The 57,183-nt window shown below is 58.3% G+C and carries 56 protein-coding genes (1 of these 56 only partly in view); 35 read left to right on the top strand and 21 right to left on the bottom strand.

Annotated elements, in window-relative coordinates:
• Window positions 1-417: 417 nt before the first annotated feature.
• Both I9188_RS10895 and I9188_RS10900 read right to left on the bottom strand, forming a co-directional pair.
• Window positions 418-1,017: a transposase gene (locus I9188_RS10895; RefSeq protein ID WP_209506375.1), complete on the bottom strand. Its 600-nt coding sequence runs from the start codon at window positions 1,015-1,017 to the stop codon at window positions 418-420.
• 136 nt (window positions 1,018-1,153) lie between these two features.
• Window positions 1,154-1,591, bottom strand: a complete 438-nt coding sequence (locus I9188_RS10900; protein ID WP_209506378.1) for a hypothetical protein — start codon at window positions 1,589-1,591, stop codon at window positions 1,154-1,156.
• 521 nt (window positions 1,592-2,112) lie between these two features.
• Between I9188_RS10900 and I9188_RS10905 the strand changes: the two genes are divergently transcribed.
• Window positions 2,113-2,319 carry a cold-shock protein gene (locus I9188_RS10905; RefSeq protein ID WP_209506380.1) on the top strand — a complete coding sequence of 69 codons (207 nt, stop codon included), beginning with the start codon at window positions 2,113-2,115 and terminating at the stop codon, window positions 2,317-2,319.
• A 168-nt stretch (window positions 2,320-2,487) separates the two neighbouring features.
• Window positions 2,488-3,042 carry a L,D-transpeptidase gene (locus I9188_RS10910; protein WP_209506382.1) on the top strand — a complete coding sequence of 185 codons (555 nt, stop codon included), beginning with the start codon at window positions 2,488-2,490 and terminating at the stop codon, window positions 3,040-3,042.
• A gap of 18 nt (window positions 3,043-3,060) precedes the next feature.
• Here the strand turns inward: I9188_RS10910 and I9188_RS10915 are convergent, their stop codons facing one another.
• Window positions 3,061-3,687, bottom strand: a complete 627-nt coding sequence (locus I9188_RS10915) for an arylesterase (protein ID WP_209506707.1) — start codon at window positions 3,685-3,687, stop codon at window positions 3,061-3,063.
• A 66-nt stretch (window positions 3,688-3,753) separates the two neighbouring features.
• Here I9188_RS10915 and I9188_RS10920 point away from each other — a divergent pair, with 66 nt between their 5' ends.
• Entirely contained in the window at window positions 3,754-4,449 is a 696-nt protein-coding gene (locus I9188_RS10920) for an ABC transporter ATP-binding protein (RefSeq protein WP_209599617.1), read from the top strand.
• Window positions 4,446-6,974: an FtsX-like permease family protein gene (locus tag I9188_RS10925; RefSeq protein WP_209599618.1), complete on the top strand. Its 2,529-nt coding sequence runs from the start codon at window positions 4,446-4,448 to the stop codon at window positions 6,972-6,974. Before I9188_RS10920 ends, I9188_RS10925 begins: the two co-directional genes overlap by 4 nt.
• A 2-nt stretch (window positions 6,975-6,976) precedes the next feature.
• On the opposite strand, the gene I9188_RS10930 is transcribed toward I9188_RS10925, so the two are convergent.
• Window positions 6,977-7,423: an Rrf2 family transcriptional regulator gene (locus tag I9188_RS10930; protein WP_209506388.1), complete on the bottom strand. Its 447-nt coding sequence runs from the start codon at window positions 7,421-7,423 to the stop codon at window positions 6,977-6,979.
• A 93-nt stretch (window positions 7,424-7,516) separates the two neighbouring features.
• On the opposite strand from I9188_RS10930, the gene I9188_RS10935 reads away from it, so the two are divergent.
• Window positions 7,517-8,086 carry a gamma-glutamylcyclotransferase family protein gene (locus I9188_RS10935; protein ID WP_209506390.1) on the top strand — a complete coding sequence of 190 codons (570 nt, stop codon included), beginning with the start codon at window positions 7,517-7,519 and terminating at the stop codon, window positions 8,084-8,086.
• Window positions 8,087-8,134: 48 nt separating this feature from the next.
• On the opposite strand, the gene gltX is transcribed toward I9188_RS10935, so the two are convergent.
• Both gltX and I9188_RS10945 read right to left on the bottom strand, forming a co-directional pair.
• Complete coding sequence (gene gltX / locus I9188_RS10940; protein ID WP_209506392.1) at window positions 8,135-9,460, bottom strand: glutamate--tRNA ligase; 1,326 nt, start codon at window positions 9,458-9,460, stop codon at window positions 8,135-8,137.
• Between the two features lie 75 nt (window positions 9,461-9,535).
• Complete coding sequence (locus tag I9188_RS10945) at window positions 9,536-9,970, bottom strand: DUF1801 domain-containing protein (RefSeq protein WP_209506394.1); 435 nt, start codon at window positions 9,968-9,970, stop codon at window positions 9,536-9,538.
• Between the two features lie 116 nt (window positions 9,971-10,086).
• Between I9188_RS10945 and I9188_RS10950 the strand changes: the two genes are divergently transcribed.
• Window positions 10,087-11,019: an MBL fold metallo-hydrolase gene (locus I9188_RS10950; RefSeq protein ID WP_209506396.1), complete on the top strand. Its 933-nt coding sequence runs from the start codon at window positions 10,087-10,089 to the stop codon at window positions 11,017-11,019.
• 4 nt (window positions 11,020-11,023) lie between these two features.
• On the opposite strand, the gene I9188_RS10955 is transcribed toward I9188_RS10950, so the two are convergent.
• From I9188_RS10955 to I9188_RS10965, 3 genes are all read right to left on the bottom strand, one after another.
• Entirely contained in the window at window positions 11,024-12,355 is a 1,332-nt protein-coding gene (locus I9188_RS10955) for an FAD-binding oxidoreductase (RefSeq protein WP_209506399.1), read from the bottom strand.
• 136 nt (window positions 12,356-12,491) lie between these two features.
• The gene (locus I9188_RS10960; protein ID WP_245220582.1) at window positions 12,492-12,716 is read right to left on the bottom strand and encodes a hypothetical protein; all 225 of its coding nucleotides are present in this window, start codon (window positions 12,714-12,716) and stop codon (window positions 12,492-12,494) included.
• A gap of 308 nt (window positions 12,717-13,024) precedes the next feature.
• Window positions 13,025-14,683: an NAD+ synthase gene (locus I9188_RS10965; protein WP_209506401.1), complete on the bottom strand. Its 1,659-nt coding sequence runs from the start codon at window positions 14,681-14,683 to the stop codon at window positions 13,025-13,027.
• 153 nt (window positions 14,684-14,836) lie between these two features.
• Between I9188_RS10965 and I9188_RS10970 the strand changes: the two genes are divergently transcribed.
• Complete coding sequence (locus I9188_RS10970) at window positions 14,837-16,318, top strand: 2-isopropylmalate synthase (protein WP_209506403.1); 1,482 nt, start codon at window positions 14,837-14,839, stop codon at window positions 16,316-16,318.
• 4 nt (window positions 16,319-16,322) lie between these two features.
• On the opposite strand, the gene I9188_RS10975 is transcribed toward I9188_RS10970, so the two are convergent.
• Window positions 16,323-16,988 (bottom strand): SDR family NAD(P)-dependent oxidoreductase, encoded by a 666-nt coding sequence (locus tag I9188_RS10975; protein WP_209506405.1) that lies wholly within the window; start codon window positions 16,986-16,988, stop codon window positions 16,323-16,325.
• Between the two features lie 290 nt (window positions 16,989-17,278).
• Here I9188_RS10975 and I9188_RS10980 point away from each other — a divergent pair, with 290 nt between their 5' ends.
• Entirely contained in the window at window positions 17,279-18,847 is a 1,569-nt protein-coding gene (locus I9188_RS10980; RefSeq protein WP_209506407.1) for a 2-isopropylmalate synthase, read from the top strand.
• Between the two features lie 105 nt (window positions 18,848-18,952).
• On the opposite strand, the gene rlmJ is transcribed toward I9188_RS10980, so the two are convergent.
• Window positions 18,953-19,738 carry a 23S rRNA (adenine(2030)-N(6))-methyltransferase RlmJ gene (rlmJ, locus tag I9188_RS10985; RefSeq protein ID WP_209506409.1) on the bottom strand — a complete coding sequence of 262 codons (786 nt, stop codon included), beginning with the start codon at window positions 19,736-19,738 and terminating at the stop codon, window positions 18,953-18,955.
• Window positions 19,739-19,893: 155 nt separating this feature from the next.
• Here rlmJ and I9188_RS10990 point away from each other — a divergent pair, with 155 nt between their 5' ends.
• The 6 genes from I9188_RS10990 to I9188_RS11015 are packed head-to-tail and all read left to right on the top strand — an operon-like array spanning window position 19,894 to window position 26,460.
• Complete coding sequence (locus tag I9188_RS10990) at window positions 19,894-20,940, top strand: rod shape-determining protein (protein WP_039523195.1); 1,047 nt, start codon at window positions 19,894-19,896, stop codon at window positions 20,938-20,940.
• Window positions 20,941-20,998: 58 nt separating this feature from the next.
• Entirely contained in the window at window positions 20,999-21,901 is a 903-nt protein-coding gene (gene mreC / locus I9188_RS10995) for a rod shape-determining protein MreC (protein ID WP_209506411.1), read from the top strand.
• The gene (locus I9188_RS11000; RefSeq protein ID WP_209506413.1) at window positions 21,894-22,430 is read left to right on the top strand and encodes a rod shape-determining protein MreD; all 537 of its coding nucleotides are present in this window, start codon (window positions 21,894-21,896) and stop codon (window positions 22,428-22,430) included. The genes mreC and I9188_RS11000 overlap by 8 nt, the downstream gene beginning before the upstream one ends.
• The gene (gene mrdA, locus I9188_RS11005; protein WP_209506415.1) at window positions 22,427-24,376 is read left to right on the top strand and encodes a penicillin-binding protein 2; all 1,950 of its coding nucleotides are present in this window, start codon (window positions 22,427-22,429) and stop codon (window positions 24,374-24,376) included. The genes I9188_RS11000 and mrdA overlap by 4 nt, the downstream gene beginning before the upstream one ends.
• Window positions 24,373-25,512, top strand: a complete 1,140-nt coding sequence (gene rodA, locus I9188_RS11010) for a rod shape-determining protein RodA (protein WP_209506418.1) — start codon at window positions 24,373-24,375, stop codon at window positions 25,510-25,512. Before mrdA ends, rodA begins: the two co-directional genes overlap by 4 nt.
• Window positions 25,513-25,527: 15 nt before the next feature.
• Window positions 25,528-26,460, top strand: a complete 933-nt coding sequence (locus I9188_RS11015; RefSeq protein ID WP_209506421.1) for a glyoxylate/hydroxypyruvate reductase A — start codon at window positions 25,528-25,530, stop codon at window positions 26,458-26,460.
• 2 nt (window positions 26,461-26,462) lie between these two features.
• On the opposite strand, the gene I9188_RS11020 is transcribed toward I9188_RS11015, so the two are convergent.
• From I9188_RS11020 to I9188_RS11045, 6 genes are all read right to left on the bottom strand, one after another.
• Window positions 26,463-28,478: a M3 family metallopeptidase gene (locus tag I9188_RS11020; RefSeq protein WP_209506423.1), complete on the bottom strand. Its 2,016-nt coding sequence runs from the start codon at window positions 28,476-28,478 to the stop codon at window positions 26,463-26,465.
• Window positions 28,479-28,553: 75 nt separating this feature from the next.
• Entirely contained in the window at window positions 28,554-29,603 is a 1,050-nt protein-coding gene (moeB, locus tag I9188_RS11025) for a molybdopterin-synthase adenylyltransferase MoeB (RefSeq protein WP_209506426.1), read from the bottom strand.
• A complete protein-coding gene (dut, locus tag I9188_RS11030; protein WP_209506428.1) occupies window positions 29,603-30,058 on the bottom strand; it encodes a dUTP diphosphatase in 456 nt (151 codons plus the stop codon). The genes moeB and dut overlap by 1 nt, the downstream gene beginning before the upstream one ends.
• A 15-nt stretch (window positions 30,059-30,073) precedes the next feature.
• Window positions 30,074-31,270, bottom strand: coding sequence for a bifunctional phosphopantothenoylcysteine decarboxylase/phosphopantothenate--cysteine ligase CoaBC (gene coaBC, locus I9188_RS11035; protein WP_209506430.1), 1,197 nt, complete (start codon window positions 31,268-31,270; stop codon window positions 30,074-30,076).
• A gap of 63 nt (window positions 31,271-31,333) precedes the next feature.
• Window positions 31,334-32,158 carry a ChaN family lipoprotein gene (locus tag I9188_RS11040; protein WP_209506432.1) on the bottom strand — a complete coding sequence of 275 codons (825 nt, stop codon included), beginning with the start codon at window positions 32,156-32,158 and terminating at the stop codon, window positions 31,334-31,336.
• On the bottom strand, window positions 32,155-33,033 hold the full coding sequence (locus I9188_RS11045) for an RNA polymerase factor sigma-32 (protein WP_209506434.1): 879 nt from the start codon (window positions 33,031-33,033) through the stop codon (window positions 32,155-32,157). Before I9188_RS11045 ends, I9188_RS11040 begins: the two co-directional genes overlap by 4 nt.
• A gap of 101 nt (window positions 33,034-33,134) precedes the next feature.
• On the opposite strand from I9188_RS11045, the gene cobU reads away from it, so the two are divergent.
• From cobU to I9188_RS11065, 4 genes are read left to right on the top strand one after another with little or no spacing between them, the layout of a single operon-like run.
• Window positions 33,135-33,656: a bifunctional adenosylcobinamide kinase/adenosylcobinamide-phosphate guanylyltransferase gene (gene cobU, locus I9188_RS11050; protein WP_209506436.1), complete on the top strand. Its 522-nt coding sequence runs from the start codon at window positions 33,135-33,137 to the stop codon at window positions 33,654-33,656.
• Entirely contained in the window at window positions 33,653-34,231 is a 579-nt protein-coding gene (locus tag I9188_RS11055) for a histidine phosphatase family protein (RefSeq protein ID WP_209506438.1), read from the top strand. Before cobU ends, I9188_RS11055 begins: the two co-directional genes overlap by 4 nt.
• Before the next feature lie 58 nt (window positions 34,232-34,289).
• The gene (locus tag I9188_RS11060) at window positions 34,290-35,174 is read left to right on the top strand and encodes a glutathione S-transferase (protein WP_209506440.1); all 885 of its coding nucleotides are present in this window, start codon (window positions 34,290-34,292) and stop codon (window positions 35,172-35,174) included.
• 46 nt (window positions 35,175-35,220) lie between these two features.
• Window positions 35,221-36,735 carry a YifB family Mg chelatase-like AAA ATPase gene (locus I9188_RS11065; RefSeq protein ID WP_209506441.1) on the top strand — a complete coding sequence of 505 codons (1,515 nt, stop codon included), beginning with the start codon at window positions 35,221-35,223 and terminating at the stop codon, window positions 36,733-36,735.
• On the opposite strand, the gene gshB is transcribed toward I9188_RS11065, so the two are convergent.
• The 3 genes from gshB to rsmI form a co-directional block, all read right to left on the bottom strand.
• Complete coding sequence (gshB, locus tag I9188_RS11070; RefSeq protein ID WP_209506442.1) at window positions 36,732-37,664, bottom strand: glutathione synthase; 933 nt, start codon at window positions 37,662-37,664, stop codon at window positions 36,732-36,734. The two genes, I9188_RS11065 and gshB, sit on opposite strands and share 4 nt — an antisense overlap.
• Before the next feature lie 61 nt (window positions 37,665-37,725).
• Window positions 37,726-38,097, bottom strand: coding sequence for a YraN family protein (locus tag I9188_RS11075; protein ID WP_209506443.1), 372 nt, complete (start codon window positions 38,095-38,097; stop codon window positions 37,726-37,728).
• A gap of 1 nt (window position 38,098) precedes the next feature.
• On the bottom strand, window positions 38,099-38,956 hold the full coding sequence (gene rsmI / locus I9188_RS11080) for a 16S rRNA (cytidine(1402)-2'-O)-methyltransferase (protein ID WP_209506444.1): 858 nt from the start codon (window positions 38,954-38,956) through the stop codon (window positions 38,099-38,101).
• Between the two features lie 88 nt (window positions 38,957-39,044).
• On the opposite strand from rsmI, the gene I9188_RS11085 reads away from it, so the two are divergent.
• Genes I9188_RS11085 through murJ form a run of 3 tightly spaced genes read left to right on the top strand, consistent with a single transcriptional unit; the run spans window position 39,045 to window position 44,534 of the window.
• Window positions 39,045-40,217 (top strand): penicillin-binding protein activator, encoded by a 1,173-nt coding sequence (locus I9188_RS11085; protein ID WP_209506445.1) that lies wholly within the window; start codon window positions 39,045-39,047, stop codon window positions 40,215-40,217.
• The gene (locus I9188_RS11090; RefSeq protein ID WP_209506447.1) at window positions 40,177-42,996 is read left to right on the top strand and encodes a [protein-PII] uridylyltransferase; all 2,820 of its coding nucleotides are present in this window, start codon (window positions 40,177-40,179) and stop codon (window positions 42,994-42,996) included. Before I9188_RS11085 ends, I9188_RS11090 begins: the two co-directional genes overlap by 41 nt.
• On the top strand, window positions 42,993-44,534 hold the full coding sequence (murJ, locus tag I9188_RS11095) for a murein biosynthesis integral membrane protein MurJ (protein ID WP_209506449.1): 1,542 nt from the start codon (window positions 42,993-42,995) through the stop codon (window positions 44,532-44,534). Before I9188_RS11090 ends, murJ begins: the two co-directional genes overlap by 4 nt.
• Here murJ and I9188_RS11100 read toward each other — a convergent pair whose 3' ends face one another.
• Complete coding sequence (locus I9188_RS11100) at window positions 44,535-45,221, bottom strand: rhomboid family intramembrane serine protease (RefSeq protein WP_209506451.1); 687 nt, start codon at window positions 45,219-45,221, stop codon at window positions 44,535-44,537.
• An 86-nt stretch (window positions 45,222-45,307) separates the two neighbouring features.
• On the opposite strand from I9188_RS11100, the gene trpS reads away from it, so the two are divergent.
• The 14 genes from trpS to I9188_RS11170 form a co-directional block, all read left to right on the top strand.
• Complete coding sequence (trpS, locus tag I9188_RS11105) at window positions 45,308-46,336, top strand: tryptophan--tRNA ligase (RefSeq protein ID WP_209506453.1); 1,029 nt, start codon at window positions 45,308-45,310, stop codon at window positions 46,334-46,336.
• 59 nt (window positions 46,337-46,395) lie between these two features.
• Complete coding sequence (locus I9188_RS11110) at window positions 46,396-47,259, top strand: branched-chain amino acid aminotransferase (protein ID WP_209506455.1); 864 nt, start codon at window positions 46,396-46,398, stop codon at window positions 47,257-47,259.
• Between the two features lie 77 nt (window positions 47,260-47,336).
• Window positions 47,337-47,792, top strand: coding sequence for a universal stress protein (locus I9188_RS11115; RefSeq protein ID WP_209506457.1), 456 nt, complete (start codon window positions 47,337-47,339; stop codon window positions 47,790-47,792).
• Between the two features lie 9 nt (window positions 47,793-47,801).
• Window positions 47,802-48,395: a 2-hydroxychromene-2-carboxylate isomerase gene (locus I9188_RS11120; protein WP_209506459.1), complete on the top strand. Its 594-nt coding sequence runs from the start codon at window positions 47,802-47,804 to the stop codon at window positions 48,393-48,395.
• A 69-nt stretch (window positions 48,396-48,464) separates the two neighbouring features.
• Window positions 48,465-49,028, top strand: coding sequence for a NifU family protein (locus I9188_RS11125; protein ID WP_209506461.1), 564 nt, complete (start codon window positions 48,465-48,467; stop codon window positions 49,026-49,028).
• Entirely contained in the window at window positions 49,018-49,608 is a 591-nt protein-coding gene (gene tsaB, locus I9188_RS11130) for a tRNA (adenosine(37)-N6)-threonylcarbamoyltransferase complex dimerization subunit type 1 TsaB (protein ID WP_209506463.1), read from the top strand. Before I9188_RS11125 ends, tsaB begins: the two co-directional genes overlap by 11 nt.
• Window positions 49,605-50,018, top strand: a complete 414-nt coding sequence (locus I9188_RS11135) for a GNAT family N-acetyltransferase (protein ID WP_209506465.1) — start codon at window positions 49,605-49,607, stop codon at window positions 50,016-50,018. The genes tsaB and I9188_RS11135 overlap by 4 nt, the downstream gene beginning before the upstream one ends.
• A gap of 158 nt (window positions 50,019-50,176) precedes the next feature.
• Window positions 50,177-51,175, top strand: coding sequence for a BMP family ABC transporter substrate-binding protein (locus I9188_RS11140; RefSeq protein WP_209506467.1), 999 nt, complete (start codon window positions 50,177-50,179; stop codon window positions 51,173-51,175).
• Between the two features lie 95 nt (window positions 51,176-51,270).
• Window positions 51,271-52,800, top strand: coding sequence for an ABC transporter ATP-binding protein (locus I9188_RS11145; RefSeq protein WP_209506470.1), 1,530 nt, complete (start codon window positions 51,271-51,273; stop codon window positions 52,798-52,800).
• A 1-nt stretch (window position 52,801) separates the two neighbouring features.
• The gene (locus I9188_RS11150) at window positions 52,802-53,896 is read left to right on the top strand and encodes an ABC transporter permease (protein ID WP_209506472.1); all 1,095 of its coding nucleotides are present in this window, start codon (window positions 52,802-52,804) and stop codon (window positions 53,894-53,896) included.
• A complete protein-coding gene (locus tag I9188_RS11155; RefSeq protein WP_209506474.1) occupies window positions 53,896-54,906 on the top strand; it encodes an ABC transporter permease in 1,011 nt (336 codons plus the stop codon). Before I9188_RS11150 ends, I9188_RS11155 begins: the two co-directional genes overlap by 1 nt.
• Window positions 54,907-54,996: 90 nt before the next feature.
• Entirely contained in the window at window positions 54,997-55,920 is a 924-nt protein-coding gene (locus I9188_RS11160) for a sulfite exporter TauE/SafE family protein (protein ID WP_209506476.1), read from the top strand.
• Window positions 55,921-56,011: 91 nt separating this feature from the next.
• Window positions 56,012-56,932, top strand: coding sequence for a sulfite exporter TauE/SafE family protein (locus tag I9188_RS11165; protein ID WP_209506479.1), 921 nt, complete (start codon window positions 56,012-56,014; stop codon window positions 56,930-56,932).
• Window positions 56,933-56,934: 2 nt separating this feature from the next.
• Window positions 56,935-57,183 carry the 5' end (the start) of a TIGR02186 family protein gene (locus I9188_RS11170; protein WP_209506481.1) on the top strand. It continues 519 nt past the right edge of the window, so only the first 249 of its 768 coding nucleotides appear in the window; the start codon lies at window positions 56,935-56,937; its stop codon lies beyond the right edge, outside the window.

The following is a 57,183-nucleotide window of genomic DNA, read 5'->3' on the forward strand; positions in this document are numbered from 1 at the left end:
ACAGGTGCCCGAAGGTCTTCCTGTCAGCCATCGCCCTCGCAGCACTCGTCATCTACTGGCTATGAGTCCTGACCCTAAGGAAATCGCCTTCAAACAACTGGCACTCCTCAACGATTTGACGGGCATGACCTTTCGCCAAATAATCTTTCTCTTTCAATAGATAACTCCATGATTCTGCTGATCTCACCAGTCAGATGGCTAACAGTTCATTGCAATTCAAGACGTGATAGCAAACGTAAGTTGAGCACTCGCACCCCTCACACCAACTGGTAGGCCGGGCTTCAGCCCGGCACCCCTCGAAACACCCACACTTTTACCAACATACGCCGATGAATGGCCTCAAAACCCTTCAATCGATCTGTAGGTCATGGCGAATGCCGGGCTGAAGCCCGGCCTACGTAATTGGGTTCCTTGACCCTACGGCTCTCCGAACGTCCCCTCCATCACACCGCCGCTCCATTCCGGATCAACCCGGCCCGCACGGATATCGCGATGGATCGACGAATACGGCCAATCGGTCGGGCGCGCCACCAACCCGTGCTTGACCGGGTTCCCCCAACAATACGCCATGTGATTGCGGTAATCCCGTTCGTCACGAATGGTATGTTCCCAAAACCGACGCTGCCAAACCGCCCCTTCGCGTTTGTTGGCCCGTAGGTCGGGCTTCAGCCCGGCATATCTGCCAGAGGTCACAACGGGTAGATGTTCTGGTACCGGTGCCGGGCTGAAGCCCGGCCTACGGTTTGTCTTGTTCACGCGCATGGTGAACCGCGCTTTGATCGCACCCCACCGCGTGGAATAATCCGCATCGCCCGGCGGCAAGGTCCACACCGCGTGCAGATGATCGGGCAACACCACAAACGCATCACACCAAATCGGACGCTCCCGCTGCGTTTCAGCAAAAGCCGCGCGCAGCTGCGTCTCCTCGCGGATCAACAGGTCTGACGACCGGTCGGCCAGCGAAACCGTAAAGAAATATCTGGCTCCGGGAATGCGGACGCGGCGATAATCACTCATGCGCGCAAGGTGGCGCAGGTATGACTACCAAGTGGTTAACACACACGCCTTTGCAGGCCATTGCCGCAGGTCGGCAGTCCCACCAACCTTCGGTGTCCCATATCACAGCATTCAAGGATGATTGCAGGTGCAGCGCTTACCCGGATCGGTTGCCGCGCAGCCGTCCGACGCCGAACAGCCCCGTCAGCGCCCCAACCAGCAGCAGCCAACTGGCCGGAAGCGGCACGGCCGAGACGTTCACGTCCACCGGCGTTTCTTCTGACCCGGGCTCATTGCACCACAGCTCGCAGAAATCGGGCCCTGATTCTTCCACGACCTCCGTCCGTTCAGCCAGAATCTCGGGCAAACGCTTGGGTCCTCCAAGCTCGACAAGACGACGACGTCTTTCATTACGGCGCGGATTCTCTTTCGCGAAGACCGGTGCCTTCATCTCGTGTTCAAACTCGAGCATGTTGTGGAATTTGAGCCCGCCTTCACGCGCGCCCGGCATCGAACCCTCTGTCCCATATGGAACAGTCAGGGCCTGCGCGGCTCCGGCCCAGCACAACAAGGTTATCGTACAGACAACTTTCATATCCGCCCCCCCAGCTGCCAAATAGTATAGCACCGGATAGCGAAATTTCCAAACATAGTGATTAATGAATAAAAACCGTCAGTTGTGAGAAGACCCCCCGCACAACCGGCCAGAATGACACTGGTCCTGACCACGTGCCTGCAACCAAAAAAAGTGTCACTCTCCCGCGCAGGTATGGCACGCGGTGACCGCTCCGCATGGCCGACCGGAAAAGTGTGGGTCCGGGTTTTTCACTACCATCGCGTATCAACAGACAGGGTGATCAAAGCACCCGGGATGCCATCAAACGGCGTCAAACCCGTCAGCGGATTCTTGTACAAATTGGGCTTTCTGCCCTCTGACCCCTGTACAATCCGTACAAACCACTCTTGCCACAGGCTTGCCTCAATGCCATATGCAAGGTGCTAACGTTTTTCTATTTCGACCTACTGTCTCCTTCTACGGCGCTCAGTCTATCGATCCAGACCTACGACGCCAGGCTGCCGCAACTCCGTGGGCAGCACCAAACAGGAGACACGGATATGCCAGCAGGCACCGTAAAATGGTTCAACACCACCAAAGGCTACGGCTTTATCGCGCCCGAAGATGGCGGCAAGGACATCTTCGTCCACATCTCGTCCGTCGAACGCTCGGGCCTCACCGGTCTGGCCGACAACCAGAAAGTCACGTACGAACTGCGTTCGGGTCGTGACGGCCGCGAAAGCGCAGACAACATCCAGCTTGCATAAGCTCTTGAAAGGGTGAGGGAAATCCCTCACCCTTTTGTTCAACCGCTACCGTTTTGGTGGCTGTTTGATCACATCACGGATACGTGATGCTTGCCCCAGAATTGACCAAATAACATATCATGATGAAACTGGCTCTTAGGTTTCATTGGTCAATTGATGAGGGTTTCGATGTTTACACGCAGAGTTTTTCTGGCCGGAACAGCGGCCACGCTGCTGCCGGGCATTGCCAGCGCCAAGAAAGCGGTCGAGTATGATCCGACACCGCAATTCGTGCGCATCAAAAAGCAGTTCCTGCCCGGGCAGCTGCTGGTCGCCCCCCGTTCATTCTATCTTTACTATGTCACCGAACCACGCAAAGCGATCCGCTATGGCTGCGGCGTCGGCAAGGCTGGTCTGGAATTCACCGGCACCGCTACCATCGATGTGAAAAAGGAATGGCCGACCTGGCGCCCGACCCAAGAGATGATCCAGCGCGATCCGGTGGCCTATGCAAAATTCAAGGACAATGACTATGTACAGCCAGGAGGTGGGGATAATCCCCTCGGCGCGCGCGCGATGTACCTGTTCCAGAACGGTGTCGATACCTATTTCCGAATCCACGGCACGACCCAACCACAAACCATAGGCAGGGCGGTGTCAAACGGGTGCATTCGGATGCTGAATGAACATGTCATCGATCTGTATAACAGGGTCCCTATCGGAACGGTTGTTACGGTCGTCTGATCGCTATCACGGGGATGGCTAATCTTCCCCGCCCGCCTGCGTCACGAGTTGCAACACGGACGGACCCATTGCGTCGACGATCTTCGCCACCCCCGCCGCATTTGGATGAATGCCGTCCGATTGCATGAATTGCGATACGGCTGCGGGATCACCCTCCGCTGCAAGCCCCTCGAAGAAACTGCTGAAAAACAGAACTTCGAACTCCTGCGCCAGTGCGGGGTACATGCCATCGAATGCCTGCTTGTATTCAGCGCCGTAGTTGCCCGGCGCCTGCATTCCGATCAACAAGACCGGAACCTTCGCTTTTCGTGCAACCTCAAGGATCTTGCGCAGATTGGCTTGCGAAACAGCAGGATCGATCCCGCGCAACACGTCGTTCCCGCCTAAGGCAACAATCATTCCGTCCACATCGGGTGTCAGGGTCCATTCCACCCGCGCGGCACCACCCGCCGTTGTATCACCCGAGACACCGGCGTTGATTACGCGAACATCTGCGCCCTGCGCCTGTAGCCAACGGTCAAGCTGGGGAACAAACCCATTCTCTTCCACCAGCCCGTAGCCCTGTGTCAGCGAGTCCCCAAGGGCTGCAATCGCCACCTGATCGGCTGTGGCCGCAAAACCGCAGAACACAAATGGGCTTGCCATCAAAACCTTGCGCAATACGGTGATCACTCCATATCCCAAAAAACCTCTCCTTTATCGGGAAGACCCATGACGCCTGCTGTTCTCGCTCTTCAAAATGCCGCTTTATCGCTGGATGGCAATGCCGGGCGGGTCGATATTTTGCATGACATTACGTTGAACGTGAACAGGGGGGAAACGCTGGGGCTGATCGGGCCATCGGGGTCGGGAAAATCGTCATTGTTGATGCTGATGGGTGGATTGGAACAGGCAACAAGCGGTCAAATCTTGGCCTTGGATCAGAATTTGACAAGCATGGACGAGGACGCCCTGGCGCGGTTTCGGCGCGACAACATGGGCGTCGTGTTTCAGAATTTCCACCTGATCCCGACGATGACTGCGCTGGAAAACGTGGCGACACCGCTGGAACTGGCGGGGCACAAAGATGCGTTCGACCGGGCCGAGACTGAACTGAATGCGGTGGGGTTATCGCATCGTCGCGATCATTACCCGGCGCAATTGTCGGGTGGCGAGCAGCAACGAGTTGCTTTGGCCCGTGCATCGGCACCGCGCCCCAAGATCTTGCTGGCGGATGAACCGACCGGGAATCTGGACGAAACAAACGGTGTCGCGATTGTCGATCTGCTGTTCGAGCTTCGGAGCAAGTATGATGCGACGCTGGTTCTTGTGACACACAGCCGTTCACTGGCTGAACGATGTGACCGGGTGATCCGGCTGCGCGACGGCAGGATTGCCGACGAGACCCGGCAGGAGGCCGCAGAATGAGCCTTCGGCTAGCCGCGCGGCTGGCCCGTCGAGAGCTGCGCGGGGGCCTGCGCGGGTTTCGCATCTTTCTGGCTTGTCTGGCCTTGGGCGTCGCGGCCATCGCAGCCGTCGGATCGGTGCGTCAAGCGATTCAGACCGGGCTGACCCGCGAAGGCGCATCACTGTTGGGCGGCGATGCCGAGCTTGAGTTCACTTATCGTTTTGCCACTGAGGCCGAGCGCCTCTGGATGCAACAGGCATCCGAGCAGGTGTCCGAGATTGTCGATTTCCGCTCGATGGCGGTTGTACCCCGCGACACCGGGCCGGAGCGTGCTCTGACCCAGGTCAAGTCCGTGGATAAGGCTTATCCGCTGGTCGGATCGGTCAAGCTGGAGCCGGGCATCACGCTGGACGACGCCCTGAACGGCAGGTCCGGATTACCCGGTGCCGTTATGGAACCCGTTCTGATCGACCGGCTTGGTTTGTCGGTCGGTGATCACTTCGCGCTAGGCACGCAAGAGTTCATTCTGATGGCCGCACTTCGGAATGAACCCGACAGCGCCGCGGCTGGTTTTGCCTTGGGGCCTCGTACAATGGTGCGTACCGAAGCGTTGCAGGCATCTGGCCTGCTGGAGCCCGGAACGCTTTTTTCGACCAGGTACCGGCTGACCTTGCCCCAAGACGCGAACCTGTCGGAGGTCGCCACACGTGCCAGCGCGGCGCTTGAGGGCTCGGGGATGCGCTGGAGCGACGCGCGCAACGGCGCGCCGGGCATATCAGAATTCGTCAACCGCCTGAGTGCCTTTCTGGTCCTTGTCGGGTTGTCGGGGCTTGCCGTCGGTGGCATCGGTGTGTCCGCCGCCGTGCGGGCCTATCTGAGCCAGAAAACGGAAACCATTGCGACATTGCGGACATTGGGCGCGGATCGCTCCACCATTTTTCAAACTTACATGATTCAGATCGGGGTGCTGTCCCTGACTGGCATTGTAATTGGACTGCTACTGGGCGGGATGGCTCCGCTTTTGCTGGCACCGCTGCTGGAATACCGATTGCCGGTTCCGGCGGTGTTTTCTCTGTATCCGCGACCGCTGATCGAGGCCGCACTTTATGGCCTGCTGACAGCATTTCTGTTCACGCTTTGGCCGCTGGCCAGAACCGAAGATGTGCGCGCCGCAACCCTGTTTCGCGATGCGCTGAGCGCAGCTCGTCCCATCCCACGCGCAACTTACGTCGTGGCAACCGGGTTTGGATTGGCCTCCCTGATCGCGATTGCGTCCTGGTTCAGCGGCTCAACTCGCCTAACCCTGTGGACCAGCGGCGGACTTGCGGGCGCACTGATCTTGCTGGCGCTCGCAGCCTATGCCATTCGCAAACTGACGCGGGTCGGAACACCTTTGGCGCGGGGCCGCCCTGCCCTGCGATGGGCCTTGTCCGCCATCTCTGATCCGCGTGAAGGCGCGGGGTCGGTGGTTTTGTCGCTTGGCCTGGGTTTGTCAGTGCTGGCGGCGGTTGGGCAGATTGACGGAACGCTGCGCAATGCGATCTCCGGCAATCTGCCGGAAGTGGCGCCTTCATACTTCTTTGTCGATATTCAAAAAGACCAGATGCCCGGTTTTACCGAACGGCTGCAAACCGATCCTGCTGTCAGCCGCATTGAAAGCGCACCAATGCTGCGGGGCATCATCACCCAGATAAACGGCCGCCCCGCTCGTGAGGTGGCCGGTGACCATTGGGTACTGGAGGGAGATCGCGGCGTCACCTATTCAGCCCGACCCCCGGCAAATGCACGGGTGACAGCGGGGGAATGGTGGGCCGAGGATTATTCTGGCGCACCACAGATCAGCTTTGCAGCCGAAGAAGCCGAAGAGATGGGTCTGAAACTCGGCGATCAGATAACTGTCAACATCCTGGGGCGGGATATCACCGCAGAGCTGACCTCAACCCGAGAGGTGGATTTTTCCACAGCGGGTATGGGTTTTGTCATGTCGATGAACCCGTCGGCACTGGCGGGCGCACCACACAGCTTTATTGCGACGGTATATGCAGAAGAACAGGCCGAGGCCGCTATTCTGCGAGATCTTGCGGGCCAGTTCCCCAACATCACGGCCATCCGTGTGCGCGACGCCATTGACCGTGTTTCGGGCCTATTGGCAGGGATCGCCGCTGCTACCTCGTATGGTGCGGGTGTGTCTTTGTTGACCGGATTTCTGGTTCTGATCGGTGCGGCAGCCGCCGGTGAACCCGCTCGCAGATACGAGGCGGCAATCCTCAAGACGCTGGGGGCTGACCGTGGCCGCATCCTGCGCAGTTTTGGACTGCGCTCGGTCCTGCTGGGTGCCGCGGCGGGTTGCGTCGCCTTGCTGGTTGGCATCCTGGGCGGCTGGGCCGTGGCCACCTATATCTTCGACACAGGTTTTATCGTGATCTGGTCTTCGGCCATTGGCATTGTTCTGGCCGGTGTCGGCGTCACGCTCTGCGCAGGATTTGCCTTCGCACTGCGCCCTCTCTCTGCCCGGCCAGCCCGAATTTTGCGGGCCAGCGACTAAGATCAGCGTATGCAGGCCACGGGCTGCAACAGCTTCAGCAACGGGTCGTTGTCACAAACCAGCGCATCCAACGACACTTCGTCCAGAGATGCATAAAAAACTTCCGCCGCATCCTGCAACGCCAGCCGCAGCCTACAGGCATCGGTCAAAGGACAGGTGTTATCCGCATCCGCAAAACACTCGGCGATGGGCAAGGCCCCTTCTACGTGCCTGAACACCGCGCCGATCCGGATTTGGCTTGCTGGACGTGCCAACGACATACCGCCGTTGCGGCCGCGCTGAGTGCTCAGGTAATTCAACTGGCTTAACTGGTTGATCACCTGAGCCAGATGGTTTTCCGAGATGTTGCAGACTTCGGCAATCTCGGCTTTGGTGACCAGCCGGTTCGGGTGTGCAGCACAATACATCAACAGGCGCACAGCGATATTCGTCCGTTTGGTAATCCGCATGAGGGCCTCCCTGAAAACAAGATGAAGCCTTATTGCATGTCGCGGAAAAAAGCGGTTTGACATACATCAATCGATCAAAAGGAAGCCGTTCCAATGGCCGACCCGTATTTCTTTGGTTATGGAAGCCTTGTGAACCTCGCCACCCATGATTTTCCCGACCCCCGCCCGGCAAAGCTTAAGGGTTGGAAACGTGCATGGCGACACACTGATCTGCGCCCGGTCGCGTTCCTGACGGCTGTCCCGGACCCGGAGTCTGAGATCGAAGGCATGATCGCGCATGTCCCCAAGAACGACTGGGCTGCGCTGGATGAACGGGAATGGGCCTATGACCGATTTCCGGCAACCCGGTCGGTTTCACATCCGCTGACACATGAAGTTGAAATTGCGGTCTACGCCGTCCCGCAAGGTCGGCACAACAAGCCCAGCAACCGCCATCCCTTGTTGCTCAGTTATATCGACGTTGTCGTGCAAGGCTATCTACGGGCATTTGGAGAGGAAGGGGCAGACCGGTTCTTTGCAACAACCAGCGGCTGGGATGCCCCGATCCTGAATGACCGGGCCGAGCCCCGTTACCCACGACATCAACAACTGAAACCAGCCGAACGTGACTTCGTTGATGATCGACTGATCAGATTGTCGGCCCGGATTGAACAGCCGGAATAAATATGGGCCGCGCCTGTGCACGACCCTTTTTGCTGGAATAGTATCGATTTACCCGCGCGCGCGGATCACCTGCAACAGTGGCAGCAACGCAGCCATTTCAGGGCCACGCTCGGCACCGGTCAACGCCTTGCGCAGCGGCATGAACAGACCTTTGCCCTTGCGCCCTGTTGCCTCTTTCACGGCATTGGTCCAGGCTCCCCAGGTGTCGCCATCAAACGGGCCTTCGGGCAGCAGCGACATGGCTTTAGCGATGAATTCGCGATCTTCTTCCGCAACCAACGGCTCGGCACCATCACGGCAAAGGTCCCACCACCCTTTAAGGTCGGCTAAAGTGGTAATGTTTTCCCGCGCCATGGCCCAGAACGGCTCGGCTAACTCAGCAGGCACCCCGGCATCCGCGACAGCATCGGCCACATTCGCCAGCGGCAGAGATTGCAGGTGTTTGGCGGTCAGCGGGAACAGGTCCTGCACGTCGAACTTGGTCGGCGCGGCACCAAACCGGCTCACGTCAAAGCCGTCGATCAACTCGGCCATTTCCGAGCGCAGTTCGACCGGATCGGACGAACCCAGACGCGCCATAAGGCTCAGCAGTGCCATCGGTTGCACGCCCTGTTCGCGCAGATCGCGCAGGGCCAGCGTACCCAGGCGTTTCGACAGAGCTTCGCCCTGCGGGCCGGTCAGCAGCGAGTGATGCGCAAAGCGCGGGCAATCCCCGCCCAGTGCCTTGATGATCTGAATCTGGGTCGCAGTGTTGGTCACGTGGTCCGAGCCGCGCACGACATCAGTCACGCCCATTTCAGTGTCGTCTACCACCGAAGCGATCGTATAAAGAACCTGCCCATCACCACGGATCAGCACCGGATCAGAAACCGAGGCCGCATCGATCGAAATGTCGCCCAAAATACCGTCGGTCCACTCGATCCGTTCGTGATCCAGCTTGAAACGCCAGACACCGTTGCCACGTTCGGCGCGCAGCGCATCCTTCTCGGCATCCGACAGGTTCAGCGCGGCACGGTCATAAACCGGCGGCTTGCCCATGTTCAGCTGTTTCTTGCGCTTCAGGTCCAGCTCGGTCGGTGTCTCAAACGCTTCATAGAACCGCCCCATCGCGCGCAACTTGTCAGCCGCTTCGGCGTAGCGGTCCAAACGCTCGGATTGACGCTCGACACGATCCCAGTGCAAACCCAGCCATTCAAGATCCTGTTTGATGGCATCGACATATTCCTCTTTCGAGCGTTCGGGGTCGGTGTCATCGATGCGCAGGATGAACGTACCGCCTGCTTTGCGGGCGATCAGATAGTTCATCAGGGCGGTGCGCAGGTTGCCCACATGGATGTAACCGGTGGGCGACGGGGCAAAACGGGTGGTTGTCATGGGTGTCTCCTGTTGGCGCGGCTCTTGTCACATGGGCGCGTTTTTGTCCAGCCGCCGCTTGATCCATCAGGTGATTCAACGCGGTTCCACGGGCCATATCCTGCCAAGGTCGGTCAACCCGGCGCGGATGAGTTCCGACAGAACCTGCATGTCGATATCCACCAGCTTGTTCACGTACAGGCAGGACTTGCCCAGCTTGTGCTTGCCCAACCGGGCCAGAATGCCGCCAAAATCCGCGTAACCCGGCATGATATAGATCACCAGCGCCGACTTGCGCGGGGAAAACCCGGTTGCAAGAAAATCGCCCTCTCGGCCCGAGGCGTAGCGATAGTGATAACGGCCATACCCGATCATCGACGGGCCCCACATGACCGGATCAAACCCGGTGGTGGCCCGAAACAGTTCATCCAGAGCGCGCGCCTCCTCGGCCCGGCGTTCTGATTGGACCGAGTTAAGGAAATCTTCTACACTTTGATTTGTTGGAACGGTTTTGTTCTGCGATCGCGGCATGAACAAAAATTAACACGTATTGTTCATCCATGCACCCTACGTGGATGTCGTAACATCTGGTCAGAATCTCACACCGTTCTAGTTTTTCTAAAGGTGTTCTGACAGGGAGAACGATAATGACAATCAAACTTACTCGCCGTGCCGCCTTGGGAACTGCTGCCGCCTTGCCGTTTGCCACGGCAGCAGCGCCGGTTTTGGCCGCAAGCTCTGACGCCAAGGCCAACTCGACCATCGCCAAAACCTTCAAGGTCGGCGACTTTACCGTCACGACCCTGCTGGATGGCAGCCTGCCGCGCGACGGCGCCAAGGATATCTTTGGCGGCGGAGCGTCTGATGAAGACTTTGCAAAGGTTTCGGCAGAGAACTTTATTCCCGCCGACACCGCCCAGTTCTTCTTTACCCCCTCACTGGTCAACACCGGATCGGAACTGGTGTTGTTCGACACCGGTCTGGGGCAGGGTGGCATTCAGGCCGCTTTGGCCGATGCAGGTGTCAGCCCGGATCAGATCGACGTTGTCGTGCTGACCCATATGCATCCAGACCATATTGGCGGCATGACAACGGATGGCGCACCGACCTTTGCCAACGCACGCTATGTGACCTCGGCAACGGAATACGATTTCTGGTCCGCGCAAGAGGCCGGAAACAATGTCGGTGATCTTGTAGCCGCAAAAGTCACACCGCTGGCCGAGAAGATGAGCTTTATCGGTGATGGAGAGCAAGTGGCGTCGGGCATAACTGCGGTGGCGGCCCACGGCCATACTCCGGGCCATACGGTCTATCATCTGGAAAGCAACGGACAGCGCCTTCTGCTGACAGCGGATTTGGCCAACCATTACGTTTGGTCCTTTGCCCATCCGGAATGGGAGGTTCGGTTTGACATGGACAAGGCCGCCGCAACAGCCGCGCGCCGTAATGTTCTTGGCATGCTGGCAGCCGACAAGGTGCCGATGGTCGGCTATCACATGCCCTTCCCTGCCGCGGGCTTTGTCGAGACACGGGGCGAGGGCTTCCGCTTTGTTCCGGTCAGCTATCAGATGATGGGCTAAGCCCCTAGTAACCCGGATCCGGTCGCACCTTTGAGCCGTCAGTGAACCGAGACAGACGGAACGCGGTCGGATCCACACAAGGGGTTAAATCAGTGACAAGGTCAGCCGTCAGGCGGCCGGCGCCGGGCCCGATGCCAAAGCCGTGGCCGGAAAAGCCCGTGGCGATATACATACCCGGCATGTCATCCACGCCCGAGATTATGGGAATGGCGTCGGGGGTAACATCAATCATACCCGCCCAACTTTGGACGATTTCACTGTCCTGCAACGCAGGAATTCCTTTTCGTGCACTGGCCCAGGCTTGTCGCAAAAACTTCTGCGAAGGTTCAGGATCCAAAACCCGGCACAGCTCGAACGGGGTCACGTCGGTCGGCAACCATCTTCTGTTCTGACGGGCCTCGATAGCCCACTGTTTTGACCAGCGAAAGCGCAGGGATTTCCATTCCTGCGCAAAGGCAAAGCGAAACTGCAACCCCAGCCGGAAACTGTCCGGTACGATATCGACCGTGTTCTGATGTCCGGACGCGATGGTGTGCCCCCCATCTGCGCGCTTTCGGATCGCAAAATCATCCGACCATAGCGCAGTTTCGGGCCCATCTTTTACCGGAGAGGTCCGCAGAACCGTGTTCAAAACCTTTAACTGCGGCAGATTGATACCTGCATTGCCCGCAAAAAGACGCGACCACGCGCCCCCCGCCAGAACCACGCGCCCGCAGGCGACCTTGCCGCGCTCGGTGAAAACACCCGCGATACGCCCATCCTGAATGTCTAAACTTCGCACGGCGCATCCTGTCATGATCACAGCACCCAGACGCCGTGCGGATTCGGCGATGGCCGGGGCGGCCCATTGCGGTTCAGCCCGCCCGTCCTGCGGCATGTACAGGGCGGATGTCAGGCCGGTTTCATGCCCGTGCAACAACTCTGCCAACTCGCGTCCCGACACCATTTTTGCCCCGGTCTGCAATCCCTCCACGTGGCGCATCCAACGTTTCAGGTTGACTTCTCCCCGCTTGCCGGACGCGCCGAAAAGAATGCCGGATTGCGTATAGCCGGTATTGCCATCCAGGCGGGCATCAAGGGTCTGCCAGATCCGCAACGCCTCTTGCATCAGGGGAATTTCGCGCGGGTCACGCATACCCAAACGCACCCACCCCCAATTGCGCGAGCTTTGTTCTGCCGCAATCTGTCCCTTTTCGCATAAAAGGACGGAAGCGCCGCGTTCTGCCAGTTCCAGCGCGGTTGAAACGCCGATTATGCCGCCGCCAATAACGACAACATCAACAGATTTGGGAAGGGCAAGATCGGATTCTACGGGGTTCGGTTTTGGTGCCGTCATAAATACGCATTACTCTGTCGCCTGAACCCGTATGGGGACCAAGGCCCAGAAGTTTGGCAACACGAATTGTCACTACATCGGCACTATTTTTGTGTCTGTGGCCCAGACGCCAATGGCAGCGAAAGCCCTCAGCACATCACGCTGCGCCGGACAGTTCCGCCCATTTCTGACGCAGCTTCGCGGTCAGCCCGGTGTCTTTTTGCACGGTCTGCGCGGTTACGTCCTTCTGCGGCAACAAGCTTGGAAACTCAGCCCGAAGCGACGCCGCTGCCTGTTCGTCGGACAGCCGCTGTTCATTCAGGACACCGGCAATCGCCGCTTCCAGCTTTTCCTCATCCAACTCTTGCGGCGGAGATTCCATTGTCCGCCGGGTCAAAAGAGCATGATGCGATCCTTGATATTCCTCATACATGTCAAAACCAAACCATTTACTCAGACATCCAACCCCGGATGCGTCACACTTCATCAAAATCAGCTTGCGACTTTGAGAATTGCGTCGCATCCGCCCCACATTGGGCAAATTTCAAGCTAAAGTGTGGCAGAAAGTTGTCACTGCAACAAGTCAGAGGCCGGTTTTAGCGCCCGTGGCAGACCCATAACGAGAAATCGAAAAACAATCAAAAGGAAAGAAGCTTTACTGTTTCCAATTCAGCGCGCGAATTGCGGCAATCAGGGGCGATCGCGCCAGCGATTCACAATCGGATACCGCCGGTCCAGCCAGAACGCGCGATTGCTCAGGCGCGTACCGGGGGCGGACTGGAACCGTTTATACTCGCTGATATAGACCAGATGTTCGACCCGCTGAGCATCTGCTTCGTTGTACCCAGCAGCGACGCAATCCGCGATCGATCCGTCCTGATCGACCAGGATCTCAAGTATTCCGTCCAGCACCGGGTAATCCGGAAGGCTGTCGCTGTCTTTCTGATCTTCGCGCAGTTCCGCACTGGGCGGTTTGTCGATGACAGAGGGACGGATCACTTCGCCTGCAGGGCCCATCATCCAGTCGCGGTGATTGGCATTGCGCCAGCGGCAGGTTTCGAACACACGGGTCTTGTACAGATCCTTGATCGGATTATAGCCGCCGTTCATGTCGCCATAGATCGTGGCATAGCCCACGGCGACTTCGGATTTGTTGCCGGTGGTCAACAGCATTTCGCCGAACTTGTTCGAGATCGCCATCAACAGCAACCCGCGCAGGCGGGATTGAATGTTTTCTTCGGTCAACCCTTCTTCCAGCCCTGCAAACAACGGGGCCAAAGTACTGGTGACGGCTGCGCGACTGTCCGAGATCGGCACGTAGTCATAATGCACGCCCAGCGCTTTGGCGACCGCCTCGGCATCGTCAAGCGAGGCCTGGCTGGTGTATTCCGACGGCAGCATCACGCAGCGGACATTTTCGGCCCCGATGGCATCGACCGCAATGGTCGCGACCAGCGCGGAATCGACCCCGCCGGACAAGCCCAGCAGCGCCTTTTTGAATCCCGTTTTCCCCATGTAGTCGCAAAGGGACTGCACCATCGCGCGATAATCCTGCTCCCACTCATCCGGTTGGGGCACGATTTCGCCTGATGCGATCCGCCAGCCGTCTTCGCCGCGCTCAAGATCGACATGCGAGAGCAGCTCGTCGAAAACAGGCATCCGGAACGCCAATTCCCCGCCCGGATTCAGGCCAAAACTGGCACCATCAAAGATCTGATCATCCTGCCCGCCCACCATATTCAGGTAGATCAGCGGCAGGCCCGTTTCGACCACGCGCGCGACCATGTGGTTCAGTCGCACATCGTATTTATCCCGGAAATAGGGTGACCCATTGGGGATCAACAAAAACTCGGCCCCGGTTTCCTCCAGCGTTTCTGCCACGTCAGGGTGCCAGCTGTCTTCGCAGATCGGGCTGCCAATCCGGAAATTTCCTACCGAATACGGCCCACCCAATGGTCCCGCATCGTAAAGGCGCACTTCGTCGAACACCGTCTCATTCGGCAAGTGGTGCTTCAGAACCTTGCTGGTGATCCGGCCACCCTTCAGGATCAGGTAGGCGTTGTACAGCTTTCCATCATCGACCCAGGGGCCACCTATGGCAATTGCAGGACCTTCGGCGCATTTTGCGGCCAGCGCTTCGACCGCAGACATGGCTGCGCGGTGGAATACCGGTTTGAGAACCAGATCCTGCGTGTTGTAGCCGGTGATGAACATCTCGGGGAAAGCCACCAGATTCGCGCCCGCTGCTTTGCCTTGTTCCCATGCCGCAACGGCCTTTGCCGCGTTGCCTTCGATATCGCCAACGGTCGGATTCAGTTGCGCCAGAGTGATGCGGAAACGGTCGGCCATGCTGCCCTCTTGCCTCGTAAGTCCTATTGCCATTTAGCAGATCACCGCGCGAGTAAAAGACCAATGCGGCAAAAGCCGTTGCTCTGCCTGCAACGGTACCTTAGTTTTGCACAAGAGATATCACCAGCGACGACCGGGCAGACAGGACCAGAAATGAACGTGATCCGAAACTCAATTTTGGCGGCGGGGATGAGTCTGGCGGCGGCCACTGCTTTCGCGCAGGACGGGACTGTCATCGTCAAGGATGATGAAGTTGGCGGTGTCTATGAGGGCACTTATGAGAACGGGTTGCGGCACGGGACAGGAACGTATCGGCTGCCGAACGGATTTGAATACACCGGGCAATGGGTAGAAGGCGAAATTCAGGGTCAAGGTACGACACACTACCCCGACGGGTCAGTCTACGAAGGCATGTTCGCCAAGGGTCAACCCGAAGGGCGCGGCAAGATCATCTATGCCAATGGCAGCAGCTACGATGGCGATTGGTCGAACGGATCAATCAACGGCACCGGCATCGCTGAATTCGCGAACGGCACGCGCTATGAGGGTGAATTCAGGAACGCCCAGCGACATGGCAAAGGCGTGCTGAGTTTTCCCGACGGATACATCTATGATGGCGACTGGGTCGACGGTGAAAGGCAGGGCAAAGCAAAGATCACATATGCCGACGGCAGCGTTTACGACGGCGACGTCAACGCAGGCTTGCGCGATGGCACCGGCACACAGACAATGCCAGACGGGATGGTGTATTCAGGGGATTGGTCCGGGGATCAGATCACCGGGATGGGTAACCTGACCTACTCCAACGGTGACGTATACGAAGGCGAGCTTCTAGAAGGGCGCCGCCACGGCAAGGGCAAAGTGACCCACGCCCAAGGGGATGTGTACGAAGGCGATTTCGTCGACGACCGCCGCCACGGCAAAGGTACGTTCACCGGAACAGACGGCTTTGTGTATACCGGCGACTGGAACGCCGGGCAGATTGAAGGCCTTGGTGAAGTGACCTATCCGGATGGCTCTGTCTATGTCGGCGATTTCGTTGCCGATCTGGCCGAAGGAAACGGCAGCATCACCTATCCGGACGGATCGACCTATGAAGGCGAATGGATCGCGGGTGTTATCGAGGGTCAGGGCACGGCCACCTATACCAATGGTATGATCTACAAAGGCCAGTTCAAGAACGCGCAAAGCCACGGCAAGGGTGTGGTTACGCGCGCAGATGGCTCGGTATATGACGGCGACTGGGTTGAAGGCGTGCGTCAGGGCAAAGGCAAGGCGACCTATTCCGATGGCACGGTCTACACCGGTGATTTCCTGAACGGAAAACGGCACGGCAAAGGGGAAATCATAACCCCTGCCGGGTTCAAGTATACGGGCGACTGGTCGGACGGAAAAATCAACGGCGTGGGTACCGCCACCTACTCGAACGGGGATGTGTATGAGGGCAGCTTTGTCGACAACAAACGGCAGGGCAGTGGGACGATGCGCTATGCCAACGGCCAGGAGGAAAGCGGTGTCTGGGAAAACGGCGTGTTGCCGGATCAGACCTCGGACCAGCAGAGCGACGCTGACACCCCTGCCCCGCAACCCAACCCTGATGCAAATACAGAGGCAACCGGAACCTCGGACGGGTGAAGGCTCACCACGGGACCGGCTTACCGGCCCAATCATAGAACCCGCCGGTATCAGCGAGCGTTAACCCGCGTATCACGTTCAACAGGTTATCGGCGGCTGCTTCAGGTTCGACGGCAGGATGACGACCCAGGTATTTGTTCGTGAACTCTGTTTTTACCGTGCCGGGGTGAAGGGCGACGCAAATCGCCTGTTTATGTGTTCGGGCCAATTCAATTGCGGCAGTACGGACGACCTGATTGACCGCTGCCTTGGCCGCACGGTAGCTGATCCAGCCACCTATCCGATTATCCCCGATTGATCCCAACCGCGCCGACAGCACCGCGAATACAGATCGCCTGTGTCGCGGCAACAGCTGATACGCGCGGCTTAGCACCAATGCCGGACCAACGGCATTCAACGCGAACTGATCCATCATGGCACTAGCTGAAATCGCCCGAAGGGTTTTTTCCGGCACAGCGCCGTTTATCTCTAAGGCACCCGAAGCCACCAGGATCAGATCAAACTGACCTGGTAGGTTATCAAGCTTCAGCATCACCCCGTCCGGATCGGTCAGGTCAAAGCCTTCTTCCGACCGGGACAAACGCGTGACCGAAACGCCCTGCTCAACCAGCCGTCTGGTAACGGCTGCGCCAATCCCGCCAGAAGCGCCAATTATCAATGCAGTTTCCATCCGGGATCAGCTAGCCGCGCAGTGCGAACAATCAAGGTGGTCTAAACACGGGCAGTTGCCAGAAGTTCACGTATTGCAAATTGGTTCTTTTCATTCCCGGCGGGCTCTGTATAACCTCAATCCCATGATCAACCGCGCAGATATCCCTTGTGTCGACACCGCCCTTCGCGGTGCGTGGCTGCGTGGCCTACTGATCCTAATCCGCCTCTGAGCGTGCCATCCGGCGCGCCCGCTCAGAGGAGGACGCCAGCGCGCCATAGGCTTTAGGACAGAAGAAGAAAGAGAACCCCATGACCAACGTGACCGACCAAGACCGCGTCTTGATCTTCGATACCACTTTGCGCGACGGCGAGCAGAGCCCTGGCGCCACCATGACCCATGACGAAAAGCTTGAGATTGCCGAGCTGTTGGACGACATGGGCGTCGACATCATCGAAGCCGGTTTTCCGATCGCATCCGAAGGTGACTTCAAAGCGGTATCCGAGATCGCGCAGCGGTCAAAGAACAGCCGTATCTGCGGTCTGGCCCGCGCAAATTTTGCCGATATCGACCGCTGCTGGGAGGCGGTAAAACACGCCGAGAAAAACCGCATTCACACGTTCATCGGCACTTCACCCCTGCATCGCGCCATTCCGAACCTGACGATGGACGAGATGGCCGACAAGATCCACGAAACGGTCAGCCACGCGCGCAACCTGTGCGAAAACGTGCAGTGGTCTCCGATGGACGCGACCCGAACCGAATGGGATTACCTGTGCCGGGTGATCGAGATCGCAATCAAGGCCGGGGCAACCACGATCAACATCCCGGATACGGTGGGCTATACCGCTCCGGTGGAAAGCGCGGACCTGATCAAGCGTCTGATCGAAACGGTGCCGGGGGCGGATGACGTGATCTTTGCCACCCATTGCCACAATGACCTTGGCATGGCGACCGCGAACTCGCTGGCCGCTGTGGCAGGTGGTGCCCGTCAGATTGAATGCACCATCAACGGTCTGGGCGAACGCGCTGGCAACACGGCGTTGGAAGAAGTGGTCATGGCACTGCGCACGCGCAACGATATCATGCCGTGGCACACTGGCATCGACACCACTAAGATCATGCACATCTCGCGTCGGGTTGCGACGGTCTCGGGCTTTCCGGTGCAGTTCAACAAGGCAATTGTCGGCAAGAACGCTTTTGCCCATGAAAGTGGCATCCATCAGGACGGGATGCTGAAAAACCGCGAAAACTTTGAAATCATGCGTCCTGAGGACATTGGTCTGTCGGGAACATCCTTACCGCTGGGCAAACATTCGGGCCGCGCAGCCTTGCGTGACAAGCTTGAAACGCTGGGGTTTGAGGTGGGCGATAACCAGCTCAAGGATATCTTTGTTCGGTTCAAGGATCTGGCGGATCGCAAGAAAGAGGTGTTCGACGACGATCTCATTGCACTGATGACTCTGGACGAGGCTGACGACCACCTGCAGCTGGTTTCGATGAAGGTGACCTGCGGCACGGGCGGTCAGGCGGAATCGACGGTCGAGCTTGAAGTTGAAGGCCTGGACAAAACGGCCACCGAACATGGCGACGGCCCTGTGGATGCGACCTTTAAGGCGATCCGTGCGATTTATCCCAACACAGCACGGCTTCAGCTTTATCAGGTTCATGCTGTGACCGAAGGCACGGACGCGCAGGCAACGGTTTCCGTGCGCCTGGAAGAGGATGGAATGATCGCAACCGGCCAGTCGGCAAACACCGACACCGTCGTGGCGTCAGCAAAAGCTTATATCCACGCTCTCAACCGCCTGATTGTGCGCCGTGAAAAAGCTGGCCCGGGCGCGGATGCGCGCGAGATCAGCTATAAAGACCTGACGTGATTGCATAAATCATCCGGGCAACCGCAAGTTTGGTTGCCCGGAAAATCCAACCCGATTCACAGCGCTTGATTGGGCGCTGCATACCGACCATCACCTCGTATGCTGCTAAAGTTGTGCGAAAAGCTCGGAAAGGCGGTTCATTTCGCCGCCGATACCGAATGGTGCATTCACAATAAACATGCCCGACCCAATCATCCGGTGCCCCTCACGCGCAGGCGGGAACGTCACTTCGTGGCAAATGGCTTTGGGGTAGTTTCGCGATTTGAGCGCCGCAGTCATCCCCGCATGTCGATTGTCCGTCAGGATCGGGTACCAAAGGGCGATCACGCCCACATTCCACTTGCGGTGCAGCTTGGCGATAATGCCGGGCAAGCGGTCGTAATCGGCTTTCACCTCGTAACTTGGGTCAATCAGCATCACGCCCCGGCGTGGAGTCGGAGGCAGCAAAGACTGCGCCAGATCGAACCCATCCTGCTGATAGACCTTCGCCCCAAACGGCGACATCGCCAGCGACAGGGCCGCAAATTCCTGTGGGTGCAGTTCCGCGAGGTGCAAACTGTCCTGTTCCCGTAACATAGTCGCAGCAATCATCGGCGATCCCGGATAGGCCGTTTCGCCGTACCGGGCCTGTACCTGCTTCAGGAGCTGCTCCATCGGGTGGTCGGGCCCGAACCACCCTTCCCGCTGTGCGCGACCGATCCCTGCCTCTGCCTCTCCTGTCCGAATAGATTCGTCTGCATCCAACCGGTACAACCCACGCCCGGAATGCGTCTCGACATAACTGAGCGGCTTGTCCTTGCGTGTCAGATAATCCAGCACCCACGCCAGTAATGCGTGCTTTTGGACATCCGCCAGATTCCCGGCGTGGTAAATGTGTTGATAAGAGAGCATCTTGCCTTCTAAAGTCCCATTCAATAAGGCGGAAAGGTGCTGATTGTCGCGGAATCAGCCCTTTTACCGGGCGTGATGGCACCCTATAAGTCATCCGTCCCGGAACCGTCGAGTCGCGGGCAGTAGAAAACCGACATTACAGGATCAGGGAAAACATGGGGATCTTTGGCAATCTGGGCGGCCTGTTCACAGCGGACATGGCTATCGACCTTGGAACAGCAAACACGCTGGTTTACGTCAAGGGGCGCGGTGTCATCCTGTCTGAACCTTCGGTTGTGGCCTATCACGTCAAGGACGGTGTGAAGAAAGTTCTGGCTGTTGGCGAAGATGCCAAGCTTATGCTGGGTCGGACGCCCGGTTCGATCGAGGCCATCCGTCCGATGCGCGAAGGCGTGATCGCGGATTTTGATACTGCGGAAGAAATGATCAAGCACTTCATCCGCAAGGTGCACAAACGTTCGACCTTCTCGAAACCCAAGATCATTGTCTGCGTCCCCCATGGCGCAACACCTGTTGAAAAACGCGCAATTCGTCAGTCGGTCCTGTCTGCAGGTGCCCGCCGCGCGGGCCTGATTGCCGAACCGATCGCTGCCGCGATTGGGGCCGGCATGCCGATCACCGACCCGACCGGCAACATGGTTGTCGATATTGGCGGTGGCACCACCGAGGTTGCTGTTCTGTCGCTGGGTGACATCGTATATGCCCGTTCGGTCCGCGTTGGTGGTGACCGGATGGACGAGGCAATCATTTCCTACCTGCGTCGCCAACAGAACCTTCTGGTTGGTGAATCCACGGCTGAGCGTATCAAGACAACCATCGGTACCGCCCGGATGCCCGACGATGGGCGCGGTCAGTCGATGCATATCCGGGGGCGTGACCTGTTGAACGGCGTGCCCAAGGAAATCGAAATCAGCCAGGCCCAGGTGGCCGAAGCGCTGTCAGAGCCCGTGCAACAGATCTGCGAGGCGGTTATGACCGCGCTTGAGACAACGCCGCCCGACTTGGCTGCGGACATTGTCGACCGCGGTGTGATGCTGACCGGTGGCGGTGCGCTGCTGGGCGATCTGGACCTGGCCCTGCGCGAACAGACAGGCCTGGCGGTTTCCATTGCGGACGAAAGCCTGAATTGTGTGGCTTTGGGCACCGGCAAGGCACTGGAATATGAAAAACAGCTGCGCCACGCGATTGACTACGAAAGCTAAGGCGCGCACCCTCGGAAGATAGGGTTATGTCGGCGCGAGCAGCACGGGAAGGTAACCTGTGGCAAAAGACCGATCACAGCGCGATGAGTATACGACCCCCCTGCGCCGCTTGTTGTTGGGGATCGTTGTGCTGTGCCTGCTTGGTATCTTCCTTCTGTGGCGCATCGACAGCCCGCGCGTAGAACGGTTCCGCGCGCGAATCGTGGATACGGTTGTACCATCTATGGAATGGGCCATGGTCCCGGTGACTGCCGCCGTCAATCTGGTGCGTGACTTCCAAAGCTATCAGCGCCTGAGCGAGCAGAACAGGGAACTGCGTAGCGAACTGCGCCTGATGCGCGCCTGGAAAGAGGCTGCTTTGCAGCTTGAACAGGAAAACGCACGACTGCTGGATCTGAACAATGTCCGCCTTGACCCTCGTCTGACCTATATCACCGGCGTTGTCATGGCCGACAGCGGGTCGCCATTCCGGCAATCCGTTCTGCTGAATGTCGGAGAGCGTGACGGGATCGTGGATGGATGGGCCACGATGGACGGCATTGGCCTGGTCGGCAGGATTTCAGGTGTTGGCCCTGACACGGCACGCGTGATCCTTGTGACGGACGCCACCAGCGCCATTCCCGCAACCATTCAGCCTTCTGGCCAGACCGCTTTGATCAAAGGCGACAACAACCCCGCACCCGCGGTGGAGTTTCTTGAAAACCGCGAGTTGGTTCGCCCCGGCGACCGGGTGATCACTTCGGGTGATGGCGGCGTTTTTCCTGCGGGCCTGCTGATCGGTCAAATCGCGGCAGATCCCGGGGGGCGCCTGAGGGTCCGCCTGTCAGCAGATTTCGAAAGGCTCGAATTTCTTAGGGTTCTGCGGTTTCACTCGGCTCCGCCCATTCAGGATCCGGGCAGTATCGTCGGACCTACCCGCCCAGAGGCAGCGCTGACCCCGGATGAGGTCAGCGATGGATAGACCGGCCTCGCAAATCTGGGCTATGCGCAGCCTTTATGCCTTGCTGGCTTTTGCTGTGCTGTTTCTGCATCTGTTGCCGTTGGACGCTCAACCCGATCGCTGGCCTTTTCCCGACGTCCTGATTGCCCTGACTTTTGCCTGGGTATTGCGGCGGCCCGATTTCGTCCCGACTGTATTGGTTGCGCTTGTCATGCTGATGGCTGACTTTCTGCTGCAACGTCCACCGGGCCTTTTGGCCGCGCTGACCGTAGTCGGGTCAGCCTATCTGCGGTCAGCGGCGTTGGGCATGAGGGATGCGGGGTTTGCCGGCGAGTGGATGTCTGTCGGCATTGTGATCACGGCGGTCATATTGATGAACAGGCTCATACTATCGGTGATGTCCGTGCAACAGGCCGCATTGGGGCCGGTCGTGATTCAGCTTGTGTTGACGGTCGCTGTCTACCCGCTGGTCGTGTTGCTTAGCCAAAGCGCGTTGGGGGTCCGCCGCATTTCCGCTGCTGATGTCAGCGCTGTCGGAAGCCGGGCATGAAACAGCGTAAACCCAAATCCGAGGGCCTTGCCTATAAGCGCCTGCCACGCAGAGCCTTGTTGCTGGGTGGTCTACAGGCGGTGTTCATAGGCGGGCTGGCTGCTCGAATGCGGTTCATGCAGGTAGAACAGGCCGACGAATACCGCCTGTTGGCCGAAGAAAACCGCATCAATATCCGGCTTATCCCGCCAACCCGAGGGCGTATCTATGACCGGAACGGCCAGATCATCGGCCAGAACTCACCTTCCTATCGCATCGTCATCGTGCGTGAAGACGCCGATGACGTGGAAAAAGTCATCGCCAAACTGTCGGAACTGATCCCTCTGAACGAAGATGAGATCGAGCGCGCCAGGACTGAAATGCGCCGCTCGGCCCCGTTTCTGCCGGTGACGCTGGCGGATCAGGTTACGTGGGAGGATATCTCGAAAGTTGCGGTCAATGCTCCGGCCCTGCCGGGTGTAACGCCCGAGGTCGGCCTGACGCGGCAGTACCCACGATACGAAGATTTCGCACATATCGTGGGCTATGTCGGCCCGGTCAGTGACTATGACCTCAGCAAGATCGAAGACCCTGAGCCGGTATTGCGCATTCCAAGGTTCCAGATTGGAAAGGTTGGCCTTGAGGCCAAACAGGAAATCGAACTCCGCGGCAAAGCCGGTGCGAAGCGGGTCGAGGTCAACGCGACGGGGCGCGTTATGCGCGAACTTGACCGGCAGGAAGGACAACCCGGCGCAGATCTGCAACTGTCCATCGACGCTGATCTGCAACAATATGCACAGGCGCGACTGGCGGGTGAAAGTGCGGCCGCAGTTGTCATAGACTGCGAAACCGGTGACTTGCGTGCGGTCGCCTCTGCACCCAGTTTCGATCCAAACCTGTTTGTTCGTGGCATTTCGGTCGCAGATTACCGGGCACTGACAGAGGACAAGTACCGCCCGCTGGCGAATAAATCCGTGCAAGGCACATATCCTCCGGGATCGACCTTTAAGATGGTCACCGCGCTGGCCGCGTTGGAAGCTGGCGTAGTTTCCCCCGGCAATACCGTGTACTGCCCCGGACACCTGAAGGTCGGCAGCCGTCGTTTCCATTGCTGGAAGCGAGGCGGACATGGGACGGTCGACCTAAATCTTTCGCTGAAACGCAGCTGCGATGTCTATTACTATGACGTGGCTCTGCGGGTTGGCATCGACAAGATCTCTGACATGGCCCGCACATTGGGACTGGGGGTCAAGCATGACATCCCGATGTCGGCGGTGGCAGATGGGCTGGCCCCCAATCAGGAATGGAAGCGGCGCGCGCACGGTCAGGAGTGGCTTGTGGGCGATACGGCCAACGCGTCCATCGGTCAGGGCTTCATGCTGGCTTCACCGCTGCAACTGGCTGTAATGGCAGCCCGTATCGCCACCGGTCGCGCAGTCACGCCGCGCCTGGTACGCTCGATCGACGGTGTCGAACAACCCTCAGGCGCCGGAGAGCCACTGGGCCTTAACTCCTACAATATGGAACAGGTCCGCAAGGCTATGTTCTCGGTCTCGAATGACAGGCGAGGAACGGCATATCGAAGCCGCATCATCGCGGATGAGTTCCGGATGGCGGGGAAAACCGGAACCAGTCAGGTTCGAAACATCACAAAAGCCGAACGGGCCGCAGGCGTGATCCGAAACGAGGACTTGCCATGGGAGCGTCGCGACCACGCGCTGTTCGTTTGCTTCGCACCGTATGATAACCCAAAATATGCCGTGGCCGTGGTTGTTGAACATGGCGGCGGCGGGTCCACAGCCGCAGCGCCGGTCGCACGCGACATCATGCTGCAAGCTCTTTATGACGGCACACCGCCGCTTGAAGCCTACCCCGTCGCCGACCGCGAACGCATCAAGGAACAACAAAAACGGCTGGAGGGTGACAAGCGCCCCAAGGCGCGACCGGATGAAAAGGACCGTGCATGAGCTATCTTGAATATGCCGTCAAGTCCACGCCGTCGGGATTTCGCAAGTTTCTGTATATGAACTGGCCGCTGACGTTGCTGTTGATCAGCACCGCCAGCGCGGGCTTTCTGATGCTGTATTCTGTTGCGGGCGGTTCGTGGACGCCCTGGGCCGAGCCGCAAATGGAACGTTTCGGGCTTGGCCTGACAGTGATGTTCATCATCGCACTGGTTCCGATCTGGTTCTGGCGCAACATGTCGGTGCTGGCCTATCTCGGCTCGGTGGCATTGCTGGTATTTGTTGAACTGTTCGGCACCATCGGCATGGGTGCGCAGCGCTGGATCGACCTTGGGTTCATGCGCCTGCAACCCTCGGAGGTCATGAAAGTCACGCTGGTCATGTTGCTTGCCGCTTATTACGACTGGCTTCCTTCGCACAAAACGTCTCGTCCGCTTTGGGTTCTTATCCCGGTTGTCCTGATCATCCTGCCTACTTTGCTGGTTCTGAAACAGCCCGATCTTGGCACATCCATCCTGCTTCTCGCCGCAGGAGGTGGTTTGATGTTTCTGGCAGGGGTTCACTGGGCCTATTTTGCCGCCGTTATTGCCGCTGTCGTGGGCCTGATCGCCGCTGTGTTCAACAGCCGTGGGACCGACTGGCAATTATTGAAGGACTATCAGTTTCGGCGCATCGACACCTTTCTGGACCCGTCCACCGACCCATTGGGGGCCGGATACCACATTACCCAGTCCAAGATTGCCTTGGGGTCCGGGGGATGGAACGGGCGTGGTTTCATGCAAGGCACGCAGTCCCGCCTGAACTTCCTGCCCGAGAAGCATACCGATTTCATTTTCACGACGTTGGCCGAAGAGTTCGGATTTGTCGGGGGAACGACCCTGTTGACCCTTTATGCATTGATTCTGGTTTTCTGCATGGTCACGGCACTGGCAACCAAGGACCGGTTTTCATCTCTGGTCACGCTGGGTATCGCGCTGAACTTCTTCCTGTTTTTTGCCGTCAACATGTCAATGGTGATGGGCATGGCTCCGGTCGTGGGTGTACCACTGCCAATGGTCAGCTATGGTGGCTCGGCCATGCTGGTTCTGATGGCAGCCTTTGGCATCGTCCAAAGCGCCCATATTCACCGCCCCCGTTGATCTGAAAGGGCTCTGATGTCTGTGAACGTCCTGTTTTCCGCGCGCCCTGCCCTTTGGCCGGTGTATCAGCCGCTGCTGACACAATATCTTGATGAGGCGGGTCTGGACGTCCAGCTAGGAACCGAGTTCGAACCGGATCAGGTCGATTACGTTGTTTACGCCCCAAACGGAGGGGTACAGGATTTCAGACCTTTCACGCGCCTGAAAGCGGTGCTGAGCCTTTGGGCCGGGGTCGAAAAAATCGTGGGTAACGAAACACTGACCGTTCCATTGGCGCGGATGGTGGATCACGGCCTGACGCAAGGCATGATCGAGTGGGTGGTTGGCCACGTTCTGCGCTACCATCTGGGGATGGACCGGCACATCACGGTACAGGACGGTGTCTGGACCCCAGATATCCCGCCGCTGGCGCAAGAGCGCAACGTTTGTATTCTGGGGCTTGGAGCATTGGGCGAAGCGGTGGCCCGCGCGCTGACCGCGCTTGAGTTTCGGGTCTCTGGCTGGAGCCGTACAGCCAAGAACATCCCCGGCGTAACCTGCCTGCATGGTGCCGAAGGGCTGCGCCAGGCGCTTTCTCACGCCGAAATCGTAGTCTTGTTGCTGCCCGATACACCTGCCACTGAAAACGCGCTGAATGCGGAAACGCTGGCCCTGCTTCCCAAAGGTGCGCGTATCATCAACCCGGGACGCGGGCCGCTGATTGATGATGATGCGCTATTGGATGCCCTGAACTCGGGCCAGGTGGGCCACGCAACGCTGGATGTGTTCCGTGTCGAGCCCTTGCCCACCGATCACCCCTATTGGGCGCATCCGAATGTCACCGTGACCCCGCATATCGCGTCCGAGACCCGCCCGATCACTGCCGCACAGGTCATTTGCGAAAACATCCGGCGCGGGGAATCCGGCGAGCCCTTTGTGCACCTTGTCGACCGCACGCTGGGCTACTGACGTCACGCCGCAATCAGACCGCGGCCTTTCAACAGGGCATCCACGCCCGGCAATCGCCCCCGGAACGCCAGATACAAATCCTCTGCCTCGCGCGAACCGCCGGTGGACAAGATATTGTCTTCCAGCGCTTTGGCCCGTTCAGGATCAAAGGCACCACCTGCTTCTTCGAAGGCCGCAAAGGCGTCAGCATCCATCACCTCGGACCACATATAGCTGTAGTAGCCCGAGCTATAGCCATCGCCTGCGAAAACATGCGCAAAGTGGGGCGTGGCGTGGCGCATTCCAATGGCTTGCGGCATCCCCAACCCGGCCAGAACCTCGGCCTGTTTTGCCATCGGGTCTGCCGGGGCGTCGCCATCGTGGAAGGCCAGATCAACAAGGGCCGAGGCGACATATTCAACCGTCTGGAATCCCTGGTCGAAATTGGCGGCATTCAGCACTTTTTCAAGCATCACCTGCGGCATCGGTTCGCCCGTTTCGGCATGGGTGGCAAACTCGGCCAGAACTTCGGGCACTTCCAACCAGTGTTCATAAAGCTGGCTCGGCAGTTCGACAAAATCGCGCGCAACCGAAGTCCCCGAGATGCTTTCATAGGTCACGTTGGACAGCATCTGGTGCAAGGCGTGGCCAAACTCGTGGAACAGGGTGCGTGCATCGTCATAAGACAGCAGCGCCGGATCACCCTTGGCGAAGTTGCAGACATTGATGACAATCGGTGCCTGTTCTTTCGGGAATCTGGCCTGTGCCCGCATCGCGCTGCACCAGGCACCTGATCGCTTTGACCCCCGTGCAAAGTAGTCACCGATGAACACGGCGACATGCCGACCGTTGCGCGTAACTTCCCACGCGCGGCAATCCGGGTGATAAAGCGGCACGTTCAAAGGCTTGAATTCCAGCCCGAACAGGCGGTTTGCACAAGCAAACGATGCCTCGATCATCCGGTCCAGTTGCAGGTAGGGTTTCAGTTCCGCCTCATCCAGATCATGTTCCGCCTTGCGCCGCTTTTCAGCGTAATAGCGCCAGTCCCATGCTTCCAGCGGGCCGTTGACACCGTCTTTCTGCATCATCCGGGTCAGGATTTCCGCGTCCGCATCGGCGCGGGCCTTGGCAGGTTCCCACACCTGCATCAACAACTCACGTACCCGGTCCGGAGTACGAGCCATTTCAGTTTCCAGCTTGTAATCGGCGAAGTTGTCATAGCCCAACAGCTTGGCGCGTTCCTCACGCAAGTCCAGAATCTCAGCTGCGATGTCGCGATTGTCGGTCTCGCCACCATTCGCCCCGCGGGCAGCCCAGGCGCGATAGGCTTTTTCGCGCAGATCCCTACGGGGTGAAAACTGAAGAAACGGCACGATCAGCGACCGGGAGAGGGTAACAACCGGCCCCACGGCGCCCTTTTCCGCACCAGCAGCGCGCGCTGCATTCACAACGAAATCCGGCAGGCCCTGCAGATCTTGTTCGGTCAGGTCCATGAACCAATCCCGCTCATCCGCCAGCAGGTTCTGGGTAAAGGATGTCCCCAACGACGCGAGGCGCGACTTGATTTCCTGCATTCGAGCGTCTTCGTCCCCGTCCAACGCCGCACCTGCACGAACAAAGCCCCGATGGGTCAGCATCAGAACGCGTGCCTGCTCCTCGGTCAGTTTCAGGTCTTCGCGCCGCGCCCAAAGGTCGGCAACGCGTTCAAACAGCGCCTTGTTCGAGGAAATTCCCGAGAAATGCGCCGACAGCTTGGGTGAAAACACGCGCTGCAACTCTTCCCGCTTGGGGTTGCTGTCTGCGCCTGCAACGGTGAAGAAGACCGACAGAACCTTGTCCAGCTGCGCGCCCGCAGCCTCAAGGGCTTCGACCGTGTTGGCGAATGTGGGGGTATCCGGATTTGCCGCTATCGCGTCAATCTCGGCGTTATGCGCGGTCATCGCCTGATCCAGAGCTGGGGCAAAATCATCATCCGAAATATCGGCGAAAGGGGCTATTTCGAATGGGGTGGTCCAGTTGGACAGGATCGGGTTGGTCATGCGGATCTCCTTTGACCCTATAGCTAGTTCGCCATGGCCGGGTGTTCCAGAACCCCCAGCCCACGTTAAGAAAGGTTAATTGCTTGCGGCACCACAAATGGGGCAATCGGCACGGCGGGTCAGAGTGATCTTGCGACTTTCACCGTACAGGGCGTCGTAGATCAGCATCTCGCCCCGCAGCGCCATGCCAGCGCCCGTGATCACCTTTATCGCCTCAACCGCCATCATCGATCCGACGACACCCGGCAACGGGCCAATCACACCAGCCTCGGAACAGGACGGGGCCAGACCGGGGGCCGGGGCTTCGGGAAAGATACACTGATAGCACGGGCTGCCATTGGCTGGGTCAAACACGCTGAGCTGCCCTTCCCACTGCGACAAGGCCCCCGAAATCAGTGGCTTGCCCAACGCGGCGGCGGTTCGGTTTGCCAGATACCGGGTCTCAAAATTATCCGTACCGTCAAGGATCAGATCGAAGTCGGCAAAAAGATTTGCTGCGATTTCATCGCTTAATCTGCGATGAAAGGGCAGAACCTCCACATTCGGGTTCTGCGCCTCCATCGCTTGCTGGGCGGAAAAGACCTTGGGCATATCGATATCTGCATCGCGGTGGATCACCTGCCGCTGCAGGTTCGCATTCTCGACTATGTCGTCGTCAATGACCCCGATTGTACCCACACCTGCGGCCGCCAGGTATTGCAGCGCCGGGGCGCCTAAACCTCCTGCGCCGATCACCAGAACACGGGCCTGTTTCAACTTTTTCTGACCCGGCCCGCCCAATTCGCGCAGCACAATGTGACGGGCATACCGGTTCAGTTCGGTTTCGGTGAAACGGTCAGAGGGCATGGTGGTTTCCGGCTTGGATGCTTGTACTGCGCGGTTACGCAGGGCCTTCAGCACACGGCTATATAACAAAACGATGGCCGCGAAACCTGCAAGGATCAGCCACAGCGCCGCAGACCCACCGGTTGCTTCGCGCAGAGGATGCCCATCCGGCAAGATCAGATGAGACAGGATCACCCCGACCAACAACACACTCACCGACACCGCGCGCGCGGTTTTTGACGTGCCGGCGACATAGCCAACGCCCCATAGCCCCGCTGCCAGAACAAGAACCAGCAGCATCAGCCGCGCCCGGTCGAGCCGAAACCGCCAGCCCCGCGATCTGTTTTACCCAATGCCTCAGCCAGTTCGAATGCAGCCTGCACGACAGGGGCAACTACCAACTGCGCGATACGATCGCCATGGGCAATCTCGAACGGTTCCTGACCGGCATTCATCACGATTACCCCCAGAGGTCCGCGATAGTCACTGTCGATAGTGCCCGGCGTATTGGGCAGCGTGATTCCGTGTTTCAGTGCAAGGCCCGAGCGGGGACGAACCTGAACCTCGTATCCCTGCGGGATTTCAATGCGCAGACCGGTCGGCACAAGCGCTCGCTGTCCGGGCTCCAGCATGATCGAAGCCCCCTGGGGCAAGTTGGCCCGCACGTCCGCGCCAGCAGCACCCGCGGTTTCGTAAGACGGAAGCGCCACGGCGGGGTCTGCCCCGTCTTCGCGGATCACTCGAATTGCAACCATGGTTTTGCCTTTCCTTCAGCCCGCCAACGCGTCCGCGATCCTGCTTGCCAACCGCCGCGCAACCTCGGCCTTGCCCATACGCGGCCATTCCTCGGCTCCGCTGTCCGAAATCAGGATAACCGCATTCTCGGACCCGCCCATGATCCCGGTGGCAGGGCTGACATCGTTGGCAACAATCCAGTCACAGCCTTTGCGCAGCCGCTTGGCGGTAGCATGTTCAATCACGTCATCGGTCTCGGCCGCAAAGCCGACAACCAAAGGTGGGCGCCCATTTTCCATTCGTGAGACACGTTTGAGAATGTCGGGGTTCTCGGCAAACTCCAGAACCGGAAGACCGTCTCGGCTTTTCTTCAGCTTCTTGTCTGACGCACTGGCCACGCGCCAATCTGCCACCGCCGCCGCAAACACGCCCGCATCGACGGGCAGCGCCGCATCAACCGCGTCCGACATCTGTTGCGCGGTCTCGACCGGCACGACCTGCACACCCGACGGTGGCGGTACGTCCGCGGGGCCCGTGACAAAGATCACCTCAGCCCCTAATTCCGCAAGTGCCTGTGCCACGGCCGAGCCCTGCGCCCCGGAAGAGCGGTTCGCGATATACCGGACCGGATCAATCGGCTCATGCGTCGGACCCGAAGTTACCAGCACGCGCTTACCCACCAAGGGTCCTGCCGCAAATTGCGCCTCAACCGCCGCGACGATTTCCAGCGGTTCCGACATGCGCCCGGGGCCATATTCACCGCAGGCCATATCACCTTCGTTTGGGCCAACAAAGCACACGCCATCCGCTTGAAGCTGCTTCAGGTTGCGTCGCGTCGCCGGGTGTTCCCACATGCGTACATTCATCGCGGGTGCACACAGAACGGGCGTGTCCGTTGCCATCAGAAGGGTCGATGCCAGATCATTTGCCAACCCCCCCGCCATCTTGCCCATCAGGTCCGCTGTTGCGGGGGCCACGACGATCAGATCGGCAGAGCGTGACAGCTGGATATGACCCATCTCGGCCTCGGCGGTCAGATCGAACAGGTCACCATAGACCTTTTCTGAGGCAAGGGCAGACACGGACAGAGGTGTTACAAATTCCTCTGCCGCACGCGTCAGCACAGGCGTTACGGCCGCGCCACGTTCACGCAGCCTGCGGATCAGGTCCAGCGATTTGTAGGCCGCGATGCCGCCGCCGATGATCAGCAGAATGCGTTTGGATGACAGCATGTTCAGCCCTTCCTGTCCCGGTCGGCCCCGACATTAGGCAAGCCCAGCAGGTTGTTCCAGCGATTAATTCTGAACCTGAAACGCCGCACAGGGATCTTCACGCTCGACTGTGGGGCTGTCGATTACGATATCAAAGTCACCGTCGATGATGTCGTCCTCGGACTGTCCGACCGAGACCACCTTCCATCCGGGTTGAAGGCGTTCAAGAAATGTCGGGATACCTCGGTCTTTGCGCGCATGCCCGTTCCCAGTGATCACGGCAACCGGGCCGCCGGTTTCTTCCATCGCGCGCATCACCGCGCGCGCAAGAACCGCATCGCGCAAACGCTGGATCGCGACCATCTGGGGTAACATTTCGGGTGGGAGAGCATCGCAATGCGCGGCCATTTGATCTGCCTCACGCGCCTCCTGCTCCTCGGGCGTCAGCGGTACAGTCAAACCATAGCGCGCCGCGTCTGCACCCAGCGCCGTGGCGGCCCCGCGTTCCATCGCAGCCCGCGCGGCAGCACGCGGCACCATGGCCCCGTAAACCGGCACACCGGAGGCCTTGAACACCGGATAATACAGCCTAAGTGGTGGCCAGCCGCTTTCTGCCCATTGCAGAATACGGCTCAACTCTTCCGGGTTGGACACCGCTTTTTGCGCCAGCCGTTGCGCGCCTTCTTCGGTGACCATCTCCCAGACAACGGCCGAGGGTGAGATCTTCATAATCGCTTCAGCTTGAACAAGGTGGTGGCGGGGATTGTCGTGAACCTCTCCCAGAATCACCACATCGGCGTCCCGCATCGCGAGAGCCGCATCATCGGAAATAAGATCTTCCGCCAGTCCGGGTCGCGCCGCTGTGACCATAAGGCCCAGAACACACGCAAGAATCGCAAGCTGTTTCATGCGATGAAGTGTTGCACCTCGCTCGACTGGGCTTCAAGGTTCTTGCGCATTTTTGCGAATGCCGCGGCCTCAAGCTGTCGCACGCGTTCCTTGGACAGACCCAGCTCGACGCCGAGACTTTCCAGTGTCCGCGCAGGCTCGCGCAGTTTGCGTTCGCGCACAATGAACCGCTCGCGGTCATTCAGCGCGTTCATCGCGATCAGCAACCACTGGCGCAATTGTTCGGTATCGTGGGTGTGCTCAACTGCTTCGGCGGCCTGTTCGCGTTCATCTTCCAGCGCATCGATCCATTCGCGCCCGTCTTCGTCGGCGGATTGCACCGCGTTCAGTGAAAAATCCGACCCTGACAGCCGACCTTCCATCAGTTCAACGTCGCGCAAAGGAACCCCGATTTCCGTGGCGATCATCTGATGCAGCTGGTGGCGGTCCAGTTCAAGCCCTTCGGTCGCGGCCTCTCGTTCCAGCCGGGCCTGAACCCGACGCATGTTGAAAAACAGCGATTTCTGCGCCGAGGTGGATCCCGTTCGCACCATGGACCAGTTCCGCATCACATAGTCCTGAATGCTCGCCTTGATCCACCACACCGCATAAGTCGAAAACCGCACCCCGCGATCAGGGTCGAACTTGTCTGCGGCCTTCATCAAACCCAGACCAGCCTCCTGAATAAGGTCATTCATCGGCGCACCATAGCGTTTGAACTTGGCCGCCATCGAAATTGCCAGCCGCATATACGCTGTGATCAAGCGGTGCAGCGCCTGTTCATCACGCTGGTCACGCCAGGCATAGGCCAGCCTCAGTTCCGTTTCCGCATCCAGCAACTCGGCCTTCATCGCTTGCCGGGACATCGAAAAATCTGTCGCGTTGTCCAGTGCCATAAACCTCTCCCCCTGATTTGCAGGCGTTGGCCGGGCTTGCCATGCCGACCTATGACCGATACGCAAAACAGCACCAATTGGATCATCTTTAGGTAAGTACTGTGACGTCAGATTTAACCTTAGTTCTGGGCGGAGCTGCTTCGGGCAAGTCGGCATTTGCCGAGGACCTCGTTGTTTCCGCAGGGAAAAACAGAGTTTACCTGGCGACATCACAAGTGTTTGATGACGAGATGCGGCAGAAGGTTGATCGCCATCTGGAACAGCGGGGCGGCGGGTGGACCACGATTGAAGAGCCTCTTGACCTGGGGCCGGTGCTGTCCAGCCTGTCCTCGGATCAGGTCTGTCTGGTCGATTGCGCCACCATGTGGCTCAGCAATCACTTGCTGGCCGAAACCGATATGGGCGAGGTTCAAACTGGCCTGCTAAAGGAGCTGCGCGCATGCCCGGCGCAGATTGTGATCGTGTCGAACGAAGTCGGACACGGTATTGTTCCCGATAACACGCTTGCCCGCCGCTTTCGCGAAGCGCAGGGCCGGCTGAACATTGCACTTGCGGCGCAGGCTAAACTGGTGGTCCAGGTGACCGCGGGGTTGCCGTTGGTCCTGAAAGGGCAGCTGCCGTGACGCGACTGCATCTTGTTCGCCACGGGCCCACGCATGCAAAGACGATGGTTGGCTGGTCCGATCTGCCTGCTGATCTAAGCGATACAGCAGCCCTGAAGCGCCTGCACGACCATTTGCCACCCGATGCACTTGTGATTTCGTCCGACCTGTCGCGTGCAATTGACACTGCTTCTGCCATTCAAGGCCAGCGTCGCCGTCTGCCACATCACCCGGACCTGCGGGAAATCCATTTCGGTCAGTGGGAGCTTCGCGAATTTGCCGAGATTGAAGCCGAAGACCCCGAGCTGGCTTTTGCCTATTGGGACAACCCCGGTGATGTCCGCCCACCGCAAGGTGAAAGCTGGAATGAGGTCCGCGACCGGGTAGATTCCGCGATCAACGCGCTTGTTTCCGCGCATACAGGCCGCAATCTGGTGATCGTCGCCCATTTCGGCGTAATCCTGACGCAAGTACAACGCGCCCTTGGTCTGGACGGGCAGCAGACATTTGCGCATCGGATCGACAACCTTTCGGTGACGGATATTGCCGTCAACGGCGGGGTGTGGACTGTCGGATCGATCAATCACCTTCCGTGAACAGGCCCAACACAAATCACTGTTTTACCGGTCGTCAAAGCTGCGGCATCGTCCGCGCATGACTTATGACCTTTATATCGGCGATCGCCTCTTCTCCAGCTGGTCAATGCGCGGCTGGTTGATGCTTGAGAAATTCAACCTGCCCTATCGCAGCCACATGATCGGCCTCTATTCCGGCACCATGGCGCAAGACATGGAACCGCTGGCCCCTGCCCGCCTTGTCCCTGCCCTGCGCATGCCGGATGGAACGGTTGTGGGGGAAAGCCTGGCGATGGCCGAAACCCTGGCCGAACGCCACCCCGATGCCGGGTTGTGGCCTTCGGATGCCGCAGCCCGGGCAACAGCCCGCTGGCTATGCGCCGAAATGGTAGCCGGTTTCAGCGCCCTGCGTGGAGAATGCGCCATGCAGCTGCGCAACGTGTGGGAAGGCTTTACGCCGTCTGAGGCGACTTTGTCAGACCTGGAGAGGATTGAAACACTCTGGGCACATGCGCGGAGCGTGTCAGGGGCAGACCAAGGCCCGTTATTTGGTGCCTATTCACTGGCAGACGTCTTCTACACACCCGTTGCTGCGCGGATTATAGGATATGGGCTGCCGGTGTCAGAGGCGAACCGGGCTTATTGCATGGAATTGCTCTCTGATCCCATAGTCAGACAGTGGCGCGCCATGGGATTGACCGTTGTGTACGACACCTTCCCATACGCGCAGGATTTACCGTCCAGCCCCTGGCCGGTCGTGGGTGTATCTGCTGCGAAGCCGGTTTCAGGTGGTCCGTCAGTCAACGCCGTCTGCCCGTATTCCGGCAAGCCTGTGACTGAGTTCCTGGAGCTAGACGGACAATGCTGGGGGTTCTGCAACCCATTCTGCCGGAACAAAACTGTGGCCGACCCCGAAGCATGGCCCAAATTCGCGGCCATGCGCGCAGCCGTTAACGACTCTTAAACCAGAACCGTGGCAGCAACGTCCTGTTAACCAAAACAGGACTGCCATGGTCGCCCGCGCCCACACCGTTGCTTTTCAAGGAGTCGATGCCCGCCCGGTCGAGGTGCAATGCGCAGTCTCACCCGGACTGCCCGCCTTTTCCATCGTGGGCCTGCCCGACAAAGCCGTGTCCGAGGCGCGTGACCGAGTCCGCAGCGCGCTGAGCGCGATGGCCATTGCGCTGCCGTCCAAGCGGATCACCATCAACCTGTCACCCGCCGATCTTCCCAAAGAAGGCAGTCATTTCGACCTGCCCATCGCGGTGGCGCTTTTGTCCGCGCTCGATATCATCCCTGCCGATGCCGCAGAAAGTACCGTTGCATTGGGGGAATTGTCGCTCGACGGTTCTCTGGTGCCCGTTGTTGGTGCCTTGCCTGCCGCCATGACGGCCGCTACAGAAGACCGCGCATTGCTTTGTCCGCGCGCCTCCAGCGCCGAGGCCGCTTGGGTAGATGCCACCCAGGTGATCGGCGCCGGATCGCTTGGAGAGGTCGTGCGCCACTTCTCGGGCCAATCCCCTTTGCCAGCGGCGCAACCCGGCGAAGTGACCCTGATACCGTCCAACCGCGACCTGCGCGATGTGAAAGGGCAGGAGCGCGCCAAACGTGCCTTGGAAATCGCCGCGGCCGGACGTCACCATCTGATCATGATCGGCACACCGGGATCGGGCAAATCCATGCTGGCGGCACGGCTTCCCGGTATTCTACCGCCGCTTACAGCCGTGGAAGCCCTGGAAACGTCGATGATCCAATCGCTATGCGGGTTACTGGATGAAGGTGGAATAAACCGCACACGCCCATTTCGCGAACCGCACCACACAGCCTCGATGGCAGCCATAGTTGGTGGTGGGAAAGGGGCCAAACCGGGCGAAATCTCGTTGGCTCATAATGGTGTGCTGTTCATGGATGAATTCCCTGAGTTTCCACGAACGGTTCTGGAAACTCTGCGGCAACCCATTGAAACCGGCGAAGTCATGGTAGCGCGCGCGAACGCCCATGTGAAATACCCCTGTCGTTTCATGCTGGTCGCCGCCGCCAACCCTTGCAAATGCGGTTACCTGACCGATCCGTCCCGTGCCTGTTCGCGAGCACCGGGATGTGGTGAAGATTACCTGAACCGAATCTCGGGTCCGTTAATGGACAGATTCGACCTGCGGATCGAAGTTCCGCCTGTGGGTTTCACTGATCTTGATCTGCCTCCTTCGGGCGACAGTTCGGCGACGGTTGCAGCACGTGTCGAAAGGGCGCGAGCCATTCAGGCAGACCGGTTTTGTGACACGCCGGAGTTACGACAAAACGCTGATGCAGAAGGCAAAATACTGGAAGAGATCGCCACGCCCGATGCCGAAGGAAAAGAGCTGCTGTTGAAAGCCGCAGATCGTTTCGGCCTGTCAGCCCGGGCCTTTCATAGAATCCTGAGGGTGGCGCGCACCATCGCCGATCTGGACGGCGCGACCGATATCCGCCGCCCACACGTGGCTGAAGCGCTGAGTTTTCGCATCTCTGCCCGGGTGATGGCTTAAAGCCTGGCCTCGATGGCCTGCCATATCTTTTCGGCAATATTTACGCCGTCAAACCGTTCCAGTTCCTGAATGCCGGTCGGTGAAGTCACGTTAATCTCGGTCAGATAGTCGCCAATAACGTCAATTCCTACAAAGACCTGACCCTTTTCCCTCAGCAGAGGCCCAATCGCCGCGCAGATCTCAAGATCGCGTTCGGACAAGCCGATCTTTTCCGGACGTCCGCCAACATGCATGTTCGACCGCGTTTCGCCTTCGGCTGGTACCCGGTTAATCGCGCCAACCGCTTCGCCATCCACCAGGATCACCCGTTTGTCGCCATTGCTGACATCCGGCAGGAATTTCTGCACGATCAGAGGTTCGCGCGAGAATCCGGTGAACAGCTCATGCAAGGAAGTCAGGTTGCGGTCATTGGCATCAAGCCGGAACACACCCGCGCCGCCGTTCCCGTAAAGTGGTTTGAGGATGATATCGCCGTGCTTTTCCTTGAACGCCTTGATCGTCTGTAAATCGCGCGCAATCGTTGTTGGCGGGGTCAGGTCGGGGAAATCCAGCACCAACAGCTTTTCCGGGTAGTTGCGCACCCAGAACGGATCGTTGACGACCAGCGTCTGACCCTTGAGACGATCCAGCAAATGCGTGGACGTGATGTAGTGCATATCAAAAGGCGGGTCTTGGCGCAGCCAGACGACATCGAAATCGGCAAGATCCACCTCGCGTTCGGGGCCCAGAACCGCAGGATCTCCGGCAACCCTTTGCACGGTCATGTCGTGACCTCGTGCGGTGATGCGACCCTGCTGATAGGCCAAGTGATCCGGACCGTAGAAAAACAAAGAATGCCCGCGCGCCTGTGCCTCTTCCGCCAGACGGAATGAACTGTCGGCGTTGATATCCACGGCCCCGACCGGGTCCATTTGAAAGGCGATTTTCATGGCATGTCCCTCAGTTTCCCGCCAGATACATGGACCAGCACGCCTGTGGGTTCAATGGGGCTTAGCCAAAACCAAAGGCGTTTTCGATGATATGAACCGCGCCAGAGCCATCCACAAGTGCCGCGTCAAAGCGCACGTTTGTCAGCTGCCCGTCCGGCTCGTTTTCCAAGAACTGCGCTGCGGAGGCATAAATTCGTTCGATCTGCCTGCGGCTGATCCGGGCAGCGGCTTTTTCAAAGCTGGTGCTTTTCTTAACTTCGATAAACACAAGCCCGTCGCCGTCGCGCGCAACCAGGTCGATCTCTCCGCCAGTGCCCCGCCAGCGACGATGCGCTATGGCAAAGCCCCGACGTTCGTAATCTGCAGCGACCTGTGACTCTGCGGCCTGTCCGGCGTGGTAAGAGATCGAACCCTGTCGTTCACGCCGCCCCATGTCATCCCTTGCCCAATTTCAGAGCTTTCTGGTAAATCGGTCGGCGCGGCAGGTCGTACATTTCCGAGACAAGATCCGCTGCATCCCGAACCGAGTGATTTTCCAAAGCTCGTTTCAAAGCTTCTTCTAAGTCGGATTCGTTAACACTTTGCGAATGACTGCGGTCCACCAGCAGGACGATCTCGCCTTTGACGGTCTTGTCCCGATACTCCTCTGCCAATTCGGACAGGCTGCCGCGGCGGACCTCTTCAAACTTTTTCGTCAGCTCTCGACAAAGCGCAGCCTGCCGTTCAGGCCCCAGGCACTCAGCCAGGTCCGACAGACAGGCGGCAACGCGTTTTGGAGATTCGTAGAACACCAATGTGCCGGGGATGTCCTTCAACGCCTCGATACGGGTACGGCGTGCTTTGGATGCGTTGGGAAGGAAGCCTGCAAAAAAGAAGGCGTCGGTGGGAAGCCCCGCCAACGTCAGGGCCGTTACAACAGCTGATGCGCCGGGGGCGCAGGTCACGGTATACCCGGCTTCCGCGGCCTGCTTGCCCAGATCAAAGCCCGGATCTGCAATCAGCGGCATTCCCGCTTCGGACGCGTAGGCCACCGATTGCCCTTGCGCCAGCGCCTCCATGATCTTGCCGCGCGCGCCTGCGCCGCTGTGGTCGTGATAGGCTTGGATTCGCCGACCTTCCAGCGGGATGCCATGTATTTCCATCAAGCGACGTAAACTGCGGGTGTCTTCTGCCGCAATCACATCGGCTGAGGCCAAAACATCCAGGGCTCTGAGCGTAATGTCGCGTGCAGTTCCAATCGGAGTGGCAACAAAATACAGGCCCGCAGCCAACTTGATCTTTTGGAAATTCAAAGCTGGACCCTCACAGCGTGACGTTTATTATCGCGGCTCAACAGAACAGAAGCATTCGCAGCCGTCGGATCAGGGAGTTTTCATTTAGATGTTTACCGTTTGCAAGCCCGTAAGCAAGCTGGCGAAAGTCGCCGCTGCCCTGACGACCGCAGCGTTTCTTGCTGCCTGTGAACCGAGTGGTCTTGGCGGAGGTCCATCGATCAATACCTCGAAACCGGTTCCTGTCGCCTTGCTGGTTCCCAGAGGATCTGCGCAATCTGGTGATGCAGCGCTGGCGCAAAGCCTTGAGAATGCCGCGCGTCTTGCGATGTCGGATTTGCCGAATGTCCAGATCGACTTACGCGTTTATGACACGGCCGGAAACCCGAACACGGCGACGGCCGTTGCACAGCAGGCTGTCGCGGACGGGGCAAAAATCATCATTGGTCCGGTATATGCCCAGGCAGCAAATGCTGCCGGGTTGGCGGTGCTGAGCAAGAACGTCAACGTTCTTTCGTTTTCAAACAACACCAGCATTGCAGGCGGCAACGTCTTTGTATTGGGCCCGACCTTTGACAACACGGCCAACCGGCTAGTGAATTATGCGGGCAGTCAGGGCAAGGTCAACACGGTGGTCGTGCACAGCAACGACGCCGCAGGACAACTGGGCCGGTCCGCAATCGCCAATGCCATAGCGAACAGTCGGGTCAACAATGCAGGGACCGTCGCATACGACCGGTCGCAACAGGGCGTCATCAATGCGGTTCCCACGATCAAGGCCACCGTCGATTCGACGGGCGCGGATTCGATCTTTCTGACGGCGACCACGGCGGGGGCATTGCCACTGTTCTCGCAATTGCTGCCAGAGGCCGGTGTTTCTCCGGCAACCACGCAATTCATTGGCCTGACACGTTGGGATATCCCTCCGCAAACTCTGGAGCTTCCAGGGGTTCAGGGGGGGTGGTTTGCGTTGCCTGACCCGTCCAAGGCACAAGCCTACCGTCAGCGTTACAACGCAACCTACGGCGAAGCACCGCACCCGATCAGTGGCTTGGCCTATGACGGCATCGCTGCAATTGGTGCCTTGGTCAGCCAGGGCAAATCTGACGCCCTGACCGCTTCGGCCCTGACACAGAACGCCGGTTTCCAGGGTGTTGGCGGAATCTTCCGCCTACGCCCGGACGGCACCAACGAACGCGGTCTGGCCGTTGCCACGATCCAGAACAAACAGGTGGTTGTGATTGACCCTGCCCCACAAAGCTTCTCTGGTGCCGGTTTCTGATCTGACAGGCGCGATCAACGTGCCCGAAAGCGCGTTGATCTGCCCCGCCGGGGACATCTTCGACAGCACTGCCGTCAATGATGCGCTGGCTCAGGCCTTTGAGGTCTGTCCGGACAACACCAAAATGCGGTCCGAGACGGTGCGCATTCTGCGCGAGGCTCAAAAGGCCGGCCGCGCGGCCATTGCTGAGGCATTTGGCGAACGTCCTTTCGACGCGCGCGCACTCACGCGCTCATATACATATCTGACGGATCAACTGGTTGGGACGGCGATGCTGGTCTCAAGCACACGCCTGCATCCGCTTGCAACGCCCACCCAAGGTGAAAAGATCGCCGTTCTGGCTGTTGGCGGTTACGGGCGCGGGGAAATGGCGCCGTTTTCCGACGTCGATCTGCTGTTTCTCACCCCCTACAAGATCACCGCATGGGCCGAGAGCGTCATCGAGTCGATGCTTTATATCCTGTGGGATTTGCGGCTGAAGGTCGGGCATTCATCACGCACGATCAAGGATTGTCTGCGGCTGGGTACCGAGGATTTCACGATCCGCACAGCGATGTTGGAGCAACGCTATCTGGCCGGTGACAAGGCGCTGGCGGACGGGTTGGACCGACGGCTGAAAGACGAACTGTTCAAGGGAACCGAACGCGAGTTCATTGAAGCCAAATTGCACGAACGTGATGAACGCCACCACAAACAAGGCGAACGTTACATGGTCGAACCCAACGTGAAAGAAGGCAAAGGCGGCTTGCGCGATTTGCAATCCCTCTACTGGATCGCGAAATATATCTATGGCGTTCAGGACGTGGCCGAACTGGTGCCTTTGGGCTTGTTCACCCCCGAAGAGTTCAAAACCTTTGTTCAGGCCGAAGAATTCCTTTGGGCTGTGCGCTCGCACCTGCATCTGGTCACCGGTCGCGCGACCGAGCAGCTTACCTTTGACATGCAGGTCGAGGTCGCCGCACGCATGGGGTACGAGGACCGTGCCGGGCGTCGCGCGGTCGAAGTGTTCATGCAGCGGTATTTCCGCGAAGCCACCCGCGTGGGTGAGTTGACGCGCATCTTCCTGACCAAACTCGAATCGCTGCATATGAAAGGTGCGCCGTTGCTGGAGCGCATTTTCCGCAGACGTCGACGGGTCAAGGCAGGTTACAAGGTGGTTCACGGCCGTCTGGATCTGGTGGAACCTGAAAAATTTCTATCCGACAAAGTGAACCTGCTGCGCCTGTTCGAAGAAGGTTTGCGGACAGGTATGCTGATCCATCCCGATGCTATGCGGCTGGTCAGCGCGAACCTGCATCTGATCGATGACGAGATGCGCTGCGACAAGGAAGCCCAGCGCATTTTCCTGGATCTGATGTTGAAACACGGCAACCCGGAACGCGCATTGCGAAGGATGAACGAGCTGGGCGTGCTGTCCGCTTTCCTGCCCGAGTTCGAGCATATCGTGGCGATGATGCAGTTCAATATGTATCACAGCTATACGGTGGACGAGCATACGATCCAATGCATCGTCAATCTTGCCCAGATCGAACGCGGAGAGCTGGTCGAATCCCTGCCTCTGGCGTCATCGATTCTGAAAGGCGGGGTGAACCGAAAGGTGCTGTATGTCGCGCTTCTTCTTCATGACATTGCGAAAGGCCGCCCCGAAGATCACTCGATTCTAGGGGCACAGATCGCGCGCAAGGTGGCGCCTCGGCTCGGTCTGAACAAATCGGACTCCGAAACCGTCGAATGGCTGGTGCGCTATCACTTGCTGATGTCCGATATGGCACAAAAACGCGATATCTCTGACCCTCGGACGGTGCGCGATTTTGCCAAGGCCGTTCAGACAACCAAGCGGCTTGATCTGCTGACGGTTCTGACGGTTTGTGACATTCGCGGTGTTGGCCCGACCACCTGGAACAACTGGAAGGCCACCTTGCTGCGCGCCCTGCATGCTGAAACAAAGCGTGCACTGGAGACCGGTATGGAAGACCTGAACCGGGCAAACCGGGGGGCCGAAGCCAAAACAGCGCTGCGCCGTGCTTTGGACAACTGGTCCAAAGCTGACCTCAAGGTCGAGACCGGGCGCCACTACGCCCCTTATTGGCAGGGCCTGAACCTTGCGACGCATATCGAATTTGCCGAGATGCTGCACACACTGGAACAAAGCGGCGATCCCGGCGCGATGGAAATTCGCCTGCAACCTGATGAAGACCGGGATGCGACGCGGGCCTGTTTTGCGATGGGCGATCACCCCGGTATTTTTGCCCGCATCGCCGGGGCACTGGCCCTGGTCGGCGCGAATGTCGTCGATGCCCGAAGCTATACCACCAAAGACGGTTACGTGACGGACGCATTCTGGATTCAGGATGCCGATGGGCACCCGTTCGAGGCATCACGCCTTCCACGCCTGACGCAGATGATTCACAAGACCTTGCGCGGTGAAGTCGTCGCCAAGGAAGCGCTGAAGTCGCGTGACAAAATCAAGAAACGCGAACGCGCTTTCAACGTGCCAACGCACATCACATTCGATAACGAGGGCTCTGAAATCTACACGATCATCGAGGTGGACACACGGGACCGCCCAGGCCTGCTGTTTGATCTGACCCGGACCCTGGCCGCGGCGAACGTGTATATCGCCAATGCCGTGATCGCGACCTATGGCGAACAGGTGGTCGATACGTTCTACGTCAAGGACATGTTTGGCTTGAAATATTACTCGGAAAGCAAGCAGCGCGGGCTTGAGGCCAAGCTGCGCACGGCAATCACCGAAGGCGCCGAGCGTGCGGCCTCATGAAGCAAATACGCTTGTTCTCGGGCCTGTTCACGGTCGGCTTCTGGACGCTCGCCAGCCGAATTCTGGGGTTTTTGCGAGAGATACTGCTGACGGCCTATATCGGACCGGGCCCAGTGATGGATGCCTTTGTTGCAGCCTTTCGCCTGCCCAACATGTTCCGCCGCTTTTTCGCCGAGGGGGCATTTAACGCGGCCTTTGTGCCGATGTTTTCCAAACGGCTGGAAGCAGACGAAGACCCTCAGGGTTTTGCGCAGGACGCGTTCAATCTTTTGGCCGTGGCTGTTCTTGCGCTGGTCGGGCTGGCCATGGTTTTCATGCCCGGTCTGGTGTGGCTGACCGCCGAAGGGTTTTATGGCGATGAACGGTTCGATCTGGCGGTGGACTATGGATATGTTGTATTTCCATATATCCTGTTCATGTCTCTGGCTGCCTTGTTTTCAGGTGTTCTGAATGCAACCGGGCGGTTCGCAGCGGCGGCAGCCGCACCTGTTCTGCTGAACATTTTCGCCTGCACCGCCCTGATCGCAGGTGCCATGTCCGGCGGCGAGGTGATCCGGTGGTTGATCTCAGTCATTCCGGTCGCCGGTGTCGCGCAACTGGCGTTGGTCTGGGTTGCAACCGAACGCGCCAACATCCGCATTCGCCCCAGCCTGCCGCGTCTGACGCCCGAAATGCGGCGGATGGTACGTATCGCGGTCCCGGCCGCGCTGGCGATGGGGGTCACACAGGTCAATCTGGTTGTCGGGCAATTGGTTGCATCGAAAACCGAAAAAGCCGTCAGCTGGTTGTTTGCCGCAGACAGGCTCTACCAGTTGCCTTTGGGGGTGGTAGGCATTGCTGTCGGCATAGTCTTGTTGCCGGACCTGTCCCGCCGCTTGCGCGCGGATGACAAAGAAGGCGCACGCAATGCCTTTTCCCGGGCCGGTGAGTTCACATTGCTGCTGACGCTGCCTTCGACTGTGGCCTTCGTGGTTATGCCAACCCCCCTCGTGTCGGTGCTGTTCGAACGCGGCCAGTTCGGCCCCGAGGACACGGCCGCCACGGCCCTTGCGGTTGCCATCTACGGGGTCGGGCTTCCGGCCTTCATGTTGCAAAAATTGCTGCAACCACTGTTTTTTTCGCGCGAGGATACACGTTCCCCGTTTCACTACGCGATTGTTGCGATGATCGTGAACGCAGCTCTGGCGTTTGGTCTGTTTCCACTGGTGGGCTGGATCGCGCCGGCAATTGCCGCATCGACTGCCGGGTGGGCGATGGTCGTTCTGCTGGCACTTGGCGCACGACGAATGGGTGAAGAGGCGCGCTTCGATGTCCGGTTCAGAAAGCGCGCAGGCCGGATTGTGGCCGCTTCGCTTGGGATGGGCGCGATCTTATACGCAGCGCTTTACCTGTTCGGGTGGGCTTTGGATGTTCCCGGCTGGCGCTATCTGGCACTGCTGGTCCTGATCATGGTCGCTGCCGTCTCATATTTCCTTCTGGGCCATATCTTCGGCGCCTTCAAGCTGTCGGAGTTCAAGCAAGCCCTGCGCCGGTCGTGATCAATCCCGGCGAATGCGTCCGACGATCCGTGACCACGCGCCCGGTGCAACAAGAAAAGACAAGCCAAAACCGGTGGCAAACCCACCCAGATCAGCAACCCATTCCCAGTTGCCACCAAAGATCAGGCCGAAAAGAAATTGTATGCCCATAAGGACGGCAATCAATTGAAATGCCCGTGCTTGGTTTGCACCTACAAGTGACAGTTTGCGCCACAACAACCACGTAAATGCGCCAATCAGACCATACACCGGCGGGAACCCTCCAATCAGCGGATAGCGTGGGTCCAGTAACACAGCGTAGGCTAATGCGCCGCCAATGCCCGACATGACAAAAATCAGCAGCATCGGGAAACCGCCAAACACTTCGCCAACCATTTTGCCCATCGCCAGTACGAAAACACAGACGAAAATTGCCTGCGTGAAATTGGCGGATACAAAGGGATAGGTCACGAAGCGGATGACATGCTCGAATGGCCAGCGCCCATTCAGAACCATCCAGTCGAAAATATCCGCAGAGAACGCGTATTGCTGGATCGCATCCAGCCGCCAGCCCATCGCTGCTGGCCCTCCGACCAGCCCGCGTGATCCCAGCGTGAAGGCAATTTCTATCCCGATGATGAACAGAACCAGTGCCACCACAGCAGGTGGCAGAGGGTTCAAAGGCGGCGTGTAATGTTCACTGCTCATTGGGCTGGCCTTTCGCGGCTGTTGACGTCCCTTTGCCTCATGGGTAAGCGACGGGGGCTGATTTTTCCAGACAGGAGTTCCCTTTGATGACTGAGTCCCAATTCACGCCGCGCGTGTTTTCCGGTGCGCAGCCTTCAGGCAATCTGCACCTCGGCAACTATCTCGGGGCGCTTCGGAACTGGGTGAGAATGCAGAGCGAGGAATTTGAGACTATCTATTGCATGGTCGATCTGCACGCGATCACCGTCTGGCAAGACCCAACCGAGTTGCAGCATGCAACGCGGGAGCTTTGTGCCGGTTACATCGCTTCCGGTCTAAACCCGGAAAAATCAATCTTGTTCAACCAAAGTCAGGTGCCGGAACATGCGCAACTGGCCTGGATATTCAACTGTGTCGCGCGCATGGGTTGGATGCAGCGCATGACCCAGTGGAAGGACAAGGCGGGCAAAAACCAGCAGAACGCTTCGCTTGGCCTGTTTGCCTACCCTGCTCTGATGGCAGCCGATATTCTGATCTATCACGCAACCCATGTGCCAGTTGGAGAGGACCAGAAACAGCATCTGGAGTTGACCCGCGACATCGCCATAAAATTCAACAACGATTTTGGCGTCGATTTCTTTCCCATCACCGAGCCGGTGATCGAAGGGTCAGCCACAAGGGTCATGAGCTTGCGGGATGGGTCCAAGAAGATGTCAAAGTCCGATCCCTCGGACATGAGCCGGATCAACCTGACCGACGATGCAGATGCGATCGCAAAGAAAATCCGCAAGGCCAAGACCGACCCTGACGCTTTGCCGTCGGATGTCGAAGGTCTGGAGGGCCGTCCCGAAGCGCGTAATCTGGTCAATATCTACGCAGCACTCAGCGATCAGAGCATCGCGCAGGTTCTGGCCGAAGTTGGGGGCAAGCAGTTCGGTGATTTCAAACCTATGCTGGCGGATCTGGCAGTCGCCAAGCTGGCCCCAATCTCGACTGAGATGTCACGCCTTATGGGAGAACAGGCCGAGATTGACCGGATTCTGGCTCATGGAGCCGAGCGCGCGCGCCAAATCGCCGCTCCGATCCTGCAAAAGACCTATGAAATCGTCGGTATGGTCGGATCGACATCACGCTGAATGCACTGGACCTTCGCCTGACGCCCACCTAGGGTCTGCCTGAACCAGAGGAGGGCGTCATGGCAACCGGCAAAAACATCCGGACCTACTTTCAGGGCCAATGGCATGACGGGGATACTCCCATCATGCGCGCAGCGGATCACGGGGCGTGGCTGGGGTCTTCGGTCTTTGACGGCGCCCGCTATTTCGACGGGTTAGCCCCTGATCTGCACGCCCATTGCGCGCGGGTGAACCGGTCCGCCGAAGCCCTGATGCTGACACCGACCATGACAACTGAACAGATGGTCGAATTGGTGCAGGAAGGGTTGCACGCCTACAGCCCTGACACGGCTGTCTACATCCGCCCGATGTATTGGGGCATTGACGGCGACAGCACGGCAATCGTTCCGCAGGAAAACAGCACAGGGTTTGCCATCTGTCTCGAAGAAATCCCGATGGCACCTGAAACGGCTTCGGCCACGCTGGCAACCACGCGATTCCGTCGCCCGGTACTGGAATCAGCAGTGGTCAACGCCAAGGCCGGGTGCCTTTACCCAAACAATGCTCGCATGTTGCAAGAGGCGCGCTCCAAAGGATTCTCAAACGCTCTGGTCGCTGACGCGATCGGCAATGTGGCTGAAACGGCAACAGCAAACATCTTCATGGTCAAGGATGGCGAGGTCTTTACCCCGATCCCAAACGGCACATTTTTGGCAGGGATCACGCGGGCGCGACATATCAAGAATCTGCGCGAGGATGGTGTTAAAGTCCATGAAACGGTCTTGGGTTTTGAGGATTTTCACCAGGCGGACGAGGTTTTCATGTCCGGCAATATGAGCAAGATCACACCAGTAACTGCGCTGGAAGACACACAGTTTCAGGTCGGTCCAATTGCCCGCCGTGCCCGCGCACTTTACTGGGACTGGGCTGCAAGCGAACGCTAGTACATCGACATGAACGTGTCCGAGTTGCCAGCACGCAAACGCTCGGGCATGATCCCTTAAAATTGAAGAGGACACCCATGCGTAAGTTCTTAGTTGTTCTGGATGACAGCCGTGAATGCCTGAACGCAATGCGGTTCGCCGCGATGCGTGCCGCGCATACAGGCGGCGGTGTGACGATCTTGTCGGTTATTCCACCGGACGAGTTCAATCACTGGATCGGTGTTGCCGAAACCATGCGCGAAGAAGCCCGGGAACGCATCCATGCCCATTTCGAAGTCTTCGCCAAATGGATGCGCGACAAACAGAATGTAGAACCTGAATTGGCCATTCGCGAAGGTGATCCGGTGCCGCAGATCATCGAACATGTATTGTCTGACCCTGAAATCGGCGTTCTTGTTCTTGGGGCGGGAACTGACAAAAAAGGCCCCGGCCCGCTGGTGACCCAGCTCACTAAGAACTCTGGCAGCCTGCCGATCCCGATCACGATTGTTCCCGGTGATCTGAGCAAGGAAAAGCTGGAAGAAATCACCTGAGGATCGAACATGGCGAAGATGTTGCAGTTCTGGTTCGACTTCGCCTCGACCTATTCCTATCTCAGCGCGATGCGGATCGAACAGGCCGCGCAGGACAAAGGTGTCTCGGTCGATTGGCAGCCTTTTCTGTTGGGTCCGATTTTCGCGGATCAGGGATGGCGCACGTCGCCGTTCAACCTGTATCCGGCCAAAGGGCGCTATATGTGGCGCGACATGGAACGTCTTTGCAGCGCACGAGGGCTGCCGTTGGTTCGGCCTGACCCGTTCCCGCAAAACTCTCTCACAGCAGCGCGCCTGGCTCTGGCCCTTGAGCATGGCGAAGAACGGGCTGCCTTTGCAAAGGCTGTTTTCAGCGCTGAATTCGGGGACGGGAAGAACATCTCTGACGAAGGCGTGATTGAGGATTGCCTGAAGATGGCAGGTCTGCCTGCGGCAGTGATGAATCGCGCAAAAGATCCGAGCCTCAAGGCTGCTCTGTTCGAGCAATCTGCGCGCGCAAAAGCACTTGGCCTGTTTGGTGCGCCGAGTTTTGTGGCGGGGACAGAGCTGTTTTGGGGAGATGACCGGCTGGATGACGCGATTGACTATACGACTACGTTTTAGAATCGTTCCAAATATTGACTTCTCCGCCCCCTGAGCGCATATCAGAAACACCTCAGACGGAGCTGCCTCATGTTCATCCAGACCGAATCCACCCCAAACCCGGCCACGTTGAAATTTCTGCCCGGCCAAACGGTGCTTGAGGCTGGAACCGCAGACTTCCCGACAGCCGAGGCTGGTGACAAATCCCCACTGGCCAAACGAATCTTTGCGGTAAACGGCGTGACCGGTGTGTTCTTTGGAAACGATTTTGTCACTGTGACCAAATCCGACGACGTTCAGTGGGATCACATCAAACCTGCAATTCTTGGCGCAGTGATGGAGCATTATCAATCCGGCCAGCCCGTCATGGGTGCCGACGCGGCGGCGGCCTCGGGTCATGCCGAACATACCGGAGAAGATGCAGAAATCGTCAATCAGATCAAAGACCTGCTGGACAGCCGCGTGCGCCCGGCCGTGGCACAGGATGGTGGCGACATCACCTTTCATGGCTTTGATCGCGGCGTGGTCTATCTGCACATGCAAGGTGCCTGCGCGGGGTGCCCGTCATCGACACTGACACTGAAGATGGGTATCGAAAACCTGCTGCGCCACTATATCCCCGAAGTGACCGAGGTTCGCCCAGTTGCCGTCTGACCCGACGATCCTGGCATTTGATACATCGGCCGCGCATTGCGCGGCCGCTTTGTTGCGTGGCGGTGTGATCGCTGTATCCCGCGTCGAAGGCATGGCACGCGGTCAAGCCGAACGATTGATGCCCTTGCTGCAAGAAGTGCTGACCGAGGCTGGTTGCGTTTGGGCTGACTTGGATGCCATCGGTGTTGGGATTGGGCCCGGCAATTTCACAGGCATTCGTATTTCGGTCTCTGCCGCCCGGGGCCTAGCCTTGGGCCTTGGCGTCCCGGCGGTGGGCGTTTCTGGATTCGATGCTCTGATTGAACTAGCAGAAGCGGGGCAACTTCCAGCCATCCCTGCGCCGCGCGAACAGGTATATGTACAGCTTCCCGGAACCGGCCCATGCCTTTTGCCTTTGGACGAGGCCGAAAAGCATGGGCCATTGTATGTCTGCCCCGACCCCGCATTGCAGATACAAGCCGTTGCCAGACTTGCTGCAAAACGATGGCACAGCGTCAGTGCGCCTCCGGCCCCGCTATATGTCAGACCTGCGGACGCGGCCCCATCCCGAGATGTGCCGCCTGTGTTACTGGACCAATGACGCCTTACGAGATGGCAGCGACACATGCAGCGGCGTTCACCCAGTCACGCCCATGGACTGCCGATGAATTCGCCAGCCTTATGGAAAACCGGTTCACTGATTACGTTGGGGATGCCCGCTGCTTTGCCCTTTTTCAGGTGATCCCGGGTGAGGCAGAGTTACTGACGATCGCGACTCACCCCGCGTTTCAAAGACAAGGTCTCGGGTTTCAGACCATGCGCATCTGGCACGACCGGGCAGTCACTTTGCAGGCAAACCGCGCATTTCTGGACGTGGCTGCCGACAATGTTGCAGCAATCGCGCTGTACGGGCGATGCGGGTATCGCCAGTGCGGTCGGCGCAAAGGTTATTATTCTAGAAAAACAGGCCCAAATATCGATGCTCTTGTGATGGAACGCGCACTGCCTTAACGGCAACCAAAGATTTTTTAGACCATTTGGTCAGAAATCAATTGACCATGACGGTTGCAAACGTCCTTAATTCCCGCCATCACAACACTTATGCTCGCTAAAAGTGGGTAAACGGGGCTAATCTGACCTCGTGCCAACAAAAAAAATGGGAGACTTAAATGACCCTGATGAAATCCTTGATGGGTGCTGCCGCTGCTGTCGCTCTGACCGCAGGTGCAGCTTTCGCCGAACCGGCGCTGATCTTTGACCTGGGCGGCAAGTTCGACAAATCTTTCAACGAAGCTGCCTATAATGGCGCGCAGCGTTGGGCCAATGAGACCGGCGGCAAGTATCGCGAGATCGAGATCCAGTCGGAAGCACAGCGCGAACAGGCTCTGCGCCGTTTCGCAGAATCAGGTGCCAACCCGATCATCACCATGGGCTTTGGTATGGCTGATCCGTTGTCGGCTGTTGCAGGCGACTATCCTGAAACCAAATTCGTGGCTGTCGACGTGAACTGGCTGGACATCCCCAACATCCGCCAGATCGGCTTTGCCGAGCATGAAGGGTCGTACCTGGTTGGCATGATGGCCGCGATGGCATCAAAATCCGGCACCGTTGGCTTTATCGGCGGTATGGACATTCCGCTGATCCGCCACTTTGGCTGCGGATACGCACAAGGCGCCAAAGCGGTGAACCCGGACATCAATGTTGTCGCCAACATGACCGGCACCACCCCTGCGGCGTGGAACGATCCTGTAAAAGGTTCCGAACTTACAAAAGCACAGATCAGCCAGGGTGCTGACGTGATCTATGCCGCGGCTGGTGGTACAGGTGTAGGCGTTCTGCAAACGGCAGCCGACGAAGGCATTCTGTCGATCGGCGTGGACAGCAACCAGAACCACCTGCATCCGGGCAAGGTCCTGACGTCGATGCTGAAACGTGTCGACGTCGCGGTGTATGACGCGATGAAAGCAGGTGACGCCGTAGAAACCGGCGTGTTCACCATGGGACTGGCCGAAGAAGGTGTAGGCGTCGCCATGGACGATAACAACAAAGAGCTTGTCTCAGTTCGCATGAACGATGCGGTGGAAGAAGCCCGCAAAGCCATCATCAACGGCGATATCACCGTTGTCAGCTATTACGAGAACGACAGCTGCCCCGCACTGCAGTTCTGATATCGCGCGGGGCGGAAGGAACCCTTCCGCCCTGACATCCACTCTGCCATCCGTGCCACCTGCCGGATGGGCTTTTCGGCAGTTGAGGGTAAGACATGACCGTCCCCGCCATTGAGCTCAAAGGGATTTCCAAATCCTTTGGGCCGGTTCAGGCCAACAAAGACATCTCAATCAGCGTCGCCCCCGGTACGATCCATGGGATTATCGGTGAAAACGGTGCGGGCAAATCCACGCTGATGAGCATCCTCTACGGCTTTTACAAAGCCGACAAAGGTGAAATTTGGATCAACGGGACAAAGACCGAAATCCCTGACAGCCAGGCGGCTATCGCCTCGGGCATCGGGATGGTGTTTCAGCATTTCAAGCTGGTGGAGAATTTCACGGTTCTGGAAAACATCGTTCTGGGTGCTGAAGATGGCGGCCTTCTGGCTCCGTCTCTGGCCAAGGCGCGTAAAGAGCTGAAAGAATTGGAAGAAGAATACGAACTGTTCGTTGACCCCGACAAACGCATTGATGAGATCGGTGTGGGGATGCAGCAGCGCGTCGAGATTTTGAAGGCTTTGTATCGCAAGGCCGAGATTCTGATTCTGGATGAACCGACTGGTGTTTTGACCCCGGCTGAGGCTGACCAGCTGTTCCGTATCCTGGATCGTCTGCGGGCCGAAGGGAAAACGATCATCGTGATCACCCACAAGTTGCGCGAAATCATGGAAAACACCGATACCGTTTCGGTCATGCGCCGTGGGCAGATGACAGCTACGGTGAAAACTTCGGACACCAGCCCTGAAGAACTGGCCGAACTGATGGTAGGCCGCAAGGTTTTGCTGCAGGTCGACAAGGTGCCTGCGACGCCGGGCAAACCCATCCTTGAGATCGAAAAGCTGAGCGTTTTCGATTCCGCCGGTGTTGAACGGGTCAAAGGTATCGACCTGACCGTGCGTGCCGGTGAGATCGTCGGCATTGCCGGTGTGGCGGGCAATGGACAGTCGGAATTGCTGGAGGTTCTGGGCGGGATGCGTCCGGGACAAGGCTCGATCAAGCTGAACGGCGAACCGCTGGCACTAAGCGGTGCCGGATCAGACGGTCAGGCGCGTCGTGCACAGCGCATCGCGCATGTGCCCGAAGACCGTCAGCGCGAAGGTTTGATTATGGATTTCCACGCGTGGGAAAACGTGGCCTTCGGCTATCACCGTGACCCGGCCTATAAGCACGGCATCTTTATGGACAACGCCGCTCTGCGCGCTGACACCGAAGCCAAGATCGAGAAATTTGATGTCCGGCCACCAGACCCTTGGCTTGCCGCCAAAAGCTTTTCGGGTGGGAACCAACAGAAAATCGTCGTTGCCCGCGAAATCGAGCGAAACCCTGACCTGCTGCTGGTCGGCCAGCCGACACGCGGCGTTGATATCGGCGCAATCGAATTCATTCACAAGCAGATCGTGGCCCTGCGCGACCAAGGCAAGGCGATCCTGCTGGTTTCGGTCGAGTTGGAAGAGATCTTCTCGCTGTCCGACCGGATCGCAGTGATGTTTGACGGGCATATCATGGGTGAACGCCTGCCCAATGAAACAGATGAAAAAGAACTTGGCCTGCTGATGGCCGGTGTTGCAGGAGAGGCCGCGTAGGATGGAAAAAATGCCTAAATGGGCCGATGTCGTTCTGATCCCGCTGATCAGTCTGATGCTGGCCGCTATCCTGTCGGCGCTGGTCATTCTCGCCATCGGAGAAAACCCCGTCGAAGCTGTAAAGCTGATGGTCTCGGGCGCGCTGGGGTCAACCTATGGGTGGGGCTACACGCTCTATTACGCGACAAATTTCATGTTTACCGGTCTTGCGGTCGCCGTCGCATTCCACGCCCGCTTGTTCAACATCGGTGGCGAAGGTCAGGCGATGCTGGGCGGTCTTGGTGTGGCCATGGTTTGCCTTTACGTCGACTGGCCGCATTGGAGCGTTGCATTGCTGGCAGCCTGCGCGGCATCAATGCTGTTCGGCGCGCTTTGGGCCGCTATCCCGGCCTATCTTCAGGCCAAGCGCGGCAGCCATATCGTGATCACCACGATCATGTTCAATTTCATCGCCGCTGCCTTTCTGAACTACATGCTGGTCAACGTCATGCGCCCGCAAGGGTCGCAGGACCCGGCAACCGCACGGTTCCCCGAGTCCGTCCATCTGCCAACGTTCCAGTCAATGTTCTCGACCGCAGAGAACACGGTGTTCCGGGGGGCTCCGGTAAACATTACGTTCTTCATCGCTTTGCTGGCCTGTGTCGTCGTCTGGGCGCTGATCTGGCGGACCCGGCTGGGCTATGAAATCCGTGCGTACGGCCACTCTGAAACCGGCGCGGTCTATGCTGGCATCTCGCCTGTTCGCATTACCATTGTTGCGATGCTGATCTCGGGTGCGCTGGCAGGTTTGATGGCCATCAACAACGTCATGGGCGAGGCGGAGCGCCTAGTCCTGAACTCGACAGAAGGCGCTGGGTTCATCGGGATTGCCGTGGCCCTTATGGGGCGCTCACACCCGTTCGGGGTATTGCTGGCCGCGCTTTTGTTCGGGTTCCTATATCAGGGCGGTGCGGAACTGGCGCTGTGGGCATCGATCCCGCGTGAACTGATCGTGGTCATTCAGGCGCTGGTGATCCTGTTCACTGGGGCGCTGGACAACATGGTGCGGATGCCGCTTGAGAAACTGTTCCTTGGTATGCGGAAGAGGGCAGAATAATGGACTTCTTTGTAACCCTCATCCAGGTTCTGGATTCGACCATCCGCCTGTCCACGCCGCTTTTGCTGGCCTGTTTGGCAGGTCTGTACTCGGAACGGGCAGGTATTTTCGACATCGGGTTGGAAGGCAAAATGCTGATGTCAGCCTTCTTTTCCGCGGCCGTCGCCGCCGCAACCGGATCGGTTTGGCTCGGCTTGTTGGCCGGTATTGCTGCCTCGTTGATATTGTCCGGGCTGCACGGGATGGCTTCGATCACCTTCAGAGGGAACCAGCTCATCTCGGGCGTGGCCATCAATTTCCTTGCCGCTGGCTTGACTGTTCTTGTCGCGCAAAGTTGGTTCCAGCAGGGGGGGCGTACACCATCCCTGTTCGGCGGTGGGCGCTTTGAATCCGCGGAGTTTCCTTATGCAATCGGGCCTGAGGATGCGGAACTCACTGGTCGCTCTGTCTCGGACCTGATGTCGGATGCGAACGTTGTCCATATTGTTTACTCTGAGTTGCTGTCCGGGCATTCGATCCTGGTCTATGTCGCGTTCTTAATGGTTCCAGCAACCTGGTGGATATTGTACCGTACACGATTTGGCCTTCGCCTGCGTGCCGTGGGCGAAAACCCCGCCGCGGTAGACACTGCGGGCGTTTCGGTAGTCGGGTTACGCTATGCTGCGGTTGCAATTTGTGGCGTCCTCTGTGGTATTGCGGGCGCTTATCTGGCCACGGCTTTGCAGGCCGGATTCGTCAAGGACATGACAGCTGGTCGCGGCTTTATTGCCCTAGCTGCGCTGATCTTTGCCAAATGGCGCCCGTGGCACGCCATGTGGGCCTGTTTACTGTTTGGTCTGCTTCAGGCCGTAGCGCTTCGGTTCCAGAACATTGACCTGGGTGGCGTAGTAATTCCGGTCCAGGTGATGGATGCCCTGCCCTACATCCTGACAGTGGTTATTCTGGCTGGGTTTGTTGGCAAAGCCATTCCCCCTCAGGCAGGCGGAGATCCCTACATCAAAGAGCGCTGATAAGGCCAGTTCCGAATGGAGTTTCGGTCCTGTTCGCTGCAAGGCGGCATGCAGAGTTGATTTTGCATGCCGCAACCGTTCTAAGAGGGTATGCACGTATACCTTCCCATAGCCGAAGTTTCTGTTAACCCATTCCTGCTGTTGGGCATCGGTGGGGTCGTCGGTATTTTATCTGGCATGTTCGGGGTCGGCGGAGGATTCCTTATCACTCCGCTGCTGTTCATTATCGGCATACCTCCGGCGGTTGCCGTTGCCACGTCAGCCAACCAGGTTGTCGCTTCTTCCATTTCGGGATTGCTGGCGCATCTCAGGCGCAAGACCGTGGACCTGAAAATGGGAAGTGTTCTGCTGACCGGAGGGTTGTTTGGCGCGACCCTGGGTATGGTGGCTTTCAATTTTCTCAAGCATCTCGGACAGGTCGATCTGGCTGTACAGATTTGCTATGTCGTATTTCTGGGGGCTATCGGAACCCTGATGTTCATTGAAAGCCTTGCCGCCATCCGAAAAGCCAGCAAGTCCGGTACTCAACCTGCCCCCAAGCGACGCCAGCGCACATGGGTTCACTCACTGCCCTTCAAGATGCGGTTTAGGGCATCAAGCCTGTACATCTCGGTCATACCGCCTGCACTGGTTGGGTTTGGTGTTGGCATTCTGTCGGCGATCATGGGTGTCGGCGGCGGGTTCATCATGGTACCCGCGATGATCTATGTTCTTGGCATCCCGACAAAAGTGGTTATCGGAACATCCCTGTTCCAGATCATTTTCGTCGCCGGTTTTACAACCATGATACATGCGTCGGCAAATTTCAGCGTCGACCTTGTCCTTGCTCTGTTCCTTTTGCTTGGTGGCGTTCTGGGCGCACAACTGGGGACGCAGATCGGTGCGCGTTTGAAAGCCGAACAGCTGCGCATTCTATTGGCGCTGCTGGTCATGAGCGTTGCCGGAAAGATCGGATTTGACCTTCTGTTGCCGCCAACGGAAATCTTTTCTCTGGCAGAACCGGGAGGGGTATGATGTTGATTGATCCGCGCCACGCGACAATTACCGCTCTTGAACTCGAGTGTGATAGAAGGCAAGCCAAGACCCAGCGCAAAGTGACGGTATCATGCATATTTACCTGCCCATAGCCGAAGTCTCGGTAAATGCATTTCTACTCCTTGGTCTGGGTGGAATGGTTGGAATTCTGTCGGGGATGTTCGGGGTCGGCGGCGGGTTCCTCATGACGCCGCTGCTGTTCTTCATTGGCATACCACCGGCCGTCGCCGTTGCGACCGAGGCCAATCAGATTGTTGCATCGTCCTTTTCCGGGGTGCTGGCCCATTTTCGACGAAAGACCGTTGACCTCAAGATGGGTACGGTATTGTTAACAGGCGGTCTGATCGGGGCTGCGTTGGGTGTTGTTGTCTTTAACTACCTAAAAAGCCTGGGCCAGGTCGACCTTCTGGTAACCCTTTGTTACGTGGTCTTCCTTGGGATCATTGGCAGCCTGATGTTCATCGAAAGCCTGAGGGCGCTGCGTAAAGCCAAGAAAGGCGGGGCAGCGCCAGCTAAGCGCCGCCAACGTGGCTGGGTTCATTCAATGCCCTTCAAGATGCGCTTTCGCACGTCAGGCCTTTATATTTCGGTCATTCCACCGGCTGTGGTTGGTCTAAGCGTCGGGGTCTTGTCCGCGATCATGGGTGTCGGTGGCGGTTTCATCATGGTCCCGGCAATGATCTATCTGCTGGGAATGCCTACCAAAGTCGTTGTCGGTACATCGTTGTTTCAGATCATCTTTGTAACTGCATTTACAACAATGCTGCACGCGACCACCAACTACACTGTGGACATCGTCCTGGCGGTTTTACTGCTGGTCGGAGGCGTCGTTGGCGCCCAGATCGGAACCGTGATCGGTTCGCGCATGCCGGCTGAACAGCTGCGCGTTCTGTTGGCCGCGCTGGTTCTGGTCGTCTGCGGCAAGCTGGCCCTTGATCTGCTTCTTGAACCATCCGAGCTTTATTCGCTTGGCAACAGCGGGGGGCATTAAGAATGCTGCGCTATGTCTTTGCCGCTTTGTGCCTGTTCAGCCTGCCCGCCGCAGCCGATGAAGAGCAGGTCGTCCTGGGCCTTAGCCAGGATCGTGTTGCGATCACTGCCGACTTTGACGGGTCCGAGATCCTCATTTTCGGGGCCATCAAACGGGAAACACCCATTCCCCCAGGCCCACCGGTCGCAGTTATCGTCGCGGTCGCTGGCCCGTCCGAGCCCGTCACGGTTCGCCGCAAGGAACGAAAGTTG

Source organism: Ruegeria sp. HKCCSA071, assembly GCF_017872555.1.
Taxonomy (GTDB): Bacteria; Pseudomonadota; Alphaproteobacteria; order Rhodobacterales; family Rhodobacteraceae; genus Ruegeria.

Coding starts and splice junctions, on each gene's coding strand:
- I9188_RS10895 (WP_209506375.1), bottom strand. CDS start 1,017: ATGAGTGATTATCGCCGCGTCCGCATTCCCGGAGCCAGATATTTCTTT.
- I9188_RS10900 (WP_209506378.1), bottom strand. CDS start 1,591: ATGAAAGTTGTCTGTACGATAACCTTGTTGTGCTGGGCCGGAGCCGCG.
- I9188_RS10905 (WP_209506380.1), top strand. CDS start 2,113: ATGCCAGCAGGCACCGTAAAATGGTTCAACACCACCAAAGGCTACGGC.
- I9188_RS10910 (WP_209506382.1), top strand. CDS start 2,488: ATGTTTACACGCAGAGTTTTTCTGGCCGGAACAGCGGCCACGCTGCTG.
- I9188_RS10915 (WP_209506707.1), bottom strand. CDS start 3,687: ATGGCAAGCCCATTTGTGTTCTGCGGTTTTGCGGCCACAGCCGATCAG.
- I9188_RS10920 (WP_209599617.1), top strand. CDS start 3,754: ATGACGCCTGCTGTTCTCGCTCTTCAAAATGCCGCTTTATCGCTGGAT.
- I9188_RS10925 (WP_209599618.1), top strand. CDS start 4,446: ATGAGCCTTCGGCTAGCCGCGCGGCTGGCCCGTCGAGAGCTGCGCGGG.
- I9188_RS10930 (WP_209506388.1), bottom strand. CDS start 7,423: ATGCGGATTACCAAACGGACGAATATCGCTGTGCGCCTGTTGATGTAT.
- I9188_RS10935 (WP_209506390.1), top strand. CDS start 7,517: ATGGCCGACCCGTATTTCTTTGGTTATGGAAGCCTTGTGAACCTCGCC.
- gltX (WP_209506392.1), bottom strand. CDS start 9,460: ATGACAACCACCCGTTTTGCCCCGTCGCCCACCGGTTACATCCATGTG.
- I9188_RS10945 (WP_209506394.1), bottom strand. CDS start 9,970: ATGCCGCGATCGCAGAACAAAACCGTTCCAACAAATCAAAGTGTAGAA.
- I9188_RS10950 (WP_209506396.1), top strand. CDS start 10,087: ATGACAATCAAACTTACTCGCCGTGCCGCCTTGGGAACTGCTGCCGCC.
- I9188_RS10955 (WP_209506399.1), bottom strand. CDS start 12,355: ATGACGGCACCAAAACCGAACCCCGTAGAATCCGATCTTGCCCTTCCC.
- I9188_RS10960 (WP_245220582.1), bottom strand. CDS start 12,716: ATGGAATCTCCGCCGCAAGAGTTGGATGAGGAAAAGCTGGAAGCGGCG.
- I9188_RS10965 (WP_209506401.1), bottom strand. CDS start 14,683: ATGGCCGACCGTTTCCGCATCACTCTGGCGCAACTGAATCCGACCGTT.
- I9188_RS10970 (WP_209506403.1), top strand. CDS start 14,837: ATGAACGTGATCCGAAACTCAATTTTGGCGGCGGGGATGAGTCTGGCG.
- I9188_RS10975 (WP_209506405.1), bottom strand. CDS start 16,988: ATGGAAACTGCATTGATAATTGGCGCTTCTGGCGGGATTGGCGCAGCC.
- I9188_RS10980 (WP_209506407.1), top strand. CDS start 17,279: ATGACCAACGTGACCGACCAAGACCGCGTCTTGATCTTCGATACCACT.
- rlmJ (WP_209506409.1), bottom strand. CDS start 19,738: ATGCTCTCTTATCAACACATTTACCACGCCGGGAATCTGGCGGATGTC.
- I9188_RS10990 (WP_039523195.1), top strand. CDS start 19,894: ATGGGGATCTTTGGCAATCTGGGCGGCCTGTTCACAGCGGACATGGCT.
- I9188_RS11000 (WP_209506413.1), top strand. CDS start 21,894: ATGGATAGACCGGCCTCGCAAATCTGGGCTATGCGCAGCCTTTATGCC.
- mrdA (WP_209506415.1), top strand. CDS start 22,427: ATGAAACAGCGTAAACCCAAATCCGAGGGCCTTGCCTATAAGCGCCTG.
- rodA (WP_209506418.1), top strand. CDS start 24,373: ATGAGCTATCTTGAATATGCCGTCAAGTCCACGCCGTCGGGATTTCGC.
- I9188_RS11015 (WP_209506421.1), top strand. CDS start 25,528: ATGTCTGTGAACGTCCTGTTTTCCGCGCGCCCTGCCCTTTGGCCGGTG.
- I9188_RS11020 (WP_209506423.1), bottom strand. CDS start 28,478: ATGACCAACCCGATCCTGTCCAACTGGACCACCCCATTCGAAATAGCC.
- moeB (WP_209506426.1), bottom strand. CDS start 29,603: ATGCTGCTGGTTCTTGTTCTGGCAGCGGGGCTATGGGGCGTTGGCTAT.
- dut (WP_209506428.1), bottom strand. CDS start 30,058: ATGGTTGCAATTCGAGTGATCCGCGAAGACGGGGCAGACCCCGCCGTG.
- coaBC (WP_209506430.1), bottom strand. CDS start 31,270: ATGCTGTCATCCAAACGCATTCTGCTGATCATCGGCGGCGGCATCGCG.
- I9188_RS11040 (WP_209506432.1), bottom strand. CDS start 32,158: ATGAAACAGCTTGCGATTCTTGCGTGTGTTCTGGGCCTTATGGTCACA.
- I9188_RS11045 (WP_209506434.1), bottom strand. CDS start 33,033: ATGGCACTGGACAACGCGACAGATTTTTCGATGTCCCGGCAAGCGATG.
- I9188_RS11060 (WP_209506440.1), top strand. CDS start 34,290: ATGACTTATGACCTTTATATCGGCGATCGCCTCTTCTCCAGCTGGTCA.
- I9188_RS11065 (WP_209506441.1), top strand. CDS start 35,221: ATGGTCGCCCGCGCCCACACCGTTGCTTTTCAAGGAGTCGATGCCCGC.
- gshB (WP_209506442.1), bottom strand. CDS start 37,664: ATGAAAATCGCCTTTCAAATGGACCCGGTCGGGGCCGTGGATATCAAC.
- I9188_RS11075 (WP_209506443.1), bottom strand. CDS start 38,097: ATGGGGCGGCGTGAACGACAGGGTTCGATCTCTTACCACGCCGGACAG.
- I9188_RS11085 (WP_209506445.1), top strand. CDS start 39,045: ATGTTTACCGTTTGCAAGCCCGTAAGCAAGCTGGCGAAAGTCGCCGCT.
- murJ (WP_209506449.1), top strand. CDS start 42,993: ATGAAGCAAATACGCTTGTTCTCGGGCCTGTTCACGGTCGGCTTCTGG.
- I9188_RS11100 (WP_209506451.1), bottom strand. CDS start 45,221: ATGAGCAGTGAACATTACACGCCGCCTTTGAACCCTCTGCCACCTGCT.
- trpS (WP_209506453.1), top strand. CDS start 45,308: ATGACTGAGTCCCAATTCACGCCGCGCGTGTTTTCCGGTGCGCAGCCT.
- I9188_RS11110 (WP_209506455.1), top strand. CDS start 46,396: ATGGCAACCGGCAAAAACATCCGGACCTACTTTCAGGGCCAATGGCAT.
- I9188_RS11115 (WP_209506457.1), top strand. CDS start 47,337: ATGCGTAAGTTCTTAGTTGTTCTGGATGACAGCCGTGAATGCCTGAAC.
- I9188_RS11120 (WP_209506459.1), top strand. CDS start 47,802: ATGGCGAAGATGTTGCAGTTCTGGTTCGACTTCGCCTCGACCTATTCC.
- I9188_RS11125 (WP_209506461.1), top strand. CDS start 48,465: ATGTTCATCCAGACCGAATCCACCCCAAACCCGGCCACGTTGAAATTT.
- I9188_RS11135 (WP_209506465.1), top strand. CDS start 49,605: ATGACGCCTTACGAGATGGCAGCGACACATGCAGCGGCGTTCACCCAG.
- I9188_RS11140 (WP_209506467.1), top strand. CDS start 50,177: ATGACCCTGATGAAATCCTTGATGGGTGCTGCCGCTGCTGTCGCTCTG.
- I9188_RS11145 (WP_209506470.1), top strand. CDS start 51,271: ATGACCGTCCCCGCCATTGAGCTCAAAGGGATTTCCAAATCCTTTGGG.
- I9188_RS11150 (WP_209506472.1), top strand. CDS start 52,802: ATGGAAAAAATGCCTAAATGGGCCGATGTCGTTCTGATCCCGCTGATC.
- I9188_RS11155 (WP_209506474.1), top strand. CDS start 53,896: ATGGACTTCTTTGTAACCCTCATCCAGGTTCTGGATTCGACCATCCGC.
- I9188_RS11160 (WP_209506476.1), top strand. CDS start 54,997: ATGCACGTATACCTTCCCATAGCCGAAGTTTCTGTTAACCCATTCCTG.
- I9188_RS11165 (WP_209506479.1), top strand. CDS start 56,012: ATGCATATTTACCTGCCCATAGCCGAAGTCTCGGTAAATGCATTTCTA.